This window comes from Flavobacterium sp. NRK F10 (assembly GCF_024054235.1).
Classification (GTDB): Bacteria; Bacteroidota; Bacteroidia; order Flavobacteriales; family Flavobacteriaceae; genus Flavobacterium; species Flavobacterium sediminis.
This window is the reverse complement of the sequence record NZ_JAMXLC010000001.1, coordinates 1,698,606-1,753,995: the sequence shown is the minus strand read 5'-3', so window position 1 is coordinate 1,753,995 and position 55,390 is coordinate 1,698,606. Positions and strand designations below refer to the sequence as shown.

Sequence of the window (55,390 nt, the reverse complement as noted above, 5' to 3'; positions counted from 1 at the left end):
GCGGTCTCCGTTTCGAACCAAGGTTTTTATGTTACCGTTCTTATCGTAACTTACTTGTTCTTTGTAGTTGTTAAAAACGGCTGTTGCTTCCGGTTTAAGATAATCTGCATTGGTCAATCGGTTTAAGTCGTCATACGAATAGTTGTATTTTCGCAAGACATTATCATTTGCCGTTCGCCAATACGTAGCCGAGATGTTTCCGTTATACAAAGCATCCGGTGCCGCATCATGGATCGCCAGAGGAGCATAGTCGTTATAATCGATCTTAAAGTTAAACAGGTCATTGCCTGTCATAATATTATTAACATCATTAATGTTTGTCAACCAACCTCTGATGTTGTAGGTATAGTCTACCGTTTGTAAAGCGGTTGCTCCCGTAACGTCTGTACCGCCAACATTTTTGCTGATCAATTGCCCCAGTTCGTCATAGGTATTTTTGCTAATCAATTGTTCAGCAGTCTGGTCGATCTGCTGTTTGTGCAGCAACAAACGGCCTTGGTCGGTATAGGTATACATATCCTTTACGGTAACTACCGCTGCATTGGCATCGTATTGGTGGGTTGTCAGGGTATAGTCCACCTGTCCTGCCCAGTCCAGTTTGGTATCTACCTGGGTATAACCGCCTAAATGATTGGCGGTATAAGTCCGCACCGGGCGGTATTTGTCATCGTACAACGTATAACTTACAGTAGCCGTGGTAGCGGTCGGGTCGTCTAACACTCTTACCCAGCTACCCGTAGGAGAACCTTTTACCTTGTTGCAATTAAATTAACTTATCTGACACACTCATTACTTATATAATCCATACTATCCAAATTTATTTAATAAGCTAAAACCAAAAAAAGTTATAAAAGTTATACAGAAATATATAAAAATTAATCTACCATTTTTGAATTTATATTTTTCTAATATAACACGATATTTTTCCTTTAAAAAAACGGTATAATAAGTAATAACAATACTTGGAATAAGTAATATTATAATATACCATAAGAAGCTCTTTTGAGAGTTTTTAGATAAATAAGATGTTAATAGATCATAAGATTTAGATACCAAATCATAATTAGTAAAATATAGTATAGCACTTAATATTGTTGCAATATTGATAGAAAGTAATATAGACATATAAGAGAGTGTGAAAATTTTCCAATGATCCTCACCACCATTTTTTATTCTTTCATAATTAATTGCATCTGCCCATACAGAGTAATATATTTTTTTAAAAAATTTAATCATTTGCTTCTTCTATTAAGTCATACACAAGTCTACCTGTAAAATAAATAGCTGCACCGGCACCTATTGCCCAGCCAACAGGATTACTTGCTAAAAATAAAGTAGCGCCTAATGATTTATTTATCCTATAGCTAAAAAATCTATTGTTGCACTGGAAGTATTATACGATTTGGTTTTAACCTTAACAGAGTTACAAGCCTAAATAATTAGAAATAATACTCCAAATATTACTTTAAAATTTTTTAACAAAAAAATAGATTACCAATAGACACAATAAAAATTACAAACTTTAATAACTTTAGTACTAAATAAAAAGATAGACATTTTAGTCCATCCTTTTATTTAAAAAAATTATTTTTTATTGCCTATATAACCAACAAAAATAAAAATCACAATTGAACCTATTATTGTTAAAAACACAATTATTTTGCCTATTAAATCTGACTGTTTAGATTCGCCTCTAAACTTTTCATCAATTTGAGAAATTAATGACGGTCTTTTGAAGTAATAATAATTTGAATAATAAATAAATATTGCAAGTATTAACATTACTATAGAAAACTTATTATTTGGAATCTTATATATATTTAAAAATAATTCAAAATAAATATCCAAAGTCAGAATATAAAAAAACAATGCTATTGACAAATAAATAACTGCACCATTTAATGCAAATTCAGGGCTACTTGTATATGACACAAATTTATATAACTTATAAAAAAAATAATGATAAAAATTTTTCATTTTAATATTTAATTATCTATTCCTGTTGATTTCCAAAATTGATCTCCATAATAATAGTCAAAAACAGCATAGCCTCCAACTGCTATTAAACCTATAGGGTTAGATATTGCTACAAATGTTAACGCTGCATTAATCCCGAATCTAGCATAATCACTATTTTGAGCAGTCCCATTCTTAATTTTAGAACCTAATTGCAATCCATCTATTGCTAATCCAAGATAACCAGCTTTTTGTAAAAATTTATTTGCTCCTTTTAAGCGAGACAAACTATGATAATCTGTTAATGCTTCAATTACATCACCACCTTTTTTATACTTATTAATAATCTGTTGTTTCAATAATGTTTCGGTCAAATTAGTTACACTAGAAACCTTCGATAAACTAACAGCAGTCGCACTTTTCACTTTATTAAAATCTTTATCATTAATGATAGAATCGAAATCGAAATTATTTTCAATAGAAGACATATCATTATCCTCTACTTCAAAATCACCTTCTCCACCACTTGACCCTGTCCCCACAAACTCATTCCCTTGCATATCGATACCCCCATCTACTCCATCAAAAGTATATTCATTAATACCTTTTTTACCTTGTTGCAATTAAATTAACTTATCTGACACACTCATTACTAACATACTATCCAAATTTATTTAATAAGCTAAAACCAAAGAAAGCTATTATGGTAACAACAAAATATATTAATAATAATTTTCCATTTTTGAACTCATAATTTTCAAGAATGTATTTATATTTTTTTTTGTAGAAAATAGAAAAGTATGTAAATATTAAACTTGGTAAAAATAAAATTAGAATTGACCAAATAATACTAATTAATCGTTCATTCAAAGTTATTCTTTCTTCTATTTTTGAAATCATACTTAAAAATATGTCATATCCAGTAAAATACAGGAACGCACTCAAAATAGCCAAAATATTTAATGCCATGAGAATAGACATATAGGCAAATGTGAAAGTTTTCCAATGATCTTCACCACCATTTTTTATTCTTTCATAATTAATTGCATCTGCCCATACAGAGTAATATATTTTTTTAAAAAATTTAATCATTTGCTTCTTCTATTAAGTCATACACAAGTCTACCCGTAAAATAAATAGCTGCACCGGCACCTATTGCCCAACCAACAGGATTACTTGCTAAAAATAAAGTAGCACCTAATGATGTAACACCTACACCTACATCAACATAATCTATTGTTGTAGCAGTCCCTTTATATATTTTATATCCAGAATAAGCAACTCCAACAGTAGTCCCGACAACTCCAGCAACTTTAGAATATTTTAAAATCTTCAATCCATATTTTCCTAATGCAGCATTTCCATTTGGTCCTAAAACAGCATTTATTCTCCAATTCTTTTGTCTTACATCTAATTTTTGAAAGCTCCACAAGTTACTATTAGACTTAAAAGAACTAGCTACCCTATACATAGCAAAGCCAGAAACTGCACTACTAACATTTCCTACTGTACTAACCGAAAGTCCGAAATAATCAACTTCATCTGTACTAACATCTATACCGCTTATCAAATCATCATTATCCTCTACTTCAAAATCACCTTCTCCACCACTTGACCCTGTCCCCACAAACTCATTCCCTTGCATATCGATACCCTCTCCCTGCCAATCTACTCCATCAAAAGTATAATGTCCTACAGAACCATCTTCATTACGAGTGGTTAAATTATCTCCCCTATCAGGAACCAATTTGTTCCCTTCCCAATGCCAATCACTTCCATCTAAATATTCCTCTGAATCATAGCTATATGGAGACATTCCATCTGGATCGATGAAGCGTAGAGGGTTATTAAAAGCATAATTATATGGGGAATATCTTCTCATTTGTTCTGCCAGTGGGTCAATATTCATCCAACGACCTAAAGCAGAGTCATAATTCCTTGCACCGTAATCGTAGAAGTTCAATCCTAATTCATCCTGCCATTCTTTGCCGTTGTATTTATACTGATATGAACCGTCTCCCTCATATTTAGGAAGGTCTTCCAGAATGATCTGGTTTAAAGCTTGATCTTCAATATACTGCTGCTCGTTAGTGTTATACGCCGTGTGTTTTAATCCGAAAGGATAGTAGTTGTTCTCTTCCAGTATTTCACTGTTATCTACCATATTATCTTCATTGGCATCGCTATAACTTAAACGAATGTTCCCTAAGTGGTCGGTGTAATTGAATACATAATGGTAATGCCCGTTTAAAACATCTACATAACCTTCTTCGTGTGGAAAAAATTTCAAAGAACCATTGTAATACTGAAAACCTCCGACTAAATACTGTGTCGTAGGGTTGTTGTTTCCGTAGACATATTTTTGCAACTTGGTCCCAACAGCATCGTAAAGATATTGAATTTCAAATCCATTTTCAAATAAAATGCGTACCGGAAGATTCAAATGATTGTAACGGATTCCGGTAATCCCTTTATTGGTATCTCTAAACATATTACCATTAGCATCATAGCCATAGTCATCATCAGGGTCTTCTATACCGTCACTGTCATCTTTAAAGCCCTGTGGCACATTAGTACTGTCAAATACTTTATCTAATTGATTAGAATTTGCTCTATACGTATAGGTCAGATCGTCTATTACAAATTCATAATCATTAGCGTCACTGTCTCCGTGACGGAGAAGTCTAAGTATATTTCCGTTTTTGTCATAAGCTACAGATTCGTGGTAACTATCATGATAATTTCCTCCTTCTTTTAAATAATTACCAACGGTTAAACGGTTTAATGCATCATATTCATAATTATAAAAACGTAATATATTGTCGTTAGCCGTTTTCCATAGCGTTTCCGATATGTTTCCGTTATAAAGTGCCACCGGGTTTTCTTGTGGATCGTTATATCCTATAGAAAAAGCAAAAAGATCATTTCCTAAAGTGTTTACATCGTTTATGCTTTTTAACCACCCTCTGATGTTGTAGGCATAGTCTACCGTTTGTAAAGCGTTTACTCCCGTAATATCTGTTCCGCCAACATTTTTGCGAATCAATTGTCCTAGTTCATCATAGGTATTTTTTACAATTAACTGCTCGGGTTCAGTGTTAATCTGTTGGGTATGTAGTTCCAGACGATCTTGAGGAGTATAACTAAAATTATCCCGCTTTACCACTTCGTTTGAACTGTTGTTGTATTTATGTCGGGTAATAGTGTATTGCGCTTTCCCTGCCCAGTCCAGTTTGGTATCTACCTGCGTATAACCGCCTAAATGATTGGTGGTATAGGTTCGTACCGGTCGGTATCTGTCATCGTATAAGATATAGAAAGTCTCTGCTGTAGTACTTCCCGGTGTGTCTAAAACACGTACCCATGTTCCGGTGGGTAATCCTTTAACATTAGTTGCCAGTGTTTGTCCTTCTACATCATTAGGCAAAGTAGGGGCTCCGGCAAAGGTATAATCGTCGTAATAATTCTCTGTCAAAACTTCATTTTGTGATAAAGTAAACGGATTACTGCCACTGTTAATACTGCTTTGATTGGTGTATCGGGTATTGGCATTGACCGTCATTTGTTTCCATCCGGTTTTAGTCACTCGTCCGAATACATCGTATTCTGTAATTAACCAACCGATGTCGGTTCCTCCGTAAGGCGTAAATGCCGGTCCGGTTGCCACAGGTCGGTCCAGTTTGTCATAAACAATAAATTCCCATTGTTTACCGGGTAATTTTTTCTCTACTAAACGATTACTACTATCATATTTATACTGATAACATAATTCATCTAAAATAGTTGCAGTTATGTTCCCATTAGTCAATGGAGATAATACATAGGTCAGATTTCCAAATTGATCGTATACATAATAGGTATCATGGGGGGTATTATTATTATAGGTACGTTTTAAAACTATCTGTCCTTGTTTATTTTTAAACTCCTCAGTTGTATGATTTAGTCCACTAATCCAGTTCTCATCTTTAGAGATAGTTTTATATAAATCATTAGCAGTGTAGTAAGCATTTTGAATAATACTTATATTATAAATACTATATGTTACATTCCAAGTAGCAGTTGCTTTAAAATACTTTACTTCATCTTCTACATTTGTACGATAATCCAATTTTATTTCTTTACCTGAGTCCATTGTCCAGTCGTTTCCTGCTGAAGCAACCTTTATAACTCTTTCATAAGGGGATATTTCCAGTTTACTCTCTGTATATGGATTTAATGTGTTCTCAAACTCAGGCTGGTTATAAAAATCATAAACTTCACTACCTGCAGTATCATTATAATTTAAGCTTGGTCCTTGATTTACGTAAGGTAAAAAATCTTTAGTTTGCCTACCAAATTGATCATATTCAAAATGATTAATAATATCTTTTCCTGAATTTGATTGCTTGTGTGCTATTTGTTGAATAGGGCGTCCCAATCCGTCATAATACGTTAGTTGCACCGCTGCCTCATCTGCCTCAGGATTGCTTAACGGTGTTGTACTGGCTTGTTTGTAAGCCGTGGTTTTTATATAATTCTGATCTGGACTTTGTCCCAAAACCAGAACAGGTAGTAGTATTACTATATAAAATAACTTCTTCATCTTGCTTTAATTTGTATAATGGTATTCATTTTCATTTAAGATGTTGCCATCTTTATCTTTGACGTATTGTAACCTGCCAAAACTATCATAATGATAGGTTGTTGTATTGCCTCTGGGATCAGTTATAGTACTTATCCCTACAAGTGGTTTATAGGTAGAAGTGGTAATCATTGCTCCCGCAAGGACTGAGGCATTTCGTAAAGTATTTAAAGCATTTAGTAAAGCTATTTCATCATTAACATTAGATGCTGCTTCTATATCACTGATGTAATTTTGAGGAATATCATTATAACCAAAATTATCAATCTTTGCTACTAATTCATTGTTATTATACCCCCAAATATAAGCAGTCTTTATCCCTATATTATTTTCCATCTCTAATATATTGCCATTTGTATCATTAACTAAATTTACTTTAAAAAGAGGTTTTAAATCATTATCCCCTTTAGCGACTTTACTTGTCTCTGTTAAAAATATATTTGGGGCCCATTTCTTCTGGACTTGAACTACTTTAGAAACTTTTTCAGTATTTAAAAACTCCTCTTGTAATAAAGGAATACCTACATAATTTTTATTGTTCAAGTCAGAAACATACGGTTCTGATGAAACATTTGAATCAAATGGATAATAATAATTAGTTTGATAGGTGTTTCCTCCTGATACAGATTTCGTTTCACTTCTTAAAATCAAATTATCATTATTAATATATTGATAATTTATATTCTCTGATATAATATTATTAGTTAAGGTATATGTGATTTCTGTATTATCATTCCCTTCATACTTTGTATTAGTTATTCCCATTAGTCTATTCCTATTTATCATAATTGGACTTAATTTTTTGCTCATAAGCCAATACATAACACTACCAGAATTTCTTGATTCTGATCTATATTTTGCACTATTTATAGTATCTATAGTAGAATATTCATAATTGAATACTCTTTCGCTCTGTAACATTTCAGCTTTGTTAAAAATACTTTCTTTTTTTAGGATTTTGTTTCTGTTTACACCTTCAAAATCTGAAGTATATTCTCGTTCAAAAATATATTCAACTTCATTTGTATCATAATCAATCACTTTTTCTGTCACTTTGCTAAAAAAATTCCCTCTTTCATGAATATTTGGTATATAAAAAGTTTGCGTTGAATTACTCCCGTCTATTTCTCTTAAAATATAACTCCCCGACCAAAATTTTCTGTTTGTTCCAGCTTGAGTAACATAATGTGCTGCAAATTCATCTGTTAACAAGCAAAAACCTGACATACCATTATGTTCATATTTAGTATAAGTTATTTTCCCTCCTTGTGAATATTTTTTTATAGACTCAATTAATAAACCTCCTCCATAAACATTGCCATAATAACTGTGATTTTCAGCATTTAATTTATAATCATACTCAACAATTCCTCCAAAATGGTTCTTAACTTTCTTCAACATTCCCCATTTTGCGTAAGCAATATTAGGATATAAATTTCCTGCTATAAGTATAGTACCATCAGCTTTTCTAATACTTAAAGGCAAGAAATTATTATTTTGTATACCATTATTAAAACCAAAAAAATCTTCATAATACCCCATATTATTTTCTACATTTTGAGAACCAAAATATTCAAATTCATAAAACAATTCTTCTTGATAATTAGAGCTTACTTTATTTATTTTCCATAAATCCAAACCATTTCCAAAATTTGAAGTATTGTAATAAAACTTATATCCAAAAACATAATTTTCAAATTGATCATAGATATTTACTTCTTCTAAATAGTCATTTACATCGGAATAAATAAATTCAACTTTTAAATTATTTGTTTTGATAGTTTTAGGAGTTAAATATTTTTCCTGTATTAAGTAGTAATCTGTAGAATGATTATGAACTATATTATTAATATAGTCTTGATGAATAAGAGTGTTTGAATTTATATCATTAATATTCTGATAGTTAATACCTACATGATAAAAATCAGTTATATTTTTTTCTTTTTCAAAATATTGCAAAGTAACAAAATCTCCATTTGAACAGTTATAAATAGAATCTAAATAGAATCTATTTCTAAAATCATTTGATCCACTTCTAAAGAGTTCTTTAATTATAGGACCGTTTTTAAAACTTAATGTATTTGCCTTATCATCAGTGATTTCAAAAACTATATTTGAATTTTGCTCCGAAGCACTATTAATAAAATTATTAAAGAATGTGTTAATTTTTGTTTTTCTGATGCTATTTAAAATAACAGGTTCTATAATTCCATTATCTTTCTTATATAAAAAATCAAAATTTAAACCTAAGCTAGTTGTCAGTAAAAAATAGTCAGGAGAAATATCTTCACCATTATAGCTAAGGCTTTGAGGACAATCTGACTGACAATTGTCACTATAGAAAAATGAACTAAAATCAGGATTGGATGAATTAAACCATCCATCTTGTTTAGAATCTTTTTTATGATTTATAATATTATCAATCATTCCTATATTTTGTATTGTCCATCCATAACCGATTGGTCCAGGAACATCATTAACTTTTAACCCTCTATGTGAATAAATAATATTTATAGGAATACTCATTCCATTATAATCTACATCGAGAAGTTTTATTACTGTAGATTCATCATTTGTTTTTAAAACATCATCTGAGAATTGACCAGAACTATTCTCAGAAGAATAATTTTGGCTAAATAGATTGATTGTAAACATTAATGATATTAAGAAAACTTTTTTTATATTCATAACAATTATTTTTTAATCACTTTAACACCTCCGGTTTCGGTATCTGTTTTTATTTCTACTACGTAGATTCCGGTTGGTAGGTTGGTCAAATCTACCGGTATCGTTTTTTCGCCTTTGATCTCCGTACGGCTGATTGTTCTTCCGCTCAAATCGTATAAAGTCGCTGTTCCTTTGCTGTAGTCAAAGCTTACAATTACATTGGTAAAATATTCCGTCGGGTTCGGTACCGCTTCCAGGTCAATGCGGGCTTTCTCTTCCTTGTCCTTGTCTTTGAGCTTTACCACCCAAAAGTCATTACCGCCTTTGGCTGTCTTTTTGTCTTTTGAGGCAGTGCCGTTTGAGGTCCCTGCCAAAAGATAACCTCCATCGCGGGTTTCCAGCAAGCGTTTCATCACTTCATCGCCTTTGCTTCCTACCGTTTGACTCCAAAGCTCCTCTCCGTTAGGCTTGATCTTTAAAGCAATATAATCGTTGATCCCTTCTTTGTCTTTCCTGATGGTTTTAACAGGTGTTTTTTGTCCGCTTTTGTCCGCTTCACTCTGGGCGTAACCGCCAATGATAAACGTACCGTCTTTGTTCTCTACCAGTGAGGTTAAGATATCGGCTTTGCCATAGTTATACGTTTGTTGCCATTCGATCTCACCCGACTCATCGATCTTTAACACCCAGAAATCGGTTCCTTCACGGTTGGTCTTCGATTTGGAATACGTCGCTCCGGAATTGGAGTTCCCGCCTAACAAATAACCGCCATCCCGGGTAGGGATCAAAGCATTCAGATTATCGTCCTTTTCCCCGCCGTAGGCTCTTTGCCAGTCGATCTCGCCCTGCGCATCGAGCTTCACGATCCAGTAGTCTCCCAAACCGTAGTTCTCTTCTGTTTTATCGCCCGAAGCCGGAGAGTTGGAATAGCCTCCCAAAATATAACCGCCGTCTGTAGTTGGTTGAATGCTGCGCAATTCGTCCACATATTTCCCACCGATGGTTCTTTGCCATTCGATCGTTCCGGCTTCGCTGAGTTTTACGACCCAAAAGTCCAGATTCCCTCGCGAATCTTCTGATTTACCATACAAATCGGGAGTTTGTCCTTCCGGAGTTATCGTTTTATTGGAAGAGGAAGTTCCCCCTAAAATATAGCCGTTGTCTTTGGTCTGGGCAATGCTTAAAAGCTTTTCCATTCCGCTGCCGCCAATGGTTCTTTGCCACAGTTGTTGGCCTTTAGCATTGAGCTTGATGATCCAGAAGTCTTCTTTGCCTTTGCTGTTTTCGGTTTTGTCGGAACCTTTATCGGAAGCGGAAGTACCGCCGAGGATAAATCCCCCGTCACCGGTAAGGGCTATGCTTTGTAACAGGTCTTCTTTGTTGCCGCCAAAGCTCTTTTGCCAGTCCAAATTGCCGTGCTCGTCCATCTTCCAGACCCAGTAATCCAGATCGCCTTTGTTCTTTTCGTCTTTGTTGCCGTTTTTACCGGAAACCGAACTTCCGGCCAGGATAAATCCGTAGTCAGGCGTCGTATGGCATCGTATAAGTATTCGGCATGTTTGCCTCCATAGGTCTTTTCCCATAGGATATCCTGCGCTGAAGTAATGGCAGGAATCAATAATGCAGGGAAAATAGCGGTTAAGCGTAATTTTATTCGCATTGCATTTGATTTGTAATTAAATATGGATAAATGTATGTTTTTTTTGTAATACGAAAAGGTAAATAGTTGTTTTTACGGTTTTTTCAGTTTTAACTGGATATTTTAAATGTTTCTTGAATTTTTAAGGTTTTTTATCTGTGTATTTTTTTTAAACTGTAGTTTTTATCTAAAAAAATGCAATGGACAAAAAATCAACACAATGTCAAAATCCTACTCAAAATTGTTTTTTCGGCATTTTGTGTCAATTTTTTGATAGATTTTTTTTAACACAACAATTGTGGCATTTTTTTTAAACTATTTTTTTGCTACAAAACGTGTGATTTTTTTCTAATGTGATTTTTTTGGATACAAAAGTTGTAGCAAATTTTTCGTAATAGTTTTTTGGCTACGGTTTTTATGAACCAAAACTTTTCTCTTTTTTACATCATTTTCAACACATCAAAAAATCAGTTCAAAACTCACTATGTTCAATTGAATACAAAATAAAGACTCCCAACAACTTGTTGGGCTTACTTTGCTTTCATAAAACAAAATTTACGATAGTAATCTTTAAAAATAATTATGAGAAAAACAATACTTTTTATCTTGTTACTATGTTCTTTTACCCTTTTAGGACAGACTCAAATAGGGCAAACGATCTACGGTGAAAATGCAAATGACCTGCTCAGCCAAGTCTCATTATCTACAGACGGAACGATCATGGCGGTAGGCACTCCGGATAGTAACAATTTAACCGGCTATGTAAAAGTCTATCAAAGGAACGGAAACAACTGGCAACAGATCGGACAAAAACTGGAAGGAGGCAACCCAAATGAACAATTCGGAAATTCTCTTTCTTTATCAGCAGACGGAACAATTTTAGCCGTAGGATCAATAGCTTATTCAACCAATATTTTGTATGTAGGAAAGGTAAGTATCTATCAATTTTCAGGAGGCAATTGGACAGCAATAGGTCAGGATATAACAGGGAGCTCTGCGTATGAATACTTAGGCGCTTCTATAGCCTTATCTGACGATGGCAGTATTTTAGCCATCGGAGCTCCTTCAAATAGCAGTACAGTCCCTAGCTACACTGTTACGTATCAATATAACGGGTATAGCTGGATACAAATGGGACAGATCCTTTATGAAGAAGGAATCAGCGATTATAACGGAAAAAGTGTTGCGCTCTCTGCTGACGGAACAATACTAGCAAGCGGAGCTCATTACAATGACGGAGGAGGTGCTAACTCCGGACATGTCAGAATTTATAGTTTTAACGGTCTTAGCTGGCAACAACTCGGTACCGATATAAACGGAGAATATGATTATAACTATTTCGGAAACTCTGTAAGTCTTTCTCATGACGGAACTATTATTGCCATAGGAGGTCCCGGTGGAGGAAACGGATTTGTAAAAACCTTTCAATATAATGGAAATGACTGGCAACAGATAGGTCAAACAATACAAGGCGATGTTTTTTATGGTTCTTTCGGAGGCTCTGTAAGCCTTTCTCATGACGGAACTTTCCTTAGTTCCGGCTCTTATCTCGGTGCTGTCGGAGGGTATGAGTATGTACGAGCCTATCATTATAACGGTTCTATTTGGGAACAACTAGGTAATGATATTATATCTGACACCAATCTTGACCGTATCGGTTGGTGTGTTTCCCTTTCAGGAGACGGTTCTTCTCTCGCTGTTAGCGCACCCAGAAACAATACAAACGGAACGGACTCCGGACAGGTTAAAGTATATGATCTGACAACAGTTTTAGCTTCAGAAACTTTTATACTTAACTCTTTCACGCTTTACCCTAATCCTGTAGAAAACCTTATAAACATTAATTTTCAAAACAACCTCTCTTTTGTTCAAGCTACTATCTATAACCAATCCGGTCAACTGATCCAAACAACGCAATCGCTGCCTGTTAATGTCAGTGATCTTGCTTCCGGCACTTATTTCATAGAAATTGTTACCCATGAGGGTAAAGAAATACAACGATTTGTAAAAAAGTAAAATTGGCAAAACAACTTTCACTAATTTTTCTGTACTACCCTAAGCCCCACAACAAAAACTAAGAACAAAGCCGATACTTAGATTAAGTATCGGCTTTAAAAAAAACAGTAGTAATTTCAATTTCTATTCCACTAATACGTTTTGTTCTATTAAAGCTAAAAGTTCTCTTTGAGTTGTTTCACCTTTATCTTTTAAATACCATTTTTGCAATTCTACTTTAATCGGTTCGTCCACTACTCCGTGTTCCGCTTTATAATCTGCGATCATTTTTCGAGCTGGTTCAGGTCTTGGCCCCCAACTGCCGATTACTTCTTCCGCATCCGCATCCCATAAGATCACTTTTGGGATCGCCTTGCCTCCGTTGGTCAAAAACAGGTTCATCAGATCGTCATGATCGTCCCGTAAAACGATCTTTAATACAACTTTATCGGTTGCCTCTGCTGTTTTATTCAAAACAGGAAGTATCTGTGCCGCGTCGCCGCACCAACCTTCTGCTAATACTAACCAAGTTATCGTTTTAGGCAGCGCATTCAATTGCTCCTGCACTTCCGGCAAAACAGCCAAAGTCTTATCCAGACGGTTCATACGGGTTTCATTCAATTGCGTATAGCCCAGTAAAGCTTCACTTTGAGTATGTCCGGTAACCTTTCCATCTGCTAAAAGAGTTGCTATGTGTTCTCTATATTCCGGATAGCTAAAACTATCTTGTAAAGCATTTTTTATACTATTTTTCATATTCCTGACATTTTTGGCAAATTTAATTCTATTTTTGAATACTCTTTGTTAGTTTGGTTACAAATGGATGTTAAAACAAAAACTATCGGCATTACATTATCCGGCGGCGGTTCTAAAGGAATTGCGCACGCGGGTGCCTTACAATTTTTAGAAGAACAAAAAATTAAACCTACAGTAATGTCGGGAACCAGTGCCGGTGCCATCATTGCTGCTATGTATGCCTTTGGGAAAACTCCGAAAGATATCCTGAATTTCTTTCAATCTATTTATCTATTTCACTGGAAACATTTTACTTTGAAAAAACCGGGCATAATTGATTCCGAATCTTTTCAATTGTATTTTAATGAGATCTTCGGGGATACTAAGATCGGAGATCTGCCGATCCCTGTTAAAATTACAGCTACCGATCTTGTAAAAGGAAAGCTTAAAATTTTCAGCGAGCATACAAAAGTGACAGATGCTGTTTTGGCTTCCGCCTCTTTTCCCGGAGTACTGTCTCCTTACAAAGTTAACGGAAAATTGTATAGTGACGGTGGTATCCTGAACCACTTTCCGACAGACCTGCTGCAAGGGAATTGTGAAAGTATCATCGGCATTTATGTAAGCCCGATACACAATATTGAAGAAAAGGAACTTAATTCCATCAAATCTGTAACAACACGTGCATTTGAGTTGCTTTCCGGTCATGCCAATTATCAAAAGTTCAATCTTTGTGATTGGGTCATAGAACCGAAAGCTTTAGCTGATTTCGGTACTTTTGAGACCAGTAAAAGTAAAATGAGCACCATTTTTGATATCGGATATGAAGAGGCTAAAAAATCATACGAGGAAATACTAAAAAAGGAGCAATTGTCTTGACATGCTTTCCGTGTTATTCGCATACATTTTTTGAGTATATTGTAAATTTGTTTAAGTTTGCACCACTAAAGGAACAACACAATGAAATATAAAAGAATTCTTCTGAAATTGAGTGGAGAAGCTCTTATGGGCGACAGGCAATACGGTATTGACCCTAAACGTTTAGCAGAATATGCTGAAGAGATTAAAACGATCCACGACAAAGGGGTTGAAATTGCCATAGTAATAGGAGGAGGAAATATTTTCAGAGGTGTTGCCGGAGCCAGCAATGGTATGGATCGCGTACAAGGTGATTATATGGGCATGCTTGCAACAGTTATTAACGGTATGGCCCTGCAAGGCGCTTTAGAAGAAGCCGGAATGCAAACTCGTTTGCAAACTGCCTTAAAGATTGAAGCTATTGCGGAACCGTATATCAAAAGACGTGCTACGCGACATCTGGAAAAAGGAAGAATCGTTATTTTTGGTGCCGGAACCGGAAATCCTTATTTTACAACTGATACAGCTGCTGTTTTAAGAGGTATCGAGATCAATGCTGATGTTATCTTAAAAGGAACGCGTGTTGACGGTGTTTACACCGCAGATCCGGAAAAAGATCAAAATGCCGTAAAATTTGATTTTATTTCTTTTAACGATGTAATTGCAAAAGGATTGAATGTAATGGACACTACTGCTTTTACCCTTAGTCAGGAAAATGAATTACCTATCATTGTATTTGACATGAATAAGTTCGGTAATTTATTAAAAGTGTGTGAAGGCGAAATTGTAGGAACAACTGTTACTATATAATTTTACTAAAAAACAAATTATAAAAATTAAGCCATGACAGAAGAGATCAATTTAATTATAGACACGGCAAAAGAATCTATGGACGGTTCTATTGCTCACTTAGAAAAAGAATTTTTAAACATCAGAGCCGGTAAAGCCACACCTCAAATGTTAGGCAGTGTATTTGTTGAATACTACGGTTCTCAAACTCCTTTATCTCAGGTGGCTAATGTTAGTGCTCCAGATGCAAGGACGTTGACAGTTACTCCTTGGGAAAAATCAATGCTTCAGACCATTGAAAAAGCAATTATGATTGCTAATTTGGGATTAAACCCTATGAACAACGGAGAGAACATTATCATTAATATTCCGGCCTTAACGGAAGAAAGACGTAAGGACTTGGTTAAACAGGCTAAAACCGAAGCGGAAGATGCTAAGATCAGTATTCGTAATGCCCGTAAAGACGCTAATAACGACATCAAAAAAGAAGAAAAAGAAGGAACTTCTGAAGATATTTGTAAAAAAGCTGAAGAAGATATTCAGAAATTAACAGACTCTTACATTAAAAAGATAGATGATCTATTGGTTCACAAAGAAGCTGAAATCATGAAAGTATAAATTTTAAGTCCCGATTAACAATCGGGATTTTTATTTTGAATACCTTTGCATTGAAATCGATAATTCAATCAATGCCGAAAAAGCTTTTTGTACTCTTTTTGTTTTTTACTGCGCAACTTTCTATCAGTCAAACCTTCATCAAAGGACAGATTATAGATTTTGACACAACTATTCCTATTGCTTTTGCAACAATAAATTATAACGGCAACACGTTCAGTGCCGACTGGGAAGGTAAATTTTCACTCTATGTCAATGAATTTGACAAACCTCTCGTTATCAATTACAAAGGGTATTATGAAAAATATGCTTATCCTCAGAACAATAACAAATTCTGGATCATTAAGCTTACTGAGAATGAGAACGCTGTTCAAAAAGAGATCTATTCTGAGCACGAAGTGGACCAGATCATTAAAAAGGTTATTGAGAACAAATCCAAAAACGATCCGGAACTGGCTTTAAAAAGTTTTGAATATAAGAACTACGAACATTTATTGGTTACGGCTAATCCGGATAGTATTTCTGAAAAGATAGACAGCATCGTTAAAAAGAACATTTTCGGCAAACGCAAAATAAAATTAGATTCATCCAATTATAAGTTTAAGAATTTTGTCAAAGAACAACACATTTACCAGACTGAGAAGGTAAACCTTATCCAGCATAACAACCAAGGGACAAAAGAAACAGTTCTGGGTGCCCGTATGGCCGGACTGAAAAAACCGCTTTACGAATTTTTAGGGCTAAAACTCGTTTCTTATTCCGTATATGAAAATCCTTTTGAGATATTGGAAATACCGGTTCAGAATCCTCTGTCAAAATTTGGGCGTATCCTATACTCTTTCCACATGGTGGATTCCGTTCAGATTAACAACCGAAAAACATACCGTATTTATTTCCAACCGAAAAAATTAAAATCCAATCATTTAAGAGGATTACTATTTGTAGATGCTGAAAATTTTGGTATTGCTCAGGCTTATTTCCGGATTTACGGAATGGTCAACATTGATGCCACCTATACTTTTGATTATCTGAAATCACATAAAATCTGGTTTCCGAAAAAGCGAACCTTTAATGTTACCAAAGGTAGTAGCAACTACGATCTGAAACTTTTCGGAGAGACGATAGAGTTCAACTCCAGTCTGGAAACCGGAATCAGTCAAAATGCTTCTGACCGGATCTATCTTCGTCTGGAATCTACCCCGATGGAGATCAAACTGGACAACGATTTTACCATTTCGTCTCCTCAGATCATGATCGATGTCCCCGAAAAAAGCTTATCACAGAAAGATTCTTTTTGGAAAAAATATCAGAAAGACACTCTGGATGTCCGAAAACATCGCACCTATGTTTCACTGGACAGTATTTCAAATGCCGAAAATATTGAATACAAGATCTTCCTCGGCAAAAAAATCATCAACGGTTATTTCCCGGTCAGCATCGTCGATCTGGATCTGAGAAGTCTTGTAAAATTCAACAACTATGAAGGTTTCCGCTTAGGTTTGGGAGGAGTTACTAACCCTAAGTTATCTGAAAAATACAAAGTAGCTTTTTACGGAGCCTATGGTTTAAAGGACGAAAAGTTTAAATTTGGCATCACCCCTTCTTATCTTACAGACGAAGAAACTGAGACTTGGGTCAGTGCTTCATATAGCGAAGACCTCTGGGAGATCGCTCAAACCAGCTTCGCTACCGATTCGCACCGCTTTAAAATTTACGATCCCCGACCTATTAACATCTCTACTTTTTACAAGAATAAAATGGCTTCTGTATTTGCTGAAAGTAAATTCATTCCTAAAGCAGATACCTATTTTTCATTTTCCAGAAATGATATTACCCCACTGTTCTTTTATGAATTCCTGAATAACGGAAAAACATACAGTCAGTATACTATAACCGCAGCACAGTTTGCCATTCAGTGGAATCCTTTCAGTGAATACATGCAAACACCCGATGGAAAGATCGAAATTGAAAAGCGGCATCCTAAATTTTCATTTCAGGTCACTCAGGCATTACCGAACGTATTAGCCAATGATTTTACATTTACCAAGTTTGATTTTAAAACGTTCTACGAACTCCCTTATTTATCAGGGCAAAAAAGTTCTCTTTTATTCCAGACCGGTTGGGCATTAGGCGATGTTCCTATTACACATCTATACAACCTGCAACCTAACAACCTGAACCGAGATGCTATTTTACAACGGATCACGTTTGCCGGCAAGAATAGTTTTGAAACTATGTATTTCAATGAGTTTTTCTCAAACCGATATGCTTCTTTACAACTCCGGCATACTTTCAACAAAATACGCTTAGGCTATAGTTTTACCCCTGAATTCAGTGTCGTTACCCGTATGGCATGGGGTGGCACTAATAAGCAGAACGAACATATCGGTATTCCTTATAAATCATTGAGTAAAGGATTTTTTGAAAGCGGGGTCGAGGCCAATAAACTCTTCAAAGGCATCGGTATTTCAGCTTTTTTCCGTTATGGACCAAACCAATTAGCCCATTTTGATGACAATTTAGCGCTTAAAATTTCTTATCATCTGGATTTGTTCTGACCGAAACGCGTTAAGGCCTTTAAATTTATCTTAATTCTTTGCATTGTAACCTAACTATTTAAGCAAGAATACTTACCTTTGCGCTTCAATTTTTTTTACAATGTTTAAGTGGTTAAACACCAGTTTTTGGGATTTTATAGCACGCAAGATTCTGCGAAACAGAATTGCACTTATTATTGCTTTGGCAGCGTTTACTGTTTTCATGGCTTCGCAATGGAAATACATGCGCTTTACCTATACAGAAGCCAACTTGTTGCCGGATCATCACGAAGTCAATAAACAATACAATGCTTTTCTGGATAAATTCGGTGAAGAAGGGAACCTGATCGTCATCGGATTCAAGGATTCTACCTTTTTCAATACTAAAAATCTAAAACTTTGGGAAGATTTTATTGCAGACATCAAAAAAGATAAAGCAGTAGAACTAACGCTTTCTATTGAAGACTTAAAAGTGTTAGCCAAAGATACCGCTGCCCAAAAGTTCAAATTGGTTCCGTTCATCAATTCAAAAGATGTTACTGACAGCTACTTAAAAAAGAAAGAAAAAGAATTGTTCAATAACCTACCTTTTTATGAAGGTATGCTATTTAACAAAGAAAGCGGTGCCGTACGCTTTGCTATCTATATGGACAAAGATGTAGTAAATACTGCTGCCCGTAAAACATTCATCAATAAATACCTGAACGAAGAAAAAATTGAAGCTTTTGAAAAAGCATCAGGAATTGATCTTAAAGTTTCCGGAATGCCTTATATCAGAACTTTGAACTCACAGCATATTATAGATGAAATAGGACTGTTTGTAGGCGCTGCATTAGGTATTACCTCTTTACTTTTCTTTTTCTTCTTCAGAAGTTTCCGGGCTACTTTACTTTCCATGGTCATTGTAACCATAGGTGTTATGTGGTCCTTCGGTACACTGGGGCTTTTAAACTACGAGATCACTATTTTAACGGCTATTATCCCCCCGCTGATTATCGTTATCGGTATTCCGAACTGTATCTTCCTGATCAACAAATACCAACAGGAGATCAAAAAACACGGTAACAAAGCAAAATCATTACAGCGTGTGATCTCTAAAGTAGGAAATGCTACTTTAATGACAAACTTAACCACTGCTGCCGGTTTTGCTACTTTTATTGTAACGGATAGTGAACTGTTAAAAGAATTCGGTACTGTTGCTTCATTGAATATTTTATTTCTGTTTTTACTTTGCCTGATCATCATTCCGATTGCGTACAGCTACATGCCTATTCCTAAGGAAAAACATCTGGCTCACTTAGGCAAAAATTACATGAAATCATTCATTCAATGGATTGAAAACACAATACGCAAACATTCTGTTGCCATCTTTGCGACCGCCATTGTATTACTGGTTTTAGGGATCATCGGGATCTATAAGATAAAAATATCCGGAAGTTTAATTGAAGATATGCCTAAAAAGGCTGCTTTCTTTAAAGATATCGTGTTTTACGAAAAAGAATTTGACGGCGTAATGCCTTTAGAGATCATGATCGACACCAAACGCCCGAAAGGTGCTTTAAAATCAAGTACTCTAAGACGAATTGAAGAGTTACAGGAAGCGATCAATGAAGTTCCTGAACTGTCAAAACCGATCTCTATTGTAAATTTGGTAAAATATGCCAAACAGACCTATTATAACGGAAATCCGGAATTTTATGAATTACCGACCCGTCAGGAAGAAACCTTTATTTTATCCTACATCAAAAACTCTACTAAAAAAGAGAATGAGAACATGCTGAAAAGCTACATTGACAGTACCGGGCAATATGCACGGGTAACTACTTTTATGCGCGATATCGGCACGGATAAAATGGCCAAGATCGAAGAACGTTTACAAGAAAAGATCGACAAACTTTTCCCAAATGAACGCTACACTGTTACCATGACCGGAAAGGCCTATGTATTTGAAAAAGGGACTCACTATCTGGTACACAATCTGGTATTGTCCTTACTATTTGCCATTTTCCTGATCTCAATGTTAATGGCCTACTTATTCCGCTCGTTCAAAATGATCATTATTTCATTATTGCCTAATATTTTACCGTTAATAATGACTGCCGGTTTAATGGGATTCTTAGGAGTACCGATCAAGCCTTCAACAATACTTGTCTTCAGTATTGCCTTTGGTATTTCCGTTGACGATACTATTCACTTTTTAGCAAAATACCGTCAGGAATTAAAAGCGAACAACTGGCGCATTAAGCGTTCTGTTTATGCTACGGTAAAAGAAGCCGGGATCAGCATGTTTTATACATCAGTCGTGTTATTCTTCGGATTTTCGGTATTTACACTATCCAGTTTCGGCGGAACCGTTGCCCTTGGTAGTCTGGTAGCCATGACATTATTGTTTGCCATGATGGCTAATCTGATCTTACTACCCGCTCTTTTACTCTCTTTAGAAAAGTCTGTAGCCAATAAAGAAGAGTTTCCGGAACCAACGATCAACATTTTAGCAGAAGACACAGAAGAGGATAGTGCTCAAAGACAATAAAGTTTATATTTGCATAAATTTAATATAGGTGAAAAGCCTTACTTATAACAGAAATTCATCAGACAAATAAAGATTAAAACAATAAGACAGATGAAACATATAAAAGTTGTAGACCTACTAAACAATACAAAAACATTGCAGGAAGTAACTGCTAAGGGTTGGGTTAGAACCTTTAGAAACAATCAGTTTATTGCTTTAAATGACGGTTCTACCATTCAAAATATCCAATGCGTAGTCGATTTTGAGAACACTTCAGAAGAAACCTTACGACGCATTACAACCGGAGCTGCTGTTGCAGTAACCGGAACATTACAGGAAAGCCAGGGTAAAGGTCAAAAAGTAGAGATTCAGGTAACCAAATTAGAAATTTTAGGCGATAGTGATGCTGAAAAATATCCTATACAGCCTAAAAAACACTCTTTGGAATTTTTACGTGAAAATGCTCACCTCAGAGTTCGAACCAATGCTTTCGGAGCTATTATGCGTGTTCGTTCTGCCCTATCTTTTGCGGTTCATCAATATTTTCAAGAAAGAGGTTTTTTCTATGTGAACACTCCTATTATCACAGGTTCTGATGCTGAAGGTGCCGGTGAAATGTTCCGTGTAACTGCCTTACCGTTTGACGGAACACCAAGAGGCGAAGAAGGAAAAGTAGACTTTAAAAAAGATTTCTTCGGTAAAGAAACGAATTTAACGGTTTCCGGACAGTTAGAGGCTGAAACCTATGCTATGGCATTAGGTCAGGTATACACTTTCGGGCCGACATTTCGCGCAGAGAATTCAAACACTTCCCGTCACCTAGCTGAGTTCTGGATGATCGAACCTGAAGTTGCTTTTAATGATCTGGACGCTAATATGGATCTGGCAGAAGATTTTATTAAATATGTGGTTCGCTATGCCGTTGAAAAATGTGCCGACGATTTACAATTCTTAGAACAACGCCTAGCCGATGAGGAAAAACAAAAGCCTCAGGCTGAACGTAGTGAAATGAGCTTGTTAGAAAAACTAAATTTTGTTCTGGAAAATAACTTTAAACGTGTTTCGTATACAGAAGCTATTGATATTTTAAAAAGCTCTACTCCGAACAAAAAGAAGAAATTTCAATATTTAATCGATGAATGGGGTGCTGACTTACAAAGCGAACACGAACGCTACTTGGTTGAAAAACACTTTAAATGTCCGGTAATCTTATTTGATTATCCGGCGAAGATCAAAGCATTCTACATGCGTTTGAACGAAGATGAAAAGACCGTTCGCGCTATGGATATCTTATTCCCGGGCATCGGTGAGATCGTAGGCGGGTCTCAGAGAGAAGAGCGTTATGATGTTTTGATCGAAAAAATGAAAGCCTTAAACATCCCTGAAGAAGAAATGTGGTGGTATTTAGACACCCGTCGCTTTGGTTCTGCCATTCACTCAGGCTTTGGTTTAGGTTTTGAGCGATTGGTTCTTTTTGTTACCGGAATGACAAACATTCGCGATGTAATTCCATTCCCGAGAACACCTCAAAACGCAGAATTTTAATCAAAAATTTAGCATAATTAAGTTTAGTTGTTTAACTTTATATAGTGTAAACGGCTAAACTTTTTTTAATTATAATTCGTTTATGTTAAAACAAAATCTTCAGTTAAAACTTTCGCAGAAACTTTCGCCACAGCAAATTCAATTGATGAAATTGATTCAATTGCCTACACAAGCTTTTGAACAACGGTTACAGGAAGAATTGGTCGAAAATCCGGCCTTGGAAAACGGCAAAGAAGAAAATGTGGATTATGATGACTATAATGATTCTTCTGATGACGATTATGATGATTATGACAACGAAAGAATTGAAGCGGAAGACCTTAACATAGACGAGTATCTGAGCAACGACGAAACACCTGACTATAAATACCAGACAAACAATTATAGCGATGACGACGAAGAACGCAGCATGCCATTTGTCGCAGGTGTTACTTTTCATCAGGACTTGCTGAACCAATTGAATACTTTTATCTTAACGGATGAAGAAAAGAATATTGCTGAATTTCTGGTGGGCAGTATTGATGACACCGGTTATTTGAGAAGGACAATCACAGATGTAGTAGATGATCTGGCTTTCACACAGGGTATTTATACTGACGAAGCAATCGTTGAGCACATTCTTCTGCATGTCGTACAAGAGTTAGAACCGGCCGGTGTTGCCGCCCGTGATCTGCAGGAATGTTTACTGTTACAGCTTAAACATAAAACACCGACAGATTCCATTGCTTTAGCTATTGATATTTTAGAGAACCAATTTGATGCTTTTACCAAAAAGCATTATGAGAAACTGATCCAGAAATACGAGGTTTCCAAAGAACAATTGCGTAAAGCAATCGACGAGATCGAAAAACTAAACCCGAAGCCGGGCGGTGCTTATGATGGCAATCAAAAACCTATAGAGCATGTGGTTCCCGATTTTACGATACGAATTGTAGACGGCGAACTGGAATTAAGCCTTAACGGACGTAATGCTCCTGAACTACATGTTTCCAGAGATTATCAGGAAATGTTACAAAGTTATAAGGATTCGAATGAAAAATCATCGACCCAGAAAGATGCTGTTCAATTCATCAAACAAAAGTTAGATTCTGCCAAATGGTTCATTGACGCCATAAAACAACGCCAGGAAACCTTGTTTGTAACTATGAATGCCATTATGCATTATCAGGAAGAATATTTCCTTGACGGCGATGAAACGAAGTTAAAACCGATGATCTTAAAAGATATTGCTGATATGGTTGGACTTGATATTTCGACCGTTTCACGCGTTGCAAATAGTAAATATGTTGAAACTCCTTACGGAACCAAACTCATTAAAGATTTCTTTAGTGAAGCCATGAAAAATACGGAAGGTGAAGACGTTTCAACTATAGAGATCAAAAGGATCTTGCAGAATGTCATTGAAGAAGAAGACAAGCGAAAACCACTACCCGATGATAAATTAGCCGAAATTTTAAAAGAAAAAGGTTACCCGATCGCCCGAAGGACTGTTGCAAAATACAGGGAACAACTGGACATTCCGGTGGCCAGATTACGCAAGAAGATCTAAATCAAATTTACTCAAACGGGAACTGCAATAAAGATAGCGCTATGAAAATAAAACAATTTTTACCTTTTTTTTCTTATCTCTTTCATCCGATCTTTATTCCTCTGTATGGCTCTGTTTTTTATTTTCTGACCTATCAGAATATGCTTCCTCCGAATAGCATTTATATGATTTTGATACAGATCAGCATCATTACACTGATGTTGCCTATGGCTCTTTATTTTCTATTAATATCACTAGGATTAGTTCGTTCTTTCACAGAAGCCAATATAAAAGAAAGGCGTATACCGCTTTCCATTCAGGCTATCTTGTTTTTCATCTTATTAAAGTTCAGTATCACGATTGAAAACCTGTCGGAACTTTATTTATTCTTTTTAGGTGGATTCTTTAGTACCGTATTAGCCCTCATTGCTATTATGGCTAATTATAAAGCAAGTTTACACATGATCGGCATAACTTCATTGGCTACGTTTGTATATTACCTTTCGGTCAACTACCAGCTTCCTTATATCAATATGGTCGCTACCTGCTTTATCTGCGTAGGTCTTGTAGCTTCTTCCCGCTTGTACATGAAATCACACAGCCCGAATGAATTGATTGTAGGTAGTCTTTTCGGAATTGTTCCACAAGTTTTGTTATGGCATTTCTGGCTATAAGATATAAAACATAAAGCCTACATTAAAAGAGCTCAATTTTAAATCCTGATTATCTAATTGTGTATTTTTAAAGATAGGGGTCAGCCCATAATAAACATACATATTAATGGTATTGTATCCTACACTTATATAAGGACCTAATTGCCATTTACTTACATCACTATTATTTTTGACTTTATAATTCGCAACAGCTGATTGGAAATCAGATTTGCTTCCCAGTAGGTAACTCGCTTTAAAACCGGTATAAATACGCCAGAACTTATGGTTCAAAGGAGTGGCATTTCTCCAACGGATCTCCAAAGGAATATCTAAATAATGCAGAATTAATTTATTCTTATCATAACTATTTTCAATCGCATAAGTTGCCGGATCTCCGTCCTGTACCTGAATATTATGTTTGATATTGTTATAAGAATAGCCTACTCCAAGTGCAACTGACCACTTTCGGTCTTTTGTAAAAGGCATATCGCGCATAGCTCCTAATGTTATACCGGTAGAAAAAGAATATTGCTTGTATCCTGCCGGTTTATTTTGCATCAAATTATATGTGATCGAAACATAAAACTGATCTTCTCTGAACAAAGAGTCTATAACTTTATAAGGTTCTTTTAACTCTGTCTTAGGTTCAGTTTCTTGAGCCCTAATAAACGAGCAACAGAAAAAAAAGATCAAAAACGAAAAAGTGAACCGTAACTTCATTTGCGTATTTTTTGCTAAGTTAAGACGAAAAAACTAAACAGCATAAAAAAAGGCACGCCTGTAAGCATGCCTTTTATATTTGGTAAAGTTAAAATTATTCTCCAACCGGATTACCCGATGTTGTTGTATAATTAACTTTTAATTGATCTACTTTACGTAATTCTGTTTTGATATCCTGAACAAGACCCATTTTTACTTCTTTATCTATTTTCAAAGAAGCCGTTAAATATTTCTCATCTTCAGAGTTTCTTGAAGCTCTTTCTGTCATTACGAAATTCCTGATATCGTTCACAGAAGAGATCTTATCATTTAACTGAATACGATCTGATGAACCCAAACCTGATCTGTAATTTGCTTTAGGTTTACCGGCATAAATATACATTACGTATTGTTTTTTATGCAATTTAGCTGTTTGATCTGCTTTCGGCAAACGATTTTCAATCTTCAAATCGCTATCTTTCATAGTTGTAGCAGTCATGAAGAAGAACAAAAGCATAAATACAATATCCGGCAACGATGCTGTAGATATCGCAGGTAGTGAGCCTGATTTTTTCTTTTTAAATTTAGACATACTTTCTAAAATTTAAAGGATTAATAGTTCTTTTTCGGTTCTGCTTCAGAAAGACGCATTGGATACATATTCTGAATTTTTTCCACTTTTGGTTTTAAGTCATCAACTAAACCTTCAACCGCTTTAGAAGCCGGATCGTTATAAACATACTCCATTTCTCTGTATGTTTTCCCATATCTTTTCATAGCTTCTCTGTCTCTTAAGAAATAATAAGCAGCCACTAACTCATTTTGCACGGCAATATAAGTTTCATAAGTAGTCTGTCCGTCATTCATTAAAGAGATCACTGCTTCATCAGGGTCGTCAGAAGACTGCGGGTTTCCTTTTCCTTTACAATACGAACAATTCCCTTCCCCGTTATTATCTAAGAAATCGATTGCCGCTTGTCTTAGTTGTTTAATATTCATCAATTGCTCGTTCACTAACAACTGATTGTCTTTATTAACTAAAACACGCATAATGTTTCTCTCATTGATCGGCGGAGCCGGCGGGTTTTCTTCATATCTAGGCAAAAGACGGTTGATCCCCTGGTCCACTCCGATGGTAGTTGTAACCAAGAAGAAAATCAAAAGCAGGAAAGCAATATCTGCCATGGAACCGGCATTTACCTCTGGTGCTTCTCTTTTTGCCATAATTATTTTTTAATTTTATTAAAACCAGTCCACAACATTGTTCCGACAGCAACAATTGCTAAAAGATAAAATGTATTCAAACCGGTACTTACTAGTTTAGATGTCGTTCCTGATACTACTCCACTGTTTGTTTTAACTTCAGAACTATCTGCTAACACAAAAGAGATAACCACCACAGCCAAGAATAAACCAACTGAAACAAGTGTTTTCTTAAGTGTCTCTTTTTTAGAAAAGAGATTTTTAACTACATATATCACTACTACAGCAACACAGGCAGCAAAAATAAAATACGATACGTTAATTAGAGGAGATATCCACGCGCTGTCTTTGTCTTCTGAAGCCAAGATTCCACCAAGGAATACAAGACTCAAAACACTTATTATAACAGCTATTATTTTTACAATTTTATGTAACATATCAATGAATGTTAAGGTAAAATGAGTTATTATTTTTTACTGTAATCTGATAAGATATCGATTAAGCTGATAGAAGCATCTTCCATATCATTTACGATTGAATCGATTTTAGCAATGATATAGTTATAGAATACTTGAAGAATAATCGCAACGATCAAACCGAATACAGTTGTCAATAACGCTACTTTAATACCACCTGCTACTAAAGACGGCTCCATTGATCCTGCTGATTCAATTTGGTCAAACGCCTCAATCATACCGATTACCGTACCCATGAACCCTAACATCGGAGCAAGAGCGATAAACAATGAAATCCAAGAAACGTTTTTCTCTAATTGTCCCATTTGTACACCACCGTAAGCTACGATAGATTTTTCAGCTGAGTCCAAACCGTGAGAATAACGATCTAAACCTTGATAGAAGATAGACGCTACAGGACCGGCAGTATTTCTAGCTACTTCTTTAGCAGCTTCAACACCTCCAGAGTTCAAAGCACCTTCAACTTCTGAAACTAATTTTTTAGTATTTGTTGTAGAAAGATTCAAATAGATGATTCTTTCGATAGCAATAGCTAAACCTAAAATCAAACAGATTAATACGATTCCCATGAAGCCAGGTCCACCCTCAATAAATCTTTTCTTCAACTCTTGAGTAAATGTTACATTCTCAACAGTCTGATCGTCTGTCGCTTCTTCAACAACTGCTGCTTCTTCAGTTGTAGCTGCAGCTTCCTGTACTTGTTCCGTTGCAGGCGCTTCTGTTGCTGTAGAATCTTGAGCTTGAACATTTCCAAAAGTCATAAGCCCTGTGATTGCCAAAATAGAAAATAATCTTTTCATCGCTTTTGTTCTTAAAATTTAATTAGTTAATTGGGTTTAAAAGTATAAAATATTTATTTAATTTAAAATTATTTCTGGCAGAGAGGAAGGGATTCGAACCCTCGATGCCCTTTTGGAGCATACACACTTTCCAGGCGTGCGCCTTCGACCACTCGGCCACCTCTCTTTCAAAATTACATTTTGATTTCAAGGACGCTAAATAACGTAAAATTTCTCATCTATGAAAATTTTAACTTCTTTTTTTAATACATTTCGCCTCTTAACGAGGTTTCAAATATGGTTTTAAAAACATCTGTAGCTATTTTTTGACCTAACAAATACATTAGTTTTGTAACAGCCGCTTCCGTTGTTATATTATGTCCTGAAATAACCCCTATATTCTTCAGTTGCGTACTGGTTTCATATTGTCCCATCGTTACGGAACCTCCGCTACATTGTGTAACATTAATAACGCAGATATTCTTTTTTATTGCCTTCTCTATTTCTTCAACAAACCAATCCTCTGATGGTGCATTACCGGAACCGTATGTTTCCAGCACAATTCCTTTTAGCCCCTGAATGTTAAAAATCGCCGACAGTACTTCTCTGTTCATCCCCGGAAACAACTTGACAATGATGACATTATCATCAAAAGTCTTATTTACTTTCAACTTCTTGTTCCCCGTCTTTTTTAAAAGGATATCCTTATTTACTTTTAAATGAACTCCTGATTCTGCTAATTCAGGAAAATTAGGCGATGTAAAAGCATTAAAATGTTCTGCGCTTATCTTTGTAGTTCTGTTTCCGCGGTATAATTTGTATTCAAAATACAGGCACACTTCCTGAATCACCGATTTTCCTTTTTCCTGTAACGAAGCTATCTGGATAGCCGTGATCAGGTTTTCTTTGGCATCAGTACGCAAATCTCCGATAGGCAACTGCGATCCTGTAAAAATCACCGGTTTTCCTAAGTTTTCCAACATAAAACTCAATGCTGAGGCACTATATGACATAGTATCCGAACCGTGTAACACGACAAAACCATCAAAATCAGAATAATGTTCTTCTATGATCGTGGCTAGTTTTTTCCAATGTTGCAAGCTCATATTAGAAGAATCGATAGGTTCTTTAAAGGAAACCGTATCTATTTCGCAATCCAACAATTTAAGCTCAGGAATATTTTTAAGTAGTTTTTTAAAATCAAACGCTTTGAGAGCACCGGTATCGCTGTCTTTTACCATACCAATTGTCCCTCCGGTATAAATAAGTAATATTTTAGCTTTCAAAACCTGCATTCTCATACCTCATTTTATTTACAACCGGATTAGCATACATTGCCAGGAAACCTTTTCGAAGTGTATCATTGTCTGCATCTATTCGCATTTCTAATCTGCGTTCAAACAATTGCTTTTCTTTTTCTGAATATTGATCCCTGAAAAGCTGCGTTTCATTTAACAGGTCATACGCAATAAAATTAGTTGGCCATAATCTGTATGATTTCAAAATAGAATCATCAATAACCTGCGCCAATGCCTGAATTTGTTTGTTCACATTTTCGTTTTCAGCTTTAATATTTTCCAGTTCACGATCCAAAACATCTCCTACATGAATATGGATTCGCTTCTTCTGCCCTATAATTCCGCTGATCAGGTTAACAAAATCTTCATTTTTTTCTTTCACATACACCTCATCTTTAGCTTGCGCCAATAATTGCGGCATCTTCAAAGCATCAGTAGGGTCATATTCATAAGAAATAGAAACCGGAACTATTCTCAATTTTCTGAAATAATCCATACAATTCTCTTTTCCGGCTGCCATAGCGATCATCTTCAATACCCCTTGATGTGTTGCGTCATTTCCGTCCTTAGTTCTGCCTTCTTTTTGTGCTACCCAAACCGAACGGTTCTCTTTTGCTAAAAGCTGGTAGATATATTCAGACATCACTTTAGAGCTCTGTAACAGTTCTCTGGGAGGAAGATTTCTTTTCACCAAAAAATTCCTGTTTAACCGGGAAAGTTTTAGTAAAATATCTTTCTGAACCAGGTTATCTCCTATTGCTGAAGCCGTCATGACCAATCCATGGTCAAACAATGAAACATTTAACAAAGATGTATCTAAGATTATGTCTCTGTGATTAGAAATAAAAAGATAAGAAGTATTGGGTTCTAATTTTTCAAAACCGGATGTTGTTAAGCCGTCTGAACTTTTTTGCAGTACCTTTTGAATGGATTCGTAAACAAAATTTACCTGAAAATCACGAATAGAATGCGTTCTCTTTAATTGTTCCTGCCAAATTTCGTCTCCGACATCAGGGTAGGTAAAGTTCATCATTGCCTTCATCATAGGATGATTGATAACGGAACGTAAAGCTTCATTTACTTCTGAATCATAATAAGGACGAATGGCATCAAATTTTGTCATAATAATAAAAACAAAGCACAAAAAAACGAAAAAAATAATTAACTCCGTTTATCAATTCGTTAAATTCCAAAAACAGCCTTTGCGTTTTGAGTTGTTACTTCAGCAACTTCCTGAGGGGAAACGGTATAAATATGAGCTAGTTTTTCTGCAATCAAAGGAATATAACTGCTCTCATTTCTTTTTCCTCTATAGGGAACGGGAGCTAGATAAGGAGCATCTGTTTCTAAAACAATGTTTTTCAGATCTATTTCATGTAAAAACTGGTCAATCTTACCATTTTTAAATGTCACAACCCCTCCGACCCCTAATTTCATATTACAGTCTACTGCCCTGATCGCTTGTTCTTTATTTCCGGTAAAACAATGAAATATCCCTGACAAACTTTCTCCTTTTTCCTCTTCTAAGATCTCAAAAACCTCATCAAATGCATCTCTACAATGAATATTAATAGGTAATTGGTGTTTTTTTGCCAATTGTATCTGATATTGAAAAGCTTCTTGTTGTTGTTTTAAAAAGGTTTTATCCCAATACAAATCAATTCCTATTTCGCCTACGGCATAAAATGTTCTTGAAGCCAGTTCTTTTTCTACAAAAGCTAACTCTTCTGAATAATTTTCTTTTACGTGGGTAGGGTGTAATCCCATCATCAAAAATACATTTTCCGGATACTCTTTTGCTACAGCATACATTTCTGCCGAATAGGACGAATCAATAGAAGGCACAAACATTTTAGTCACTCCTGCATTCAGAGCTCTCTGCATCATTGCTGCTCTGTCTTCTTTAAAATCTTCCGAATATAAATGGGTATGGGTATCTATTAACATCATTCTTATACTTTTCTTTTCCGGCGCAAATTTACAAAGATAAAACCAAGTTTACCCCACTCTAATATTAAGACTTTCTTCACTTTTTAAAAATGAAAAAATCACTATGTTTGACCCATGGAAGATTTACAAGACTTTTTAAAAGAAAATAAATATAAAAAAGTCCGTTTTAAAGTTTTAAAAACCCAACACTTATTAGTTAAAGCTAAAATAAACGGAATCAGTGGTATTTTTATTTTAGATACCGGTGCGAGCAACAGTTGTGTAGGCTTTGAAGGAATTGAAAAATTCAAACTAAGATCAGAAGAATCGGAAACCAAAGCCTCAGGAGCCGGCGCTACCGGAATGAATACATTACTCGCCAAGAACAATATTTTACAAGCCGGCAGGTGGAAAGATAAAAAACTGCACCTTATTGTTTTTGACATGAGTCATGTAAACAATGCTCTTGAGCAATACAAAATAAAACCTGTAGACGGAATCATAGGAGCCGACATTCTTTTAAAAGGCAAAGCTATTATCGATTACTACAATCACTTACTGTTTTTGAAGTAAGCTTTAAGAAAATACGCAACCTTTTTTGTTTTTCCTCATCTAATAAGAAAAACAAAATGCTATGAAAAAGATTTTTAAATTAAACCGTACAGCGCAATTAATTGCCTTTTCAGCGCTTCTTTCACTAACAGTCAGTTGTAGCGATGACGACTCAACAGACACCAACCAGAATATCCCGACAGCTCAGGAATTCAGCTCTGTAAGAGAAGATGCTTTGCTTTCCATCACACAAGATTTCCAATTCGACGCTTCTGACGGATACGTTAATTTAACTTCTGAAAAAGGGGTTTTTCTTACTATAAACACTAATTGTTTAACCCTTAACGGCAATCCGGTTAGCGGAACCATAGATCTGGAATACGTTGAGATCTTCAGCGGCGGAAACATGATCGTTACCAACAAACCTACTATGGGCTTAATGAATGACGGAAATAAATCATTATTACTTTCCGGCGGTGAATTTTACATTAATGCAACTCAAAACGGACAAACATTAGAACTTAGCTGTCCTATTACCATAAACATCCCTACTTCTTTGACAAATCCGGGAGGCGATCCTAATATGACATTATGGGATGGTACAATTGACGAAAACGGAAACCTTACTTGGGATGAACAAGAAGATACAACCGGTAATCAAAATATTTTCATAGAAGGCCAAGGAGATACAGCTACTTATTATGCGTATTTTGACTCTTTTGGTTGGACCAATGTGGATCAGTTTTACAGCGATCCTAATCCTAAAACAACGATACTTGCTTCCGTTCCAAACGGATATGACAACCAGAACTCCGCTATTTATCTGCATTATGACGGAAAAGGAAATGCTCTGGCATTATTAGATACTTATGATCCTGTTACCGGATTATTCTCGGAACATTACGGACAAATTCCTATCGGATTAGATTGTCACATCATTTTTACTACAGAAAGTAACGGTCAATGGCGTTACGCCATTAAAGAGGTTACTATTGAAGCTAATGCAGTTTACAATTTCACTTTATCGGAAACTGTTTTGGGTACTGAACAAGAATTAATTGATGCTATAGATGCTCTGCCTTAAAAAACTGAAATAATTTCGGATTAATTATACTTTACTTTTAATGCAAAAAAAGCGGTCAAATGACCGCTTTTTTATTCTGTATAAATATTATTCTTTAACTGGGTAAACATTTCTGTCGTCATCGATTCAATATCAAAATCATTTTGCCAACCCCAATCTTTTCTGGCAGCAGAATCATCTATACTCGCCGGCCAACTATCTGCTATTTTTTGTCTGAAATCAGGTTCATAGTCAATAACAAAATCAGGATAATGCTTTTGGATCTCTTCCGCAATTTGTTTTGGTGTAAAACTCATAGCTGCTAAATTATACGACGACCGGATCTTTATCTGATCAACCGGAGCCTGCATAATTCCGATAGTAGCTTTAATCGCATCATCCATATACATCATCGGCAATTCTGAGTTTTCAGATAAAAAGCTAGTGAACTGTCCCTCCGCCATCGCTTTATGGTAAATATCCACAGCATAATCTGTTGTTCCTCCTCCCGGTTCCGTACTCCAACTGATCAAGCCCGGATAACGTATACTTCTTACATCAACACCATATTGTGCATGGTAATACTCGCACCATCTTTCCCCGCATTGTTTTGAAATCCCGTAAACAGTTGTCGGTTCCATAATGGTGTATTGCGGTGTATGATGTTTCGGTGTAGTTGGTCCGAAAACAGCAATACTGGAAGGCCAGAAAACCTTCTGGATTTTCCCGGCTTTAGCCAAATTTAAAACATGAAATAAAGAATTCATATTCAAATCCCAGGCAAATGCCGGATTCTTCTCTGCTGTTGCCGAAAGTAATGCAGCCATCAAATAAACATCTGTAATCTCATATTCCTCTACTAAATGTTCAATCTGATTGTAATCCAGCGCATTAACTACTTCAAAAATTCCGTTATTCACCACATCATTATTCAGTTTCCTGATATCAGAAGCCACTACATTTTCCACTCCGAATGTTTCACGTAATTTTGCCGTGAGTTCAGTCCCTATCTGACCACATGCTCCAATGATAAGAATTTTAGTTTTCATTTAGCTAAATTTGCAAACAAATATAGTCCATTTAGAAATATGTTTTTCATTGTCGTTTAAAATATTTTCACAAAAAAAGGCTAATTTGTATTATATTTTCAAAACAACGGCTTAAAAATAAATATTCAATAATTTACAACTCAAACTCAGCCAATTTGTTAAGAATTCCTTTTAATCGAAAACCATTAATCAAACATTTGTATTTTTGCTTAAATTCATGAAGCATGAAAAAACTATCAATCGTTTTATTATTTATAGCAAGCTTTCTTTTTTTAACCAATTGCCAGAACTTCTCAGACAAAAGAGAATTTGCCCAAAAAGAACAGGCTAAAAAAGACTCTATTTTTACTTCCATTTCTAAAAAATGGCATTTTGATTTCCCTTCTGCAAAGCCGGAAGTAAACCAAGCTATGACCGATTGGAATCAATGGGTACAGTTCAAACAAGAGCTACAACAAAAACCCAAAACTTCTTTACTAGCCTTTCAGATGAAAGTTAAAAATGTATCTGCTAAATCCGATAGTCTGCATCTTACGGTTCCGGATGATTTTAACAACCCTCAGGTAAGAAGCAGACTGATAACCCTTGATACTAAGATCAAATCACTTGACACTTATATCCATTTACAAAGCATTCCTGAAAAAAAGGTTTTAACTCTTATTTCTGAGATCAATGAAGAGATCAAAGGCGTATATACCCAGATGGATGAAGTTGTTATCAAAAAAGCGATCCCAAAAGAAATTGGTGAAGAAGAAATGCTAAGAGCTCTTGACACAACTCGAAATGCTAACTTTGACAAGATGCAGGATGCCATGCAAAAAACTGAAGATTAATTTGTTACTTTTACACAATAATGTGACAGGATGAAAAAAATACAACTCTTAGTGTTATTAGGACTATGGTCAATCGTAGCTAATAGCCAAAATATCATTTTTGAAGACAATGCTTCTAATTATTCCGGTAGTTGGACAAATGGTAGTAATTCAGGAACCGGATTCACAGCTTGGGATCTATGGACACAGAACACTGACGCTTCTAATTTTGCGGGACATTTTTTAGCTAGCTCAGTAAGTAACGGATTCGGTGATATTGATACAAGCGGCTCTTCTTTCGGAATGTATGGAAACCCAAGCGGTTTAAATGTTCAGGCCAATGCTCAGCGTTTTTTGAACAATACCGGTTCTCCGGCAGTAAGCGGAAGAGAATATTTGCTTACCGGGCAATCTTTTTCTATTGATCTGGCAATTGCTTACAGAAACGGCTATAAAGGCATCGATCTGATGGATCAAAATTATACAATTCTATACAATTTCAACGTGGGAAATGATCTGTACAGCACTACCGATTCTTCAGATTTAGGGTGGGCTTACGACCAGAATTCCGTTTTTAACCTTACTGTCCATCAATTTGACACCAATTCGTACGAGGTTGTGATTACACGAGGAACGGATACTTATTCTTCAGGTTCAAGAACCGGACAATTTTCAGGCTTTAAACTTTATGTAGGCAATACAACCGACGGAAATGCCTTAAACAATTTATACTTCAACACTTTAAAAGTGGAGGAATGTGCCATGGTTACAACTTGGGACGGCTCTACCTGGGACAGAGGAATTCCTTCCGCTAAAAAACAGGTTGTTTTTTCCGGAAATTATGCGGCAACTTCAGATCTTACTGCTTGTTCCGTTCAGGTAACTAATAATGCTACTGTCACAGTAAATAGCGGCATAACCATTACTACCGAAAATGAAGTTCTTGTGGATAGTGGTGCTGACTTCATTTTTGAGAACGATGCAGCTCTTCTTCAAAACAATGAGCTCGCTGTCAATACCGGAAACGTCACCTACAAAAGAGATTCTTCGCCTATGCGCATCTACGAATATACCTATTGGGGATCGCCGGTTAGCGGACAAGTCTTACATACCTTTTCTCCCCTTACTTTGGCTGATAAATTCTTTTCTTTTAATTCGACGATCAATAACTGGGTTGGTGAAAATCAAAACAATATTATGACTCCGGGAAAAGGATATGCGATCAGGGCTCCGCAAGGTTATAATTCCACGCCGCAAACTTTTAACGGTGAATTTATAGGGACGGCTAATAATGGTAATTATACTTTTTCACTTGTTGACCACAGTATTGCCGGAGCGTATAATTTTGTCGGAAACCCTTATCCTTCTGCCATTAGTGTCGCTTCATTGATTGACAATTCCACTGTTGGTACTTTATATTTCTGGACACATAATACCGCTATAAACGGCGGACAATTTACTTCGGATGATTATGCTGCAAGAACCAAATTCATTGGAACGGCTGCTGCTTCCGGAGGAACAGCTCCCGGAGCTTATGTTTCAGCAGGACAAGGTTTCTTTGTTTCTTCCAATGCATCTACTACCCTTACTTTTACGAATGCTATGAGAGTATCCGGCAATAATTCTCAGTTCTACAGAAATGTTAGCAGTTGTGCAGATCCCAGTCTTTATTTTTATTGGTTAAACTTAACCAATACGGGCGGAGCATTTAAACAAATTGCTGTCGGATATCTGGAATGTGCCACCAATGGTTATGATAACGGTTTAGACGGTATCCATTCAGCCGGACAATATATCAGTTTCTATTCTATTATCCCGAGTTATAATTTAGCCATTCAATCAAGGGCTTACCCTTGGGATATAAATGACAGTATCCCTTTAGGTTATGTTTCTAACATTACCGGAAACACTACTTTTCAGATTGAATTTGATCACGGAGATACTTTTTTTGATGATAAAGACATTTTTCTTGAAGATACGGAAACCAACACTTATCACAACCTGAAAACAGGTCCTTACAGCTTCAACACTAACGAAGGAACCTATAACAATCGTTTTATTTTACATTACCTGAACAATGCTTTAGGCACTCCTTCTTTTAATTCTGAAAATTCGGTTATGCTATTGAACCATTCTGATTCTTTAGAAATTTATTCTCAGGACAGCTCTATTCAGGAAATCCTTGTTTTTGATGTTAGCGGACGAACTATTCTACAAGAAAACACAATACATTCCGGACGTTATAATCTACCAAAAAATGTAGCTCAGGAACAAGTGATCTTTATTAAAGTTACTTTAGAAAATGGTATGATCGTTAATAAAAAATACATATTTTAACTTTTATTTGACAAAACTTAACCATCGACTAACTCCAATTAGTGCGATGGTTTTTTTATTTTTGTACCTCTTATAATTAATGTTTTGAGCAAAACCGATATTTTACATTTATACGAAAAGAGCGGAACGGTTTCTGCTATTAATGAAGCACTTACCAATCGAAGAAAAATAGATGTGACCGGACTTACCGGGTCTTCTCTTTCGTTTGTCCTTACCGCTTTATTTCGCAAAAGCGAACTACCTTTTCTATTACTCTTCAATGACAAAGAAGAAGCTGCCTATTATTTGAACGATCTAGAAACACTGATCAATAAAGACGATGTGTTGTTTTATCCGGGTTCTTACCGCAGGCCTTATCAAATTGAAGAGACGGATAATGCCAATGTATTGCTTCGTGCTGAAGTTCTGAACCGGATCAATTCCCGTAAAAAGCCGGCCATCATCGTTTCGTATGCTGAGGCTGTTTTTGAAAAAGTGGTAACCCGAAAAGAACTGGAAAAAAATACGCTCAAAATTCAGACCGGTGAAAATTTATCTATTGATTTCATAAATGAAACCTTATTTGAGTACAACTTTAAGCGTGTTGATTTTGTAACGGAACCCGGTGAGTTTTCTGTTCGAGGGGGAATTGTCGATGTTTTTTCTTTTTCTAATGATAATCCGTATCGTATAGAGTTCTTTGGTGATGAAGTAGACAGCATCAGAACATTTGATGTGGAAACCCAACTTTCCGTTGAAAAGCTAAAGAAGATCAGCATTATCCCTAATGTTGAAAACAAATTGCTACAAGAGAACAGGGAAAGTTTTTTAGAATACATCCATGAAAAAACAGTATTAATCGTTCAAAACACTGAGTTTTTAGGTCATCAGCTCGATAAGTTATTTACTAAAGCTAATGAAGCATTTGAAAAACTATCAACTGATATTAAACACGCCACGCCGGAAGAATTATTTGTTAATCAAAGTTCTTTTCTGAAAAGAGCTTTGGATTTTTCAGTTATAGAATTAGATAAAAAACCAGTTTTTAAAACGGATAGGTCTTTTACGTTTCATACTTTACCTCAACCGTCATTCAACAAACAGTTTGACCTGTTATTGAATAACCTGAATGAGAATCACTTCAACGGTTATACCAATTATCTATGTTGTTCTAATGAAAATCAGGCTTCTCGTTTTCATGATATTTTTGAAAGCATAGACGAGCAGCAACATGAAAACAATCGCAAACAATATAAAACCATTGTACTCCCTTTATACCAAGGGTTCATAGATGAAGAAAACCGGATTGTTTGTTATACAGATCATCAAATCTTTGAACGGTATCACAAATTCAACATTAAAAACGGTTATTCCAAAAAGCAAACCATCACGCTAAAAGAGTTGACCTCACTTTCTGTCGGGGATTACGTAACACATATAGATCACGGGATCGGGAAATTCGGCGGACTGCAAAAAATTCAGGTTGAAGGTAAAACTCAGGAAGCTATCAAACTGGTTTATGCCGACAATGATATTGTCTATGTAAGTATTCATTCTTTACATAAGATATCTAAATATAACGGAAAAGACGGAGCGCCGCCCAAGATTTACAAACTGGGTAGTAACGCCTGGAAAACCCTAAAGCAAAAAACCAAAGCCCGGGTTAAACATATTGCTTTCAATCTTATTCAGTTGTATGCTAAAAGACGTTTGGACAAGGGTTTTCAGTATGCTCCTGATAGTTATTTACAGAAAGAATTAGAAAGTTCCTTTATTTATGAAGATACTCCGGATCAAATAAAAGCTACTGCCGATGTAAAGACCGACATGGAAAGTGAAAGACCAATGGATCGGTTGGTTTGCGGAGATGTAGGTTTCGGAAAAACAGAAGTTGCCATAAGGGCTGCTTTTAAAGCCGTTGATAATGGAAAACAGGTTGCTATTTTAGTTCCTACTACTATTTTAGCTTATCAACATTACCGTACTTTCTCAGAACGGTTAAAAGACATGCCGGTTACAGTTAGCTACCTGAATCGTTTCAGAAGTGCCAAACAAAAATCAGAGACTTTAAAAGGCTTAGAAGAAGGCAAAGTAGATATTATTATCGGGACACACCAACTGGTGAATAAAAATGTGAAATTTAAAAACTTAGGCTTATTAATCATTGATGAGGAACAAAAATTCGGTGTAAATGTAAAAGACAAATTAAAAACGATCGCTACTAATGTTGATACCTTAACCTTAACAGCAACACCTATTCCGCGAACGCTTCAGTTCTCGTTAATGGCTGCCAGAGATTTATCGGTTATTACTACTCCGCCGCCTAATCGTTATCCTATAGAAACGCAAGTGGTTCGGTTTAATGAAGAAATCATACGCGACGCTGTTTCGTATGAGATCCAAAGAGGCGGACAGGTTTATTTCATTCACAATAGGGTTGAAAACATCAAAGAAGTTGCCGGTATGATCCAGCGATTGGTTCCGGGAGCTAAGGTTGGCATAGGTCATGGTCAAATGGAGGGCAAAAAGCTAGAAGAACTAATGCTCGCTTTTATGGAAGGTGATTTTGACGTTTTGGTAGCCACAACCATTATTGAAAGCGGCCTAGATGTTCCTAATGCGAATACTATCTTTATTAACAATGCAAATAATTTCGGTCTTTCTGACCTGCATCAGATGCGAGGGCGAGTTGGTCGAAGCAATAAAAAGGCTTTTTGTTATTTTATCACTCCTCCTTATTCGGCAATGACCGATGAAGCCCGTAAACGTATACAAGCTTTAGAGCAATTCAGTGAATTAGGAAGTGGTTTTAACATTGCCATGAAAGATCTTGAAATTCGTGGTGCTGGTGATCTTCTGGGTGGTGAGCAAAGCGGTTTTATCAACGAGATCGGTTTTGATACCTACCAAAAAATAATGAATGAAGCTATTGAAGAGCTTAAAGAAAATGAATTTAAAGATCTGTATGAAGCTGAAAACGACATTGAGACCAAAGAGTTTGTAAAAGAAATTCAGATTGATTCTGATTTTGAATTGTTATTTCCCGATGAGTATATCAATAATATCACAGAGCGTTTAAATCTCTATAATGAACTAAGCAATATTAAGACTGAAGCTGAACTTGAGGTTTTTGAACAACAGCTATCGGATCGTTTCGGTTCGTTACCTAAACCGGCCGTTGCTTTACTCAATAGTGTTCGGATTAAATGGAAAGCCACTGCAATGGGTATTGAAAAGCTGGTTTTAAAACAAGGTAAAATGGTAGGTTATTTTATCAGTGACCAGCAAAGTGATTTTTATCAAAGCAACCGTTTTATGAAAGTGTTACAGTTTGCCCAACAAAATGGCAACATCTGTAAAATAAAAGAAAAACAAACCAAAAACGGTTTGCGCCTTCTTTTGACTTTTGATCATGTAAAAAGTATTAATAAAGCATTAGAATTATTAAAAGCTTTTTAGCCTTTATAATATAAGTGAATGACAAAGGTTTTTTCAGAAAAAACCTTTGTCTCAACTTTCAAAGAAAGGACATTTTTTTATTCTTAAATCTTTGCTTTCTTTTAAATTCAGCACCTTGTTTATTGTATTATCTTCTTTATTTGTTTTGTCCTCTTTTTTATATTCAATCAATTCAAAACCGTAATTTGCTTTTTTGTTTTCAAACCGGATAATGCTTCCGTTGAATTGCTTGGTGTTAAAAATGCAAGGTTGTATATACCATGGCAACTCTTCAGTAACGTAAACGGCAATATTATTGTCTTCTGAGACATATTTAATTGCTTTAAATCCTAAAATTTTCTTCTCGATCTGCGTTTTTTTAAACGTTACTTTATCATATTTAAAGTTTTCCTGATTATCAAGTTTATAACTAACGACTCCGTTCTGATAATTTATAAAGATATTTTCGTCTCCACTTACATTTGATACAATCCCGTCATTATTTAAACTCTCCGTCGTTTTAAGAAAACATACTTTGCTAGTAGATACAAAATTATAGACCAACCCACCTAAAAAATAATCTCCTATTTGGGACTTGCTATCTATTTTTAACTCCTTGCTTAAGTTACTAATCATTTTATATTTAGCACTATAATACGAAGTTGTTTCATTCGTAAAACCAGCGAACAGATATACTATTACCAATAATAACCCTTTCATTTCTAAAAAATATTTTCTTATAAAAATTAAGTGGGAATGAACTTCCCACTTAACTTCTTACTAATTAATTAAATATATTGGCATTATTTAAGTCATCGATAAACTTATCATCAAACTCTCCTGTTTGTAATACCGGATCCTTTAAATCGGTTTGTACATATACAATTTTTCCTTTGGGATCAGTTGCTGCCGAAGCTCTGAATGTTTGAGTTCCTGAACAGTTTCCGGACATTGTAACGGTACCGTGAATTGAATTCACTCTCGGAGGGATAATATCGTAATCTACTGTTATATCATAGTCTACAACACAGCCCCCGCTTAATGTTATAGATCCTTTAATATTTTTTACTCTTTTCAGAATTGTAGAAAGTTCTGAATCATGCTTTGGATTTACTCCATTGTTAGCCATCATCAAGCTTGATGAGAAAAGGAAAAGTAGAGCTGGGATAAAAAATAATTTTTTCATAAAATAAATGTTTGATTGTTACTATTATAAAACAAACCGGGACTAAATAAATAAAAGCATTTGCAATTCTTTTTTACCTATCTTGTATATGATAATTACTTCCTTTTTCTAATTAAAGACCTTACGTTGGCCGAACGTTGAAGTTTTAAATAAAAACAAGTAAATATTTCATGCAAAAACTAATAAATAAATAAAGTACTACACTTTGTTTGTTTCAAATATATAACACTATTGTGTTAAATCGTATACATTTTTTATGTAAATTATGTTAAATTTATATTTAACAATATAAAAAATCTGTCATTATAAAAGACTTTTAAGCGTTAGTGTATCCAGACTTAACATAAACTTTCCTGATACTTCAGTATAGTACTCCAACTTTTCTTTTCGACTCTGCCACAGCTTACAATAGCATTTTCCAGCTGTCCCATGATCACATTTATTTTATTATTTTCAAATAATCTGCCATAAGCCTCTTCCATTTTACCTTTTTCAAAAATGGCTTTTTTCAATTCATCTGACGAATTAATATTTGGCAGTACTACAAAGGGAAAATTATCAAATTCTTCAACTTTAGCGTTTATTCCTTTAACATGCGCTTTGATCTCGTTTGATAAATCATCTACTATTTGTTGTGTTACCTGTCCCATTTGTTGCAATCTGTTAATTTCACTCAGCACAAACTTTCTAACACCTAACAGATGTCTATAGAAATCAACAATTTTTTGGTGTTGCTCATAATATTCTAATAGTAGTTTCTCTTTTCCTGCTTGTTTTGCCTGACCATAAAAGAAACTGACAAAATCTTTATCCCAGTTTACAAAGTTTTCATTAAACATTCTTTCCCTATCACTTAGAAGGATGTCGTATACTGTTTGTATTGTTTTTTTAGTGTACTTTACATCCTTATAAAGAATTTCTTTCTGCTTGGTAGTACCGGAAGCTATTTCGTTGCATTGTTTCATCAGAGCTTCTGTTTCTTTTACCGGAACCATCAATCTTTTTATTTCTTCCTTTAATTCGGTAAGGGTCGTTTTCTTTTCTTGGTTTTCCAAATCATTAAATGACGGAATGCTAATAAATCGGTTTAAAAAAGTTTCTTCGTAGAGTGAATCAAACTGATTGTCTTGATTTTCAGTTTCTAAGAAAGAATCAAATTCTTCTGTGGTTGCAAAAACATTTGGTTTTTTTCCCAAGTATTGGTTGTACACTAATAATGTCAACTGTTCCTGCAATTTTTCTTTATCATCAAACAATACCCAAGCCGGTCGACCATCTGTATCTGATTTTATAAAAGGAGATTTAGCATTCGCCTCTCTCAGATTACCCGGCGGATGCGTAGCGTACATACTTACTTTTGCATTTTCATGACCGGAAAAATATTTTATATTCCCGAATTCATCTGAAGGCAATTTTTGTTTTTTGTCATCAAGTCCGCTTTTTGCCAAAGCTGTATCGTTATGGTTGTATAAGTTAGCAGAGTATATATTATTTTTGGAAGCATGGTAAGCCGAATCTATAATTGCATTCCAATTTGTAAATCCGTGTTCCAGTTTCCATAATGCCGAAACAATAGATTCGCTTCCGGCTACTTTTACAGCTACTTTGTCAGCATTGAATTCCATTTCCAGTGACAAAAGAGAATTCATCCTGTTCAACAAAAGGTAAAAAAGTTTCAGGATATTTCTGATGATCCATATCAGTGGCGTTATGACCCAGGCGGCAAATGAAAGCCGAATATCCGAGCTTCTCCATTGGTCCAGAAAATCATCCCAACTGTCTCTGTTATAAATCATATCGTGAATTATAGTATTTGCACTGTGGATATAGCTTCCTATTTTCATACTTCTTTGGGAAAAGTGTCCGAACTCGTGAGCAATCACGGCTTTGAACTCGCTAACATTCAACGTACTGACTAGACCGAGACCAATAGTTAGCTCTTTTCTCGTCGGAAAGAACAAACTCAACCACACATTTGTATACGAAACATAGGCGTTCACATCTGGGTCAATAAAAATATTCTTGGGCTTGGGGGCATTTGCTTCTTTACAGATAAATTCTATAAAACTATACAACTGCGGATATTCTTCTTTTGATAATTTGATCCGGTTTTCCGGTTTTACATTTTTTAATTTAAAAATAAACTTAAAGGTAAAGATCAGCAACATGACTGATCCGGCAATAGCTCCTACCTTCATTAAAATAGTCAATTTATTTATCCTTCCCACATCATAGGTTATTGCCCAATAAACCAGATAGCATAAGGCTGTAACCAAGGAAATGTATAATATGAAAAAGAAAAAAATGGAAAAAATGGCTAATGTTGCTTTCAACATATAGCTCTTAGGTAGCTTAACCAGGTCCTTAGGCACATCTTTAGGTGCTGAAACAAAAGCAGTATTCATAAAAATTTATTTACACCGAATTTATCAAATTCCTTATGAAAAACAAAAAGTCCCGAAAATAAATTCGGGACCAGATGTTCTTAAAAAAAGAAAATTACTGCTATTAACCATTACAAATATACAACCTTAAATGTTAAATAAATGATTTTTAATTATTAATTTCCTTTTAAAAACGATTTTATTTCACAAAAAACAAAAAGTCCCGAAAGGATTTCGGGACTAGATGTTCTTGATAAGAAATAAAAATTACTGCTATTAACCGTCACAAATATACGGCAGACCAAACCTAACTCGGATACAGAAAAAATGTATATTTTGTTAAAGTTTTTAGAAGTTTTTCCTTTATTCTGTTTTTAAGCCTAAAAACTATTGTCGCGTCAATATCAGATCTACTTTAGGTAAAAACATAGGAATATCTAACTGATTAGTATAGGAACAATCCCAATATTCATCATAAATAAAGTTTTTATATTCTATTTGATCTGTATTATTATCAATTCTATAAATATAGAATTTAGCAGAATTACTACAATTCATTTCATCTTCATAATAAAAAGAATACCCAATATTATTACCATAATATGATAAATTTATCTTATAATCATCAAAATCAACAACCTTCAAATCACTATATATCAATTGATTCGCAACTAAATCTACTACTTTAAATTTAACTTTAAGTATATCTTCATAATAATTAACATCTCCATAAGAAATTAAATGGCGGGGAAATTTAACAAACTGAAAGGTGTATTCTTTATCATTAATTATACCTATCCACGTCCCTTCCAAAAAAGACTGGACATCATTTAAATCTTTTAAGTATGCTCCATTAGTTCGTTCAAAACTTGGAGTATATAATGGTAAGACCTGACAGTTTACATTCAAACTAATCAATAACAGGCAGAGAATATTTAATAGTGTTTTCATCTTTACTTTTTTAAACGTTGGTTTTGAATTAATCCTCAAAACCAACGTTCTAAATTACTGTCTTGTTAATACAAAATCTTGAGTCGGCAAAAACATGGGAATATCTAACTGATTTTGATAAGGACAATCAAGTGTCGGAATATAATCCGAATATTCAAAACTAACATATTCTACCTGATTAGGATTAGAAGGATTCTTTATTAATTTAAATTCAATTACGTTACCACAATGTGTATCATCATCAAAAAGAGCAAAAGAATACTCATTATATTGATTATATGATAATAATTTAATTTTATAATCATCAAAATTCGTCACGGCTAAATCATTATACAACTCCTGACCTGTGATTAAATCTATAACTCTAAATTTACCTACTAGCCTATCAATGTAATAATAGTCACCATTTGGGAAATTATATGAATGATGTAGAAATACCGTAAATTGAAATGTATATTCTTTATTATTAGTTGTACCTTTCCATGTGTCTTCCCAAAAAGGCAGTACATTATCTATATCCTTTAAATAGCCTCCTGTATTAGGCTCTTCTAATGAGCTTAAAGGCAAGGTTTGACAATTTGCATAAAATGCAAATAACACAAAACAAAATGTTCTTAATAGTGTTTTCATATCGCTATTTTCCTTACAAAACCAAATTTTTATTCCCTAAAACTATTGTCGCGTCAACATCAGATCTACTTTAGGTAAAAACATGGGAATATCTAACTGGTCGGTATAGGAACAATCCCAATACCAATATTCATCATAACTAAAGTTCTTATAGAGTATCTGGTTAGGGTTATTATCATATCTTACTAAAGTAAAGTCAGCACTATTGTTGCAATGGTTCTCTTTATCATAAAAACCAAAATAGAACTCCCTTCCGTATATTACATTCCCTTTTATTATATAATCATCAAAATTAGCAAAAGAAGATTCATCATAAATCACTTGATTTGTAGCTAAGTCGGTTACTTTTAGTTTACCTACAACTTTGTCCTTAAATTCATATTCTCCATTTGGGAAAGTGATTAAATGTTGTTCAAACAACACAAAAGTAAAAGTGTATTTTTTATTATCGGCTGTTCCTTCCCATGTTCCCAACCAAAACGGAAATTCGTTGTCCAAATCTTTTAAATAAGCACCGTTGGGGTAATCTAATGTTCTATAAGGGACAACAGTAGTTACTGTCTGACACTGTACATTCAAACTAATTAATAGTAAAGTGAGGATTTTAAATAGTGTTTTCATAATTATTATGTTTTAATCGCATGGTGTTTCTTCTATTGTTAGCCCAAAAAAAGTATTTTTTAGTGTTTTTTGAGTCCATGCTATAGTATAATTGTTAATATCAGAAGTGTCTTCATTTTCCACCTGCCCTTCAAATAAAGCTACCTTATTATCAAGTTGCATTTTTTTAAGGGCTTTTAAAAACATCTTTTGTAATTGTTCTTTTCTAGCACTTAACGTAGAATATTCTCTTAGAATTTCTTTGGCTTTATCTTCATAACCTTCTTTCCAACCTCTTAAAAAAGTTTTTGTCTCTTCACTTAAAGCACCTATTGGTTCAGCAATAGTAATGGCAAATATACCTTCATTTGAAATCATTATAACAAATGCATTTTCAGGAGTATTTCCATTAGCGTTTTGACAAGTCCCTAACAATTGCTTTAAATCACCGGGTGAAAGCATTTTAATTTGGGCATCAAAAGTGTTACCATTGGTATCTGTCTCTGGCTTGTTATTATGTACATGCGTTCCATTCATAGATCCTGGAAGAATTTTCAAATGGTTCGTCCCATCAGCTACTCCGTCAACATACTGTTTTACCCCGTTAATTTCCTGTTCGCAAAAACCGGTTTCATGGTCTAAATTAAACTTTTCCGGTGTATTTAAGGCTTTAAATTTTTGTTTATATGCCGCACTGCCCGTGCCGGCTTTTATTCTGTCGCAAGGTGTTTCGGGCTCTTCTGCCGGCTCCGTTGCCGGGCTGGATATGATATCACTGTCGCCGCAACCTTTGCAGGTATCGCCTATATCTGTACTGTCGCTACTATCAGAACTACTTCCTGTTGTGCTTGTACCTCCGGCACTGCCGCCTACACCGCCCGAGGTCTCTACTCCGGTTGTGGTGGTGGTGCTTCCGCTGCTGCCGTCTGTTCCGTCATCGTAGTAATTCCAGGTGCATTCGTTGGAGACCAATACCCATTCTTCCGTGTAGAGTTCGCCACCTGTGTTGTCACCCTGGTGGGCCGGTACGACTTCCAATGACCATATTTCTACACAACTGTATTCCAGCACCATTTTGTTTAACTCGCCGCTGTTGAAGACAGAAGTGTCAAAATCTATCGGATAATAACGGGTCGTTGTGTTGTTCAGCGTTGTTTGAGACACAGCATTGTATTCGTCCTTTGAAAAACCGTATTCCACAATATACGCATCGTAACTCCCGTCGGAACGTGACGATAGCAAGAGATTTTCCAAATGGGAAGTGACCAAACTGTCCCGCGTAAGCGGAAAGTTATAGGAATGTTTCCCGGTTGTGGTATCTTCCACGTATTTCACATAAGCGGTGTTTACGGAAAAGCCGTAGGTTGAATTGTAAAGGATTCGGGAAGTACCTATCGGTGTTCCCGTTCCGGTGGCTTGTGCTTTGGTTTGCCCTGCAATCTTTTGTAATTCGTCCATAACCTTAGCATTGGACAGGATCTGTTCACTATCCAGAACCCGAATGTCAAAGCGGGAGGTTGTTAACTTGTTGTTTAGCGTTGCTTCCGAGTAGTCTTTTTCGCAGTTGGTTAAAAGTAGCACTAAGAGCCCCGATAAACTTAAGAGCAGCTTTTTCTTTCGTTTTAATTTCATTTAATAAACATTATAACCTTTTCTTTTTTCAATACGACGGCTGAAAAGGGTTTATGATCCGTTTGGGGCTTAATTCAATTTTTCCGATACATGTATTTTGTAATCGTAAGAAATCGGGATCAAATGTATAGCATTGTTCTTATAACTCGGATACAGGAAAAATGTATATTTTGTTAAAATTTCATATTTTATCCTCATGAGATGCAAAAAATCCACAAAAACAAAAAGTCCCGAAAGATTTCGGGACTAAATGTTCTTGATAAGAAATAAAATTACTGCTATTAACCGTAACAAATATAGCGCCTATATTTGTTAAATTGGATACAGAAAAAATGTATATTTTGTTAAAGTTTTAGAATTTACAAATTAGAGAGCCACTGCTCAGGGTTTAATGTGGTTGTATTTTGCAGAACTAAAAATTTAATCACTGCTTTTCCACTGGAATCGGTTACTATATGCCCTATGGTTTGTTTGATACTTACCTTATCTCCTACTGATACGTTTACACTGTCGAGGTTTTGATAGATCGTAATAAAATCTCCGTGACGGATAAACACCGCTTTTTTGGTTCCTTGAACCACCTGAACCTGTAATACTTCACCATCAAAAACGGCTCGGGCTGTTGAACCCGGCAAAGCAGCTATTTCAATTCCACTGTTTAAGTGTGTTACATTTTTATGAATAGGATCCTGATAATTTCCGTAACGCAATTGGATGTATCCTTTTTCAACCGGCCATGGCAGTCTTCCTTTATTTGCTTTAAAATTGTCTGAAACTATTTTCCCTTCCGGCGTTAAAATGAATTTACTGCTTCCTCCAGTATTTTTAACTCCGGTTTTTGCAGCCGTTTTTTTGTTGGCTGCTGCAATGGCTTCTGCGATCAGTTTCTTAATTTTAGCATCTATCGCTTTTTTCTCTTTTTCCTTTTTTGAAATTTCGGCAGCGTATTTTTTCTTGTTTTTCTGAAGGTCTTTGGCTAATTTTTCCTGTTCTTTCTTTTGTTTCTCCAGTTCGGCTTTTTCTGCTTCACTTTCTGCCAAAACTTTTTCTTTCTGCTTTTTACTGCTTTCCAATTTTTGTTTTGCCTCTGCTAACTTTTCTTGTTTTTCTATAATTTCATCTCCCTGCATTTTTCTAAAGTTAGCATATTGCTTCATATATTGAATACGCTTATAGGCTTGTAAAAAGCTATCAGAGGACAGAATGAACATAATCCGGCTTTTTTCGTTTCTGCTTTTATATGATTTAACGATCATCTTAGCGTAGTCTTCCTTTAAAACCTTTAATTCTCTGTTCAGCTTATTGATCTCAAGTTGCGTCAGATAAATATCATCTTCGAGCAATCTTTTTTGTCTGGCTGTGGTACTGATAAGTTTTTCACTTAATCGAATTCGTGCTTTTTGTTCTTCAATTTGACTTAAAACCGATTTTTCTTTTTTCTTTTCCGTTTGCAACAGTTCTTTAAAAGCTGCGATCTCTTTTTGAATCTGAATCTTTTGCTGCTCTAATTGTTTTTGTTCTTTTGACTGGGCAAAAGTAACGATGGAATAGAAAAATACTAAAAGCGCTAAAATACGGTTCATTCAACTTTGTTAATTCGATTACTAATTGTTTATCGTTACTCGTTCATATCCGTTAGGGATGGAGAAGGGAAAATTCAAATCTTCGTCAAAGGTAACATTCTTATAGGTTAAATCAATATTTATAACCTCGTCCTGTTGGGCAGCAATAGCGATTTCATTGGGTAGAAAAAGGCTTCCGGTCTTACTATGTGACGGATATTCCACCGTTAAGGCTCTGTTTTTACTTTTTTGAAGGATGGTTTCTTTCTTTACTAAGAAATTAGCGGCTTCAAAGTAAAATTCCTTTTCAATATCCTCTTGCTTCTTTTCTGAAAGTTTGTATAAATTATCCTGAATCTGAGCAATATATTTCGCTTTTGTTAAATCGTCAATAGCTTTCCCTAAAAATAGGTTTTGCAATTTTTTGAAATCCAGATCCGTTCCCAACCAGTTGCTGAGCAATTGAAAATCTCCTTTAAAATAGGTTCCGTTTATTTTTTCAAAATATTGCACTTCTGTGGGCGTGATTAATGCTTTTGCCATCGGGATACCGATAAATTTTACATTAACCCATATTACCTGATCTTTTTTAATCCGGATGTCCGCTGAAACACTTTGCGATTGTTTATCGTCACGGTATTTTGCATTGGCTCTGATATTTATTGTTTTAAAATCGGAAGGCAATGCATAATGTTGCTGAATCACTTTAGAAGCTGCCAAGTCTTCTTCAGCCGCCGATTCGGCAACTGCTTTTTTAGCTTTACAGGAAACTAATAGGCTTATCAGGGCAAAAACCCATATTACTTTTTTAATCATCATTTTTGACTTTTTAAACTCTCGGCTTTGGAAAGATACTGTTTACTTTGTTTCTCGTCTCCTAATTCCCGGTAAGACTCGCCTAATAAGTAATTAAAATAAAATTCCTGATCCGGATCATCTACTACAAATTCTAAGCCATTTTTTAAAAAATCAATCGCTTGCTTGTATTCTCCTAAATTAAAATGAGCCAAGCCAACATAATAATACAATTTTGGCTGTGCCGGAAAGGTGTCAATAAAAATTTCTGCTTTAACCGCTAATGCTTCATAATTCTTTGCATTTGCTAAATTGTCCAGTAACAGTGAAATACTTTCCCAGTCATTCGGATCGTGCATTAATGCTTTTTCCAGAAACAATGAAGTTTTCTCGTAATTCTTTTTGTTGAAATAAAATTTGGCTACTTCTTTTGAAACATTAATGGTTTTATCTTCTGAGAGTAAATCGACTGCTTGCTCTAGTTGGACATCGTATTGCGTTGCATTGGCAGAGAAGATTAAAAACTCATTTAACAATCTGTGTTTTAACTTGATATCTATCTCTTTGCTTTTTAAAACCTTTAGCATGGAATCGGCGGCTTTTTCGCCGTCATTCTCATTCAGATAAAATTTAAACAAACTTATTTGTGCCCATTCCGAATCGGGAATTTCTTTTGCCAACTGTTTGGCCACTTCAATTGCCTTTTCTTCCTGATTCATTTGTGAATAATAAAGCATGAGGTCTAAATAAGATTGTTCGTTTTTCGGATTTTCCGCAATAGCTTTTCTTAGCTTTGATTCTAAAGATCCGTCATTCTGCGCTGACTCTTCTGTTAGTTTTCGTTTATAGAATTCCATAGTCTGACTCAGAACCGAAGTCTTTTGCATATCTTCCAACAGCTTTAAAGCTTCTTCATGCTGACCGGTATATACATAAAGAGACACCAGATCTTCTTTCATATTCTCATCAAATTCAATGAGTTTTTTTACAATGGTAATTGATTTCGGATACTCTTTTGTTGTATAATATACATCATACAGACCGTTCCAGTACCAACGTTCATTAGGGTTGAGATCAACTGCTTTTTGAAAGGCTATTTCAGCTTCAGCATATTTTTTTAAATCCAGATTGTTTTTACCTAATTCATAATATAATGCTGCATTATCAGGATCAGAATCGATACATTTTTCAATAGCAGTAATTGCTTTGTCATAATTTTCTATGGCTCGCTGCTTTACTGCTTCATAAAAATTATTTTCTAATTCGTCATTGACCATAGCAATATCATCAGGATTATCTTGTGCCAAAGCTGGCAGGACAAAACCGATAATTCCAATAAAAAGCGCTATTTTTCTAAATTGTTTCACTATTCTAATACGGAATAATCTCCGATGCTTACAGATGTAAATTCACCATCAAACTTAGCGTGATTTCCGATCATGGCATTGTCTAATTTAGCATTGACGATGACCGCATTGCTCTGTACCAAACTATTTTTAATTTGTGAATTGATCACTTTTGTTCCGTCGCCTAAGGAAACATTCGGTCCGATAGTGGCATTTTCCAATTCTACATTGTTCCCGATATAGCACGGCGGAATTATGGTTGCATTAATCATTTTAACTGATTGCGAAACTAAAATTTCTCCGTCTCTTTCTAAAAAGCTCAACATTCTGGAATTTGTATCAACCGTAACGTTCTTGTTTCCACAATCCATCCATTCTTCAACTTTTCCCGGAACAAACTTCATCCCTTTTTGTTTCATGTTCTCTAATGCATCCGTCAGTTGATATTCTCCTCCTTTTACAACGTTATTATCAATCAAGTATTGCAATTCCGCTCGTAAAGTTTCTCCGGATTTAAAATAATAAATCCCGATTATCGCTAAGTCTGAAACAAACTCTTTCGGTTTTTCTACAAAATCAATGATCTCATTTTTATCGTTTAACTGCACCACTCCGAATGCACTCGGATCTTCTACCTGTTTTACCCAGATCACACTGTCTGCTGTTGTATCTAAAGAAAAATCAGCTCTGAACAATGTATCTGCATAAGCCACTACGATAGGTCCGTTCATACTTTCTTTAGCACATAAAATAGCATGTGCTGTTCCTAATGCTTCATTTTGATAGTAGATCGTTCCTTTTGTTCCTAAGCTTTCTGCTATTGCTACCAAATCTTCTTCTACGGCACTGCCAAAACTTTCATGAATGATAAAGGCTATTTCATCGATCGGTTGATCGATCACTTTGGCAATATCTTCCACTAAACGGTGCACAATGGGCTTACCTGCAATCGGAATTAAAGGTTTCGGAACTGTTAATGTATGTGGGCGAAGGCGTGACCCGCGTCCCGCCATTGGTACTATTATTTTCATGTTTTTACGTTCTTAACTTCAATATTTGTTATTCAAAGTTCAACATTCTAAATTTTGAATATTGAAATTCTACTTCACTCCGGTACTACCAAAACCTCCTGCACCTCTTGATGTTTCTGTTAATTCTTCCACTTCAATCCATTCGGCACGTTCGTGCTTAGCAATAACCAATTGAGCAATTCTTTCACCGTTTTCTATCGTGAAATCTTCATGGGATAAATTTACTAAAATTACGCCAATTTCACCACGATAATCCGCATCAACCGTTCCCGGCGAATTCAATACTGTAATTCCTTTTTTAGCTGCCAATCCGCTACGTGGTCTAACCTGAGCTTCATAACCGATAGGGAGCTCAATAAACAATCCGGTTTTAACTATAGCTCTTTCCAATGGTTTCAGTACTATCGGCTCATCTATCTGAGCACGTAAATCCATTCCGGCAGATGCTATGGTCTCATAATTCGGTAACGGGTGTTGTGATTTATTGATAATTTTAATTTGCATGTTCTATTTTCGTTTTATTAATTTCAACACTAATTCGCGTTCATTTCTATATACAAAATAAGCAAAAATGATTAAACTGATGATCCCGAAAATATAGGTTTGTCTCAATATCGGTACATAAAATGAAAAACCGCTTAAAACGATTGATAGCCCGAGATACATTCCTATTTTTTTCTTATCGTACGGAATAGGATATTGTTTTTGTCCTAATTTATAAGAAATCAACATCATAGTTCCATACGCCAATATGGTTGCAATTGCCGATCCCAGATAACTCATTTTAGGTATAAATAAGAAATTGAAGACTAAAGTTACAATTGCTCCTATTACCGATATATAGGCCCCTATCTTTGTTTTATCTATTAATTTATACCAAACAGAAAGGTTTGTATAAATCCCTAAGAAAAAATTAGCCATTACGATTATCGGAACAATATCCATCGCTGTCCAATACTCACTCTTAGGTACTAAGAAAATTTTTAAAACATCTGCAAAAACAATAACTCCTAATGCCATGAATGAACCGAAGATAACAAAATACTTGGTGATTTCGGCATAGGTTTGAGGAGCATTTTCATTTTTAGCATGACTAAAGAAAAAAGGTTCTATTCCCAGTGTATATGCTGTTCGGAACAAGACCATAAACATCCCTATTTTGTAACAGGCTGAATAGGCTCCGATATCAGACAAGCTGATATTCATCCACTCCAGCAAAATTTTATCGAAATGTTCGTTGATAGCAAAAGCTATACCCGCAATTAGAATAGGAAATCCGTAACGAAGCATCCTTTCCCATAATTGCTTGTCAAAATTCCAGTTCAGCTTAAAATAATCCGGAAGCAACACCAGTAGTGTGAACGAACTGGCAATCAGATTGGAAACAAAAATGTAACCTACCTGAAAATTTTCTGAATATATGGATTGAAAGAACGCACTATTAGCTGCTATTTCAGGCAAGATCACTAAGAAAAAGATATTCAGCCCTAAATTAATTCCCACATTCGCAATTTTGATCACGGCATATTTTATCGGGCGGCTTTCGGCTCTTAATTTAGAAAACGGAATGATCACAAGAGCATCTAAAGCTAAAATTCCGATCGTATAAGCAATATACTCTGTATTGATCCTTGTTATATTTGAAATACCTTGCTGAAACAACAATCCTAGAACTACAAAAAGCAAAGTAGAGCCTAACAAAGAGATCATAGAAGTGGAAACCACATCTTCTTTTTTTGCATCGGAGTTATAAAACCTAAAAAAAGAAGTTTCCATTCCGTAGGAAAGTACCACATTGAAAAATACTAACCATGAGAAGATAATGGTAACTTCTCCCATTTTACTTTTATCCGTTAGGTAGTAAACATAAAGAGGAGTCAATATAACACTCATTATTCTCGGCACTACTGTTGCCAAGCCATAAATAGCGGTTTGCTTAAAAAGGTTTTTATATAAGCTCAAGTTTTATTTGTTTTTGCTACTACAAAAGTAATTATTTTGACGGTTAGAAAAATTAATCGGAAAGATTTACTCTGTTTCGTTTTAAAAAAACATTCTTATTCTAATTAAAATATAGTATTTTTCCGCTTTTGTATTTAAAAATCGTTTTTTATGAGACTTTTACCCCTGTTTTCATTCTTTTTATTGATCTCTTTCATTTCCCGATCTCAAACTTCACAAAAAGCACCGGGTGAGTTCTCAAGATTTGATTATCGTTATATTGACCAATATGTATGGCTGGAAAAAAACAATGATCCGGAAGTAAAGGAGTGGATTAATCAACAAAACGAAAAAACTCAAGAGGTACTTGAAAAGGCTGTTAAAGACAATAATTTTTTATTTAAAATAAAAGACTATCAATCACTTTCAACCAACACGCTCCCTTCAAAACGGGGGAAATATTTTTATTCAAATTACAGACTGGACAAAGACAAGCCCGGTGTATTGCATTACCGAGAAAATCTTGATGATATGCCAAAAGAATTGGTTGATCCTTATAGTGTCTACAAAGACAATTCTGTTTTTATTTCAAATTATTCCCCTTCCAAAAACTCAAAATATCTGGCATACCAAATAAGTGTTGACGGAAGTGACAGGCATGAAATCCGATTTGTTAATATTACCAAACAGGAATATCTGGAAGATGTTCTTAAGGATGTTAAATTCTCTAATTTAACCTGGAACTTCGATGAGGGTATTTTCTACAAAAAAAATGCTAACATCAATAAAGTAGCTAAGGACTCTACATTTCAATTGTTTTTTCATCGAATAGGCGAAAAACAAGATCAAGATCAGTTAATCCTTGATACAACCGATAAGGAAAGTACATTTGATTATACGAGAAAAGGAAGTAAATTATTTATCATTGAGACCAATAAAGAAGAAAGTTTAAAGAACTATTATTACATCAATCTAAGTAATTCTACAGACTTTACACTTGTTCCTTTTCTTAAAAACGACTCAAATAATTTTGAATTTGTAAACTTCAAGAATGACAGTATTTATTAT

45 protein-coding genes, 1 tRNA gene and 1 pseudogene (1 of these 47 running past the window's edge) are annotated in these 55,390 nt (G+C 35.2%); 15 read left to right on the top strand and 32 right to left on the bottom strand.

The window, feature by feature from the left end:
- From NHF50_RS07980 to NHF50_RS07945, 8 genes and pseudogenes are all read right to left on the bottom strand, one after another.
- Positions 1–720, bottom strand: a pseudogene (locus NHF50_RS07980) (hypothetical protein); the annotation flags it as partial.
- Between the two features lie 87 nt (positions 721–807).
- A complete protein-coding gene (locus tag NHF50_RS07975) occupies positions 808–1,236 on the bottom strand; it encodes a hypothetical protein (protein WP_252775651.1) in 429 nt (142 codons plus the stop codon).
- A gap of 348 nt (positions 1,237–1,584) precedes the next feature.
- Complete coding sequence (locus NHF50_RS07970; protein WP_252775649.1) at positions 1,585–1,977, bottom strand: hypothetical protein; 393 nt, start codon at positions 1,975–1,977, stop codon at positions 1,585–1,587.
- An 8-nt stretch (positions 1,978–1,985) separates the two neighbouring features.
- The gene (locus NHF50_RS07965; RefSeq protein WP_252775647.1) at positions 1,986–2,579 is read right to left on the bottom strand and encodes a hypothetical protein; all 594 of its coding nucleotides are present in this window, start codon (positions 2,577–2,579) and stop codon (positions 1,986–1,988) included.
- 37 nt (positions 2,580–2,616) lie between these two features.
- Entirely contained in the window at positions 2,617–3,048 is a 432-nt protein-coding gene (locus NHF50_RS07960) for a hypothetical protein (RefSeq protein WP_252775645.1), read from the bottom strand.
- The gene (locus NHF50_RS07955; protein WP_252775642.1) at positions 3,041–6,538 is read right to left on the bottom strand and encodes a DUF6443 domain-containing protein; all 3,498 of its coding nucleotides are present in this window, start codon (positions 6,536–6,538) and stop codon (positions 3,041–3,043) included. Before NHF50_RS07955 ends, NHF50_RS07960 begins: the two co-directional genes overlap by 8 nt.
- 6 nt (positions 6,539–6,544) lie before the next feature.
- On the bottom strand, positions 6,545–9,265 hold the full coding sequence (locus tag NHF50_RS07950; protein ID WP_252775641.1) for an RHS repeat domain-containing protein: 2,721 nt from the start codon (positions 9,263–9,265) through the stop codon (positions 6,545–6,547).
- A gap of 5 nt (positions 9,266–9,270) precedes the next feature.
- Positions 9,271–10,827 (bottom strand): T9SS type A sorting domain-containing protein, encoded by a 1,557-nt coding sequence (locus NHF50_RS07945; protein WP_252775639.1) that lies wholly within the window; start codon positions 10,825–10,827, stop codon positions 9,271–9,273.
- Positions 10,828–11,465: 638 nt separating this feature from the next.
- Here NHF50_RS07945 and NHF50_RS07940 point away from each other — a divergent pair.
- Positions 11,466–12,899: a T9SS type A sorting domain-containing protein gene (locus NHF50_RS07940; protein WP_252775637.1), complete on the top strand. Its 1,434-nt coding sequence runs from the start codon at positions 11,466–11,468 to the stop codon at positions 12,897–12,899.
- Between the two features lie 123 nt (positions 12,900–13,022).
- Here NHF50_RS07940 and NHF50_RS07935 read toward each other — a convergent pair whose 3' ends face one another.
- The gene (locus NHF50_RS07935) at positions 13,023–13,634 is read right to left on the bottom strand and encodes a thioredoxin family protein (RefSeq protein ID WP_109569181.1); all 612 of its coding nucleotides are present in this window, start codon (positions 13,632–13,634) and stop codon (positions 13,023–13,025) included.
- A gap of 63 nt (positions 13,635–13,697) precedes the next feature.
- Here NHF50_RS07935 and NHF50_RS07930 point away from each other — a divergent pair, with 63 nt between their 5' ends.
- The 8 genes from NHF50_RS07930 to NHF50_RS07895 all read left to right on the top strand — a co-directional run bounded on the left by NHF50_RS07930 (position 13,698) and on the right by NHF50_RS07895 (position 24,671).
- Positions 13,698–14,492, top strand: a complete 795-nt coding sequence (locus NHF50_RS07930; protein WP_109569180.1) for a patatin-like phospholipase family protein — start codon at positions 13,698–13,700, stop codon at positions 14,490–14,492.
- A gap of 81 nt (positions 14,493–14,573) precedes the next feature.
- Positions 14,574–15,281: a UMP kinase gene (gene pyrH / locus NHF50_RS07925; RefSeq protein ID WP_109569179.1), complete on the top strand. Its 708-nt coding sequence runs from the start codon at positions 14,574–14,576 to the stop codon at positions 15,279–15,281.
- A gap of 33 nt (positions 15,282–15,314) precedes the next feature.
- Entirely contained in the window at positions 15,315–15,878 is a 564-nt protein-coding gene (gene frr, locus NHF50_RS07920; RefSeq protein WP_109569178.1) for a ribosome recycling factor, read from the top strand.
- A 71-nt stretch (positions 15,879–15,949) separates the two neighbouring features.
- On the top strand, positions 15,950–18,433 hold the full coding sequence (locus NHF50_RS07915) for a DUF5686 family protein (protein WP_252775635.1): 2,484 nt from the start codon (positions 15,950–15,952) through the stop codon (positions 18,431–18,433).
- A gap of 100 nt (positions 18,434–18,533) precedes the next feature.
- On the top strand, positions 18,534–20,945 hold the full coding sequence (locus NHF50_RS07910) for an RND family transporter (RefSeq protein ID WP_252775633.1): 2,412 nt from the start codon (positions 18,534–18,536) through the stop codon (positions 20,943–20,945).
- Positions 20,946–21,035: 90 nt separating this feature from the next.
- A complete protein-coding gene (gene asnS, locus NHF50_RS07905; RefSeq protein ID WP_252775630.1) occupies positions 21,036–22,469 on the top strand; it encodes an asparagine--tRNA ligase in 1,434 nt (477 codons plus the stop codon).
- Positions 22,470–22,551: 82 nt separating this feature from the next.
- On the top strand, positions 22,552–24,018 hold the full coding sequence (gene rpoN, locus NHF50_RS07900; RefSeq protein WP_252775628.1) for an RNA polymerase factor sigma-54: 1,467 nt from the start codon (positions 22,552–22,554) through the stop codon (positions 24,016–24,018).
- Between the two features lie 41 nt (positions 24,019–24,059).
- A complete protein-coding gene (locus NHF50_RS07895) occupies positions 24,060–24,671 on the top strand; it encodes a hypothetical protein (protein ID WP_252775626.1) in 612 nt (203 codons plus the stop codon).
- On the opposite strand, the gene NHF50_RS07890 is transcribed toward NHF50_RS07895, so the two are convergent.
- The 9 genes from NHF50_RS07890 to NHF50_RS07850 form a co-directional block, all read right to left on the bottom strand.
- Positions 24,666–25,370, bottom strand: a complete 705-nt coding sequence (locus NHF50_RS07890; RefSeq protein WP_252775624.1) for a porin family protein — start codon at positions 25,368–25,370, stop codon at positions 24,666–24,668. The genes NHF50_RS07895 and NHF50_RS07890 overlap by 6 nt on opposite strands.
- Positions 25,371–25,464: 94 nt before the next feature.
- Positions 25,465–25,941, bottom strand: a complete 477-nt coding sequence (locus NHF50_RS07885; RefSeq protein WP_109569172.1) for a biopolymer transporter ExbD — start codon at positions 25,939–25,941, stop codon at positions 25,465–25,467.
- Positions 25,942–25,961: 20 nt separating this feature from the next.
- Positions 25,962–26,573 (bottom strand): biopolymer transporter ExbD, encoded by a 612-nt coding sequence (locus NHF50_RS07880; protein WP_109569171.1) that lies wholly within the window; start codon positions 26,571–26,573, stop codon positions 25,962–25,964.
- Positions 26,574–26,575: 2 nt separating this feature from the next.
- Positions 26,576–26,989 (bottom strand): hypothetical protein, encoded by a 414-nt coding sequence (locus NHF50_RS07875; RefSeq protein WP_109569170.1) that lies wholly within the window; start codon positions 26,987–26,989, stop codon positions 26,576–26,578.
- Between the two features lie 29 nt (positions 26,990–27,018).
- Positions 27,019–27,828: a MotA/TolQ/ExbB proton channel family protein gene (locus NHF50_RS07870; protein ID WP_109569169.1), complete on the bottom strand. Its 810-nt coding sequence runs from the start codon at positions 27,826–27,828 to the stop codon at positions 27,019–27,021.
- A gap of 75 nt (positions 27,829–27,903) precedes the next feature.
- Positions 27,904–27,994 (bottom strand) — tRNA-Ser (locus NHF50_RS07865).
- 76 nt (positions 27,995–28,070) lie between these two features.
- The gene (locus tag NHF50_RS07860) at positions 28,071–29,108 is read right to left on the bottom strand and encodes an asparaginase (RefSeq protein WP_245896559.1); all 1,038 of its coding nucleotides are present in this window, start codon (positions 29,106–29,108) and stop codon (positions 28,071–28,073) included.
- The gene (locus NHF50_RS07855; RefSeq protein WP_252775621.1) at positions 29,083–30,228 is read right to left on the bottom strand and encodes a 1-acyl-sn-glycerol-3-phosphate acyltransferase; all 1,146 of its coding nucleotides are present in this window, start codon (positions 30,226–30,228) and stop codon (positions 29,083–29,085) included. Before NHF50_RS07855 ends, NHF50_RS07860 begins: the two co-directional genes overlap by 26 nt.
- 59 nt (positions 30,229–30,287) lie before the next feature.
- Positions 30,288–31,055 (bottom strand): TatD family hydrolase, encoded by a 768-nt coding sequence (locus tag NHF50_RS07850; protein WP_252775619.1) that lies wholly within the window; start codon positions 31,053–31,055, stop codon positions 30,288–30,290.
- Between the two features lie 114 nt (positions 31,056–31,169).
- Between NHF50_RS07850 and NHF50_RS07845 the strand changes: the two genes are divergently transcribed.
- Together NHF50_RS07845 and NHF50_RS07840 are read left to right on the top strand one after the other, a co-directional pair.
- Positions 31,170–31,607, top strand: coding sequence for a retropepsin-like aspartic protease (locus NHF50_RS07845; RefSeq protein WP_109569165.1), 438 nt, complete (start codon positions 31,170–31,172; stop codon positions 31,605–31,607).
- 61 nt (positions 31,608–31,668) lie between these two features.
- On the top strand, positions 31,669–32,670 hold the full coding sequence (locus tag NHF50_RS07840) for a hypothetical protein (RefSeq protein ID WP_109569164.1): 1,002 nt from the start codon (positions 31,669–31,671) through the stop codon (positions 32,668–32,670).
- 71 nt (positions 32,671–32,741) lie between these two features.
- On the opposite strand, the gene NHF50_RS07835 is transcribed toward NHF50_RS07840, so the two are convergent.
- Positions 32,742–33,698 (bottom strand): NAD-dependent epimerase/dehydratase family protein, encoded by a 957-nt coding sequence (locus tag NHF50_RS07835; RefSeq protein WP_109569163.1) that lies wholly within the window; start codon positions 33,696–33,698, stop codon positions 32,742–32,744.
- A 224-nt stretch (positions 33,699–33,922) separates the two neighbouring features.
- Between NHF50_RS07835 and NHF50_RS07830 the strand changes: the two genes are divergently transcribed.
- The 3 genes from NHF50_RS07830 to mfd all read left to right on the top strand — a co-directional run bounded on the left by NHF50_RS07830 (position 33,923) and on the right by mfd (position 40,285).
- Complete coding sequence (locus NHF50_RS07830) at positions 33,923–34,531, top strand: hypothetical protein (RefSeq protein ID WP_252775617.1); 609 nt, start codon at positions 33,923–33,925, stop codon at positions 34,529–34,531.
- A gap of 30 nt (positions 34,532–34,561) precedes the next feature.
- Positions 34,562–36,847, top strand: a complete 2,286-nt coding sequence (locus NHF50_RS07825) for a hypothetical protein (RefSeq protein ID WP_252775614.1) — start codon at positions 34,562–34,564, stop codon at positions 36,845–36,847.
- Between the two features lie 138 nt (positions 36,848–36,985).
- The gene (mfd, locus tag NHF50_RS07820; RefSeq protein ID WP_245896564.1) at positions 36,986–40,285 is read left to right on the top strand and encodes a transcription-repair coupling factor; all 3,300 of its coding nucleotides are present in this window, start codon (positions 36,986–36,988) and stop codon (positions 40,283–40,285) included.
- Positions 40,286–40,336: 51 nt separating this feature from the next.
- Here mfd and NHF50_RS07815 read toward each other — a convergent pair whose 3' ends face one another.
- The 13 genes from NHF50_RS07815 to NHF50_RS07755 form a co-directional block, all read right to left on the bottom strand.
- Positions 40,337–40,984: a hypothetical protein gene (locus tag NHF50_RS07815; protein ID WP_252775613.1), complete on the bottom strand. Its 648-nt coding sequence runs from the start codon at positions 40,982–40,984 to the stop codon at positions 40,337–40,339.
- A 64-nt stretch (positions 40,985–41,048) separates the two neighbouring features.
- Positions 41,049–41,450, bottom strand: coding sequence for a hypothetical protein (locus NHF50_RS07810; RefSeq protein ID WP_252775612.1), 402 nt, complete (start codon positions 41,448–41,450; stop codon positions 41,049–41,051).
- Between the two features lie 338 nt (positions 41,451–41,788).
- Positions 41,789–43,855 carry a M48 family metallopeptidase gene (locus tag NHF50_RS07805; RefSeq protein WP_252775610.1) on the bottom strand — a complete coding sequence of 689 codons (2,067 nt, stop codon included), beginning with the start codon at positions 43,853–43,855 and terminating at the stop codon, positions 41,789–41,791.
- 366 nt (positions 43,856–44,221) lie between these two features.
- A complete protein-coding gene (locus NHF50_RS07800) occupies positions 44,222–44,824 on the bottom strand; it encodes a hypothetical protein (protein WP_252775608.1) in 603 nt (200 codons plus the stop codon).
- Between the two features lie 15 nt (positions 44,825–44,839).
- The gene (locus tag NHF50_RS07795; protein WP_252775606.1) at positions 44,840–45,352 is read right to left on the bottom strand and encodes a hypothetical protein; all 513 of its coding nucleotides are present in this window, start codon (positions 45,350–45,352) and stop codon (positions 44,840–44,842) included.
- Positions 45,353–45,457: 105 nt separating this feature from the next.
- Positions 45,458–46,036, bottom strand: coding sequence for a hypothetical protein (locus NHF50_RS07790; RefSeq protein ID WP_146193398.1), 579 nt, complete (start codon positions 46,034–46,036; stop codon positions 45,458–45,460).
- Positions 46,037–46,048: 12 nt separating this feature from the next.
- A complete protein-coding gene (locus tag NHF50_RS07785; protein ID WP_252775604.1) occupies positions 46,049–47,647 on the bottom strand; it encodes a hypothetical protein in 1,599 nt (532 codons plus the stop codon).
- A gap of 359 nt (positions 47,648–48,006) precedes the next feature.
- Positions 48,007–49,230 carry a murein hydrolase activator EnvC gene (locus tag NHF50_RS07780; RefSeq protein WP_109569152.1) on the bottom strand — a complete coding sequence of 408 codons (1,224 nt, stop codon included), beginning with the start codon at positions 49,228–49,230 and terminating at the stop codon, positions 48,007–48,009.
- Positions 49,231–49,251: 21 nt separating this feature from the next.
- The gene (locus tag NHF50_RS07775; protein ID WP_252775602.1) at positions 49,252–50,028 is read right to left on the bottom strand and encodes a DUF4292 domain-containing protein; all 777 of its coding nucleotides are present in this window, start codon (positions 50,026–50,028) and stop codon (positions 49,252–49,254) included.
- Complete coding sequence (locus NHF50_RS07770; protein ID WP_252775600.1) at positions 50,025–51,371, bottom strand: lipopolysaccharide assembly protein LapB; 1,347 nt, start codon at positions 51,369–51,371, stop codon at positions 50,025–50,027. The genes NHF50_RS07775 and NHF50_RS07770 overlap by 4 nt, the downstream gene beginning before the upstream one ends.
- Positions 51,371–52,381: a sugar phosphate nucleotidyltransferase gene (locus NHF50_RS07765; protein ID WP_252775597.1), complete on the bottom strand. Its 1,011-nt coding sequence runs from the start codon at positions 52,379–52,381 to the stop codon at positions 51,371–51,373. The genes NHF50_RS07770 and NHF50_RS07765 overlap by 1 nt, the downstream gene beginning before the upstream one ends.
- Positions 52,382–52,450: 69 nt before the next feature.
- Positions 52,451–52,885 carry a dUTP diphosphatase gene (gene dut, locus NHF50_RS07760; protein ID WP_109569148.1) on the bottom strand — a complete coding sequence of 145 codons (435 nt, stop codon included), beginning with the start codon at positions 52,883–52,885 and terminating at the stop codon, positions 52,451–52,453.
- A 3-nt stretch (positions 52,886–52,888) separates the two neighbouring features.
- Positions 52,889–54,343 (bottom strand): polysaccharide biosynthesis C-terminal domain-containing protein, encoded by a 1,455-nt coding sequence (locus tag NHF50_RS07755; protein WP_109569147.1) that lies wholly within the window; start codon positions 54,341–54,343, stop codon positions 52,889–52,891.
- A 150-nt stretch (positions 54,344–54,493) separates the two neighbouring features.
- Between NHF50_RS07755 and NHF50_RS07750 the strand changes: the two genes are divergently transcribed.
- On the top strand, positions 54,494–55,390 hold the 5' portion of the coding sequence (locus tag NHF50_RS07750; RefSeq protein WP_252775595.1) for a prolyl oligopeptidase family serine peptidase. 1,185 nt of this gene lie beyond the right edge of the window; only the first 897 of its 2,082 coding nucleotides appear in the window; its start codon is at positions 54,494–54,496; its stop codon lies off the right edge, out of view.

What these genes read in the sequence shown, in the direction of transcription:
- NHF50_RS07790 (WP_146193398.1), bottom strand. Translation starts at nt 46,036, where the DNA reads ATGAAAACACTATTTAAAATCCTCACTTTACTATTAATTAGTTTGAAT.
- NHF50_RS07830 (WP_252775617.1), top strand. Translation starts at nt 33,923, where the DNA reads ATGAAAAAACTATCAATCGTTTTATTATTTATAGCAAGCTTTCTTTTT.
- NHF50_RS07850 (WP_252775619.1), bottom strand. Translation starts at nt 31,055, where the DNA reads ATGATGTTAATAGATACCCATACCCATTTATATTCGGAAGATTTTAAA.
- NHF50_RS07955 (WP_252775642.1), bottom strand. Translation starts at nt 6,538, where the DNA reads ATGAAGAAGTTATTTTATATAGTAATACTACTACCTGTTCTGGTTTTG.
- NHF50_RS07815 (WP_252775613.1), bottom strand. Translation starts at nt 40,984, where the DNA reads ATGAAAGGGTTATTATTGGTAATAGTATATCTGTTCGCTGGTTTTACG.
- NHF50_RS07880 (WP_109569171.1), bottom strand. Translation starts at nt 26,573, where the DNA reads ATGGCAAAAAGAGAAGCACCAGAGGTAAATGCCGGTTCCATGGCAGAT.
- asnS (WP_252775630.1), top strand. Translation starts at nt 21,036, where the DNA reads ATGAAACATATAAAAGTTGTAGACCTACTAAACAATACAAAAACATTG.
- NHF50_RS07845 (WP_109569165.1), top strand. Translation starts at nt 31,170, where the DNA reads ATGGAAGATTTACAAGACTTTTTAAAAGAAAATAAATATAAAAAAGTC.
- NHF50_RS07910 (WP_252775633.1), top strand. Translation starts at nt 18,534, where the DNA reads ATGTTTAAGTGGTTAAACACCAGTTTTTGGGATTTTATAGCACGCAAG.
- NHF50_RS07915 (WP_252775635.1), top strand. Translation starts at nt 15,950, where the DNA reads ATGCCGAAAAAGCTTTTTGTACTCTTTTTGTTTTTTACTGCGCAACTT.
- rpoN (WP_252775628.1), top strand. Translation starts at nt 22,552, where the DNA reads ATGTTAAAACAAAATCTTCAGTTAAAACTTTCGCAGAAACTTTCGCCA.
- NHF50_RS07935 (WP_109569181.1), bottom strand. Translation starts at nt 13,634, where the DNA reads ATGAAAAATAGTATAAAAAATGCTTTACAAGATAGTTTTAGCTATCCG.
- NHF50_RS07835 (WP_109569163.1), bottom strand. Translation starts at nt 33,698, where the DNA reads ATGAAAACTAAAATTCTTATCATTGGAGCATGTGGTCAGATAGGGACT.
- NHF50_RS07950 (WP_252775641.1), bottom strand. Translation starts at nt 9,265, where the DNA reads ATGAATATAAAAAAAGTTTTCTTAATATCATTAATGTTTACAATCAAT.
- NHF50_RS07975 (WP_252775651.1), bottom strand. Translation starts at nt 1,236, where the DNA reads ATGATTAAATTTTTTAAAAAAATATATTACTCTGTATGGGCAGATGCA.
- NHF50_RS07870 (WP_109569169.1), bottom strand. Translation starts at nt 27,828, where the DNA reads ATGAAAAGATTATTTTCTATTTTGGCAATCACAGGGCTTATGACTTTT.
- NHF50_RS07775 (WP_252775602.1), bottom strand. Translation starts at nt 50,028, where the DNA reads ATGATGATTAAAAAAGTAATATGGGTTTTTGCCCTGATAAGCCTATTA.
- NHF50_RS07895 (WP_252775626.1), top strand. Translation starts at nt 24,060, where the DNA reads ATGAAAATAAAACAATTTTTACCTTTTTTTTCTTATCTCTTTCATCCG.
- NHF50_RS07890 (WP_252775624.1), bottom strand. Translation starts at nt 25,370, where the DNA reads ATGAAGTTACGGTTCACTTTTTCGTTTTTGATCTTTTTTTTCTGTTGC.
- frr (WP_109569178.1), top strand. Translation starts at nt 15,315, where the DNA reads ATGACAGAAGAGATCAATTTAATTATAGACACGGCAAAAGAATCTATG.
- NHF50_RS07945 (WP_252775639.1), bottom strand. Translation starts at nt 10,827, where the DNA reads ATGGGAAAAGACCTATGGAGGCAAACATGCCGAATACTTATACGATGC.
- NHF50_RS07930 (WP_109569180.1), top strand. Translation starts at nt 13,698, where the DNA reads ATGGATGTTAAAACAAAAACTATCGGCATTACATTATCCGGCGGCGGT.
- NHF50_RS07780 (WP_109569152.1), bottom strand. Translation starts at nt 49,230, where the DNA reads ATGAACCGTATTTTAGCGCTTTTAGTATTTTTCTATTCCATCGTTACT.
- NHF50_RS07855 (WP_252775621.1), bottom strand. Translation starts at nt 30,228, where the DNA reads ATGACAAAATTTGATGCCATTCGTCCTTATTATGATTCAGAAGTAAAT.
- NHF50_RS07765 (WP_252775597.1), bottom strand. Translation starts at nt 52,381, where the DNA reads ATGAAAATAATAGTACCAATGGCGGGACGCGGGTCACGCCTTCGCCCA.
- NHF50_RS07940 (WP_252775637.1), top strand. Translation starts at nt 11,466, where the DNA reads ATGAGAAAAACAATACTTTTTATCTTGTTACTATGTTCTTTTACCCTT.
- NHF50_RS07860 (WP_245896559.1), bottom strand. Translation starts at nt 29,108, where the DNA reads ATGAGAATGCAGGTTTTGAAAGCTAAAATATTACTTATTTATACCGGA.
- NHF50_RS07970 (WP_252775649.1), bottom strand. Translation starts at nt 1,977, where the DNA reads ATGAAAAATTTTTATCATTATTTTTTTTATAAGTTATATAAATTTGTG.
- NHF50_RS07825 (WP_252775614.1), top strand. Translation starts at nt 34,562, where the DNA reads ATGAAAAAAATACAACTCTTAGTGTTATTAGGACTATGGTCAATCGTA.
- NHF50_RS07960 (WP_252775645.1), bottom strand. Translation starts at nt 3,048, where the DNA reads ATGATTAAATTTTTTAAAAAAATATATTACTCTGTATGGGCAGATGCA.
- NHF50_RS07785 (WP_252775604.1), bottom strand. Translation starts at nt 47,647, where the DNA reads ATGAAATTAAAACGAAAGAAAAAGCTGCTCTTAAGTTTATCGGGGCTC.
- pyrH (WP_109569179.1), top strand. Translation starts at nt 14,574, where the DNA reads ATGAAATATAAAAGAATTCTTCTGAAATTGAGTGGAGAAGCTCTTATG.
- NHF50_RS07805 (WP_252775610.1), bottom strand. Translation starts at nt 43,855, where the DNA reads ATGAATACTGCTTTTGTTTCAGCACCTAAAGATGTGCCTAAGGACCTG.
- NHF50_RS07840 (WP_109569164.1), top strand. Translation starts at nt 31,669, where the DNA reads ATGAAAAAGATTTTTAAATTAAACCGTACAGCGCAATTAATTGCCTTT.
- dut (WP_109569148.1), bottom strand. Translation starts at nt 52,885, where the DNA reads ATGCAAATTAAAATTATCAATAAATCACAACACCCGTTACCGAATTAT.
- NHF50_RS07885 (WP_109569172.1), bottom strand. Translation starts at nt 25,941, where the DNA reads ATGTCTAAATTTAAAAAGAAAAAATCAGGCTCACTACCTGCGATATCT.
- NHF50_RS07875 (WP_109569170.1), bottom strand. Translation starts at nt 26,989, where the DNA reads ATGTTACATAAAATTGTAAAAATAATAGCTGTTATAATAAGTGTTTTG.
- NHF50_RS07810 (WP_252775612.1), bottom strand. Translation starts at nt 41,450, where the DNA reads ATGAAAAAATTATTTTTTATCCCAGCTCTACTTTTCCTTTTCTCATCA.